At 40.7% G+C, this 57,671-nt stretch carries 54 protein-coding genes and 2 pseudogenes (1 of these 56 running past the window's edge); 50 read left to right on the forward strand and 6 right to left on the reverse strand.

Translation table 11 applies throughout. The features are described 5' to 3' along the window. Positions 1-285: 285 nt before the first annotated feature. Positions 286-768 carry an S-ribosylhomocysteine lyase gene (locus ACVRZ8_RS04115; protein ID WP_447448050.1) on the reverse strand — a complete coding sequence of 161 codons (483 nt, stop codon included), beginning with the start codon at positions 766-768 and terminating at the stop codon, positions 286-288. A gap of 143 nt (positions 769-911) precedes the next feature. On the opposite strand from ACVRZ8_RS04115, the gene ACVRZ8_RS04120 reads away from it, so the two are divergent. The 15 genes and pseudogenes from ACVRZ8_RS04120 to ACVRZ8_RS04190 all read left to right on the forward strand — a co-directional run. Continuing rightward, entirely contained in the window at positions 912-2,519 is a 1,608-nt protein-coding gene (locus ACVRZ8_RS04120; protein ID WP_447448051.1) for a ribonuclease Y, read from the forward strand. Between the two features lie 185 nt (positions 2,520-2,704). Then, the gene (locus tag ACVRZ8_RS04125; protein WP_447448052.1) at positions 2,705-3,448 is read left to right on the forward strand and encodes a DeoR/GlpR family DNA-binding transcription regulator; all 744 of its coding nucleotides are present in this window, start codon (positions 2,705-2,707) and stop codon (positions 3,446-3,448) included. Further along, positions 3,445-4,356, forward strand: a complete 912-nt coding sequence (gene pfkB / locus ACVRZ8_RS04130) for a 1-phosphofructokinase (RefSeq protein ID WP_447448053.1) — start codon at positions 3,445-3,447, stop codon at positions 4,354-4,356. Before ACVRZ8_RS04125 ends, pfkB begins: the two co-directional genes overlap by 4 nt. After that, positions 4,353-6,323, forward strand: a complete 1,971-nt coding sequence (locus tag ACVRZ8_RS04135; RefSeq protein ID WP_447448054.1) for a PTS fructose transporter subunit IIABC — start codon at positions 4,353-4,355, stop codon at positions 6,321-6,323. Before pfkB ends, ACVRZ8_RS04135 begins: the two co-directional genes overlap by 4 nt. 231 nt (positions 6,324-6,554) lie before the next feature. Continuing rightward, positions 6,555-8,792, forward strand: coding sequence for a 5-methyltetrahydropteroyltriglutamate--homocysteine S-methyltransferase (gene metE, locus ACVRZ8_RS04140; RefSeq protein WP_447448055.1), 2,238 nt, complete (start codon positions 6,555-6,557; stop codon positions 8,790-8,792). 95 nt (positions 8,793-8,887) lie between these two features. Further along, positions 8,888-10,738, forward strand: coding sequence for a bifunctional homocysteine S-methyltransferase/methylenetetrahydrofolate reductase (locus ACVRZ8_RS04145; protein ID WP_447448056.1), 1,851 nt, complete (start codon positions 8,888-8,890; stop codon positions 10,736-10,738). Between the two features lie 147 nt (positions 10,739-10,885). Beyond that, positions 10,886-11,797: an amidohydrolase family protein gene (locus ACVRZ8_RS04150; RefSeq protein ID WP_447448057.1), complete on the forward strand. Its 912-nt coding sequence runs from the start codon at positions 10,886-10,888 to the stop codon at positions 11,795-11,797. 7 nt (positions 11,798-11,804) lie between these two features. Further along, positions 11,805-12,467 carry a putative quinol monooxygenase gene (locus ACVRZ8_RS04155; protein WP_447448058.1) on the forward strand — a complete coding sequence of 221 codons (663 nt, stop codon included), beginning with the start codon at positions 11,805-11,807 and terminating at the stop codon, positions 12,465-12,467. 94 nt (positions 12,468-12,561) lie between these two features. Then, positions 12,562-13,083, forward strand: coding sequence for a hypothetical protein (locus tag ACVRZ8_RS04160; protein WP_447448059.1), 522 nt, complete (start codon positions 12,562-12,564; stop codon positions 13,081-13,083). A gap of 47 nt (positions 13,084-13,130) precedes the next feature. Continuing rightward, positions 13,131-13,505 (forward strand): DUF1149 family protein, encoded by a 375-nt coding sequence (locus tag ACVRZ8_RS04165; RefSeq protein WP_447448060.1) that lies wholly within the window; start codon positions 13,131-13,133, stop codon positions 13,503-13,505. A gap of 2 nt (positions 13,506-13,507) precedes the next feature. Further along, positions 13,508-14,353, forward strand: coding sequence for a DegV family protein (locus ACVRZ8_RS04170; protein ID WP_447448061.1), 846 nt, complete (start codon positions 13,508-13,510; stop codon positions 14,351-14,353). A gap of 28 nt (positions 14,354-14,381) precedes the next feature. Then, positions 14,382-15,149, forward strand: a complete 768-nt coding sequence (gene dapB / locus ACVRZ8_RS04175; RefSeq protein WP_447448062.1) for a 4-hydroxy-tetrahydrodipicolinate reductase — start codon at positions 14,382-14,384, stop codon at positions 15,147-15,149. Beyond that, complete coding sequence (locus ACVRZ8_RS04180; protein ID WP_447448063.1) at positions 15,146-16,354, forward strand: CCA tRNA nucleotidyltransferase; 1,209 nt, start codon at positions 15,146-15,148, stop codon at positions 16,352-16,354. The genes dapB and ACVRZ8_RS04180 overlap by 4 nt, the downstream gene beginning before the upstream one ends. Then, positions 16,347-18,215 carry an ABC-F family ATP-binding cassette domain-containing protein gene (locus tag ACVRZ8_RS04185; RefSeq protein WP_447448064.1) on the forward strand — a complete coding sequence of 623 codons (1,869 nt, stop codon included), beginning with the start codon at positions 16,347-16,349 and terminating at the stop codon, positions 18,213-18,215. Before ACVRZ8_RS04180 ends, ACVRZ8_RS04185 begins: the two co-directional genes overlap by 8 nt. 180 nt (positions 18,216-18,395) lie before the next feature. Continuing rightward, positions 18,396-18,622: pseudogene (locus ACVRZ8_RS04190) on the forward strand (helix-turn-helix domain-containing protein); the annotation flags it as partial. Between the two features lie 299 nt (positions 18,623-18,921). Here the strand turns inward: ACVRZ8_RS04190 and ACVRZ8_RS04195 are convergent. Next, entirely contained in the window at positions 18,922-19,416 is a 495-nt protein-coding gene (locus tag ACVRZ8_RS04195) for a DUF308 domain-containing protein (RefSeq protein WP_447448065.1), read from the reverse strand. Between the two features lie 409 nt (positions 19,417-19,825). Between ACVRZ8_RS04195 and gdhA the strand changes: the two genes are divergently transcribed. The 25 genes and pseudogenes from gdhA to metG all read left to right on the forward strand — a co-directional run bounded on the left by gdhA (position 19,826) and on the right by metG (position 43,243). Further along, positions 19,826-21,175 carry an NADP-specific glutamate dehydrogenase gene (gene gdhA, locus ACVRZ8_RS04200; RefSeq protein ID WP_447448066.1) on the forward strand — a complete coding sequence of 450 codons (1,350 nt, stop codon included), beginning with the start codon at positions 19,826-19,828 and terminating at the stop codon, positions 21,173-21,175. 234 nt (positions 21,176-21,409) lie between these two features. Further along, positions 21,410-21,943 (forward strand): annotated as a pseudogene (locus ACVRZ8_RS04205) (histidine phosphatase family protein); the annotation flags it as partial. 115 nt (positions 21,944-22,058) lie between these two features. Then, positions 22,059-22,385 (forward strand): GNAT family N-acetyltransferase, encoded by a 327-nt coding sequence (locus tag ACVRZ8_RS04210; RefSeq protein WP_447448067.1) that lies wholly within the window; start codon positions 22,059-22,061, stop codon positions 22,383-22,385. A 116-nt stretch (positions 22,386-22,501) separates the two neighbouring features. Next, a complete protein-coding gene (locus ACVRZ8_RS04215; protein WP_447448068.1) occupies positions 22,502-22,912 on the forward strand; it encodes a peptide deformylase in 411 nt (136 codons plus the stop codon). Positions 22,913-23,042: 130 nt separating this feature from the next. Beyond that, positions 23,043-23,489 carry a MarR family winged helix-turn-helix transcriptional regulator gene (locus ACVRZ8_RS04220; RefSeq protein ID WP_447448069.1) on the forward strand — a complete coding sequence of 149 codons (447 nt, stop codon included), beginning with the start codon at positions 23,043-23,045 and terminating at the stop codon, positions 23,487-23,489. Positions 23,490-23,547: 58 nt separating this feature from the next. Continuing rightward, entirely contained in the window at positions 23,548-25,350 is a 1,803-nt protein-coding gene (locus ACVRZ8_RS04225) for an ABC transporter ATP-binding protein (RefSeq protein ID WP_447448070.1), read from the forward strand. Continuing rightward, the gene (locus tag ACVRZ8_RS04230) at positions 25,340-27,094 is read left to right on the forward strand and encodes an ABC transporter ATP-binding protein (RefSeq protein WP_447448071.1); all 1,755 of its coding nucleotides are present in this window, start codon (positions 25,340-25,342) and stop codon (positions 27,092-27,094) included. Before ACVRZ8_RS04225 ends, ACVRZ8_RS04230 begins: the two co-directional genes overlap by 11 nt. A 326-nt stretch (positions 27,095-27,420) precedes the next feature. After that, positions 27,421-27,879, forward strand: a complete 459-nt coding sequence (locus ACVRZ8_RS04235; protein WP_447448072.1) for a MarR family winged helix-turn-helix transcriptional regulator — start codon at positions 27,421-27,423, stop codon at positions 27,877-27,879. Then, positions 27,869-28,498, forward strand: coding sequence for an ABC transporter permease (locus tag ACVRZ8_RS04240; protein WP_447448073.1), 630 nt, complete (start codon positions 27,869-27,871; stop codon positions 28,496-28,498). The genes ACVRZ8_RS04235 and ACVRZ8_RS04240 overlap by 11 nt, the downstream gene beginning before the upstream one ends. After that, the gene (locus ACVRZ8_RS04245; protein ID WP_447448074.1) at positions 28,495-29,412 is read left to right on the forward strand and encodes a glycine betaine ABC transporter substrate-binding protein; all 918 of its coding nucleotides are present in this window, start codon (positions 28,495-28,497) and stop codon (positions 29,410-29,412) included. Before ACVRZ8_RS04240 ends, ACVRZ8_RS04245 begins: the two co-directional genes overlap by 4 nt. 17 nt (positions 29,413-29,429) lie before the next feature. After that, positions 29,430-30,197 (forward strand): ABC transporter ATP-binding protein, encoded by a 768-nt coding sequence (locus ACVRZ8_RS04250; RefSeq protein WP_447448075.1) that lies wholly within the window; start codon positions 29,430-29,432, stop codon positions 30,195-30,197. Beyond that, on the forward strand, positions 30,190-30,846 hold the full coding sequence (locus tag ACVRZ8_RS04255; protein WP_447448076.1) for an ABC transporter permease: 657 nt from the start codon (positions 30,190-30,192) through the stop codon (positions 30,844-30,846). Before ACVRZ8_RS04250 ends, ACVRZ8_RS04255 begins: the two co-directional genes overlap by 8 nt. A gap of 44 nt (positions 30,847-30,890) precedes the next feature. Continuing rightward, a complete protein-coding gene (locus tag ACVRZ8_RS04260; protein WP_447448077.1) occupies positions 30,891-31,025 on the forward strand; it encodes a hypothetical protein in 135 nt (44 codons plus the stop codon). A gap of 199 nt (positions 31,026-31,224) precedes the next feature. Then, entirely contained in the window at positions 31,225-31,848 is a 624-nt protein-coding gene (locus tag ACVRZ8_RS04265) for a GTP pyrophosphokinase (RefSeq protein ID WP_447448078.1), read from the forward strand. A 63-nt stretch (positions 31,849-31,911) separates the two neighbouring features. Next, positions 31,912-32,610 carry a response regulator transcription factor gene (locus tag ACVRZ8_RS04270; RefSeq protein ID WP_447448079.1) on the forward strand — a complete coding sequence of 233 codons (699 nt, stop codon included), beginning with the start codon at positions 31,912-31,914 and terminating at the stop codon, positions 32,608-32,610. A gap of 22 nt (positions 32,611-32,632) precedes the next feature. Next, positions 32,633-33,862 (forward strand): sensor histidine kinase, encoded by a 1,230-nt coding sequence (locus tag ACVRZ8_RS04275; RefSeq protein WP_447448143.1) that lies wholly within the window; start codon positions 32,633-32,635, stop codon positions 33,860-33,862. 170 nt (positions 33,863-34,032) lie between these two features. Next, entirely contained in the window at positions 34,033-34,767 is a 735-nt protein-coding gene (gene pyrH / locus ACVRZ8_RS04280) for a UMP kinase (RefSeq protein ID WP_447448080.1), read from the forward strand. A gap of 20 nt (positions 34,768-34,787) precedes the next feature. Beyond that, a complete protein-coding gene (gene frr / locus ACVRZ8_RS04285; RefSeq protein WP_447448081.1) occupies positions 34,788-35,345 on the forward strand; it encodes a ribosome recycling factor in 558 nt (185 codons plus the stop codon). A 153-nt stretch (positions 35,346-35,498) separates the two neighbouring features. Beyond that, entirely contained in the window at positions 35,499-36,362 is an 864-nt protein-coding gene (cvfB, locus tag ACVRZ8_RS04290; RefSeq protein WP_447448144.1) for an RNA-binding virulence regulatory protein CvfB, read from the forward strand. Positions 36,363-36,900: 538 nt separating this feature from the next. After that, positions 36,901-37,458 carry a PepSY domain-containing protein gene (locus ACVRZ8_RS04295; RefSeq protein ID WP_447448082.1) on the forward strand — a complete coding sequence of 186 codons (558 nt, stop codon included), beginning with the start codon at positions 36,901-36,903 and terminating at the stop codon, positions 37,456-37,458. A 298-nt stretch (positions 37,459-37,756) separates the two neighbouring features. Then, positions 37,757-37,972, forward strand: a complete 216-nt coding sequence (locus ACVRZ8_RS04300) for a YozE family protein (RefSeq protein ID WP_447448083.1) — start codon at positions 37,757-37,759, stop codon at positions 37,970-37,972. Between the two features lie 19 nt (positions 37,973-37,991). After that, positions 37,992-38,600: a Type 1 glutamine amidotransferase-like domain-containing protein gene (locus ACVRZ8_RS04305; protein WP_447448084.1), complete on the forward strand. Its 609-nt coding sequence runs from the start codon at positions 37,992-37,994 to the stop codon at positions 38,598-38,600. Between the two features lie 66 nt (positions 38,601-38,666). Continuing rightward, positions 38,667-39,713 (forward strand): PhoH family protein, encoded by a 1,047-nt coding sequence (locus tag ACVRZ8_RS04310; RefSeq protein WP_447448145.1) that lies wholly within the window; start codon positions 38,667-38,669, stop codon positions 39,711-39,713. Positions 39,714-40,033: 320 nt separating this feature from the next. Further along, positions 40,034-40,963: a hypothetical protein gene (locus ACVRZ8_RS04315; protein ID WP_447448085.1), complete on the forward strand. Its 930-nt coding sequence runs from the start codon at positions 40,034-40,036 to the stop codon at positions 40,961-40,963. A gap of 216 nt (positions 40,964-41,179) precedes the next feature. Next, entirely contained in the window at positions 41,180-43,243 is a 2,064-nt protein-coding gene (gene metG / locus ACVRZ8_RS04320) for a methionine--tRNA ligase (RefSeq protein WP_447448086.1), read from the forward strand. 367 nt (positions 43,244-43,610) lie between these two features. Here the strand turns inward: metG and ACVRZ8_RS04325 are convergent, their stop codons facing one another. Together ACVRZ8_RS04325 and ACVRZ8_RS04330 are read right to left on the reverse strand one after the other, a co-directional pair. Beyond that, entirely contained in the window at positions 43,611-44,456 is an 846-nt protein-coding gene (locus ACVRZ8_RS04325; RefSeq protein WP_447448087.1) for an aldo/keto reductase, read from the reverse strand. Between the two features lie 10 nt (positions 44,457-44,466). Next, complete coding sequence (locus ACVRZ8_RS04330; RefSeq protein ID WP_447448088.1) at positions 44,467-45,366, reverse strand: LysR family transcriptional regulator; 900 nt, start codon at positions 45,364-45,366, stop codon at positions 44,467-44,469. A 223-nt stretch (positions 45,367-45,589) separates the two neighbouring features. Here ACVRZ8_RS04330 and ACVRZ8_RS04335 point away from each other — a divergent pair, with 223 nt between their 5' ends. The 6 genes from ACVRZ8_RS04335 to ACVRZ8_RS04360 are packed head-to-tail and all read left to right on the forward strand — an operon-like array spanning position 45,590 to position 51,497. Next, positions 45,590-47,167 (forward strand): ABC transporter substrate-binding protein, encoded by a 1,578-nt coding sequence (locus ACVRZ8_RS04335; protein ID WP_447448089.1) that lies wholly within the window; start codon positions 45,590-45,592, stop codon positions 47,165-47,167. Positions 47,168-47,223: 56 nt separating this feature from the next. Beyond that, positions 47,224-48,183: an ABC transporter permease gene (locus tag ACVRZ8_RS04340; RefSeq protein ID WP_447448090.1), complete on the forward strand. Its 960-nt coding sequence runs from the start codon at positions 47,224-47,226 to the stop codon at positions 48,181-48,183. Continuing rightward, positions 48,184-49,017, forward strand: coding sequence for an ABC transporter permease (locus ACVRZ8_RS04345; protein ID WP_447448091.1), 834 nt, complete (start codon positions 48,184-48,186; stop codon positions 49,015-49,017). Positions 49,018-49,019: 2 nt separating this feature from the next. Beyond that, positions 49,020-49,889, forward strand: coding sequence for an ABC transporter ATP-binding protein (locus tag ACVRZ8_RS04350; protein ID WP_447448092.1), 870 nt, complete (start codon positions 49,020-49,022; stop codon positions 49,887-49,889). Position 49,890: 1 nt separating this feature from the next. Then, complete coding sequence (locus ACVRZ8_RS04355) at positions 49,891-50,790, forward strand: ATP-binding cassette domain-containing protein (protein ID WP_447448093.1); 900 nt, start codon at positions 49,891-49,893, stop codon at positions 50,788-50,790. 5 nt (positions 50,791-50,795) lie between these two features. Further along, positions 50,796-51,497 (forward strand): gamma-glutamyl-gamma-aminobutyrate hydrolase family protein, encoded by a 702-nt coding sequence (locus ACVRZ8_RS04360; RefSeq protein ID WP_447448094.1) that lies wholly within the window; start codon positions 50,796-50,798, stop codon positions 51,495-51,497. Positions 51,498-51,630: 133 nt separating this feature from the next. On the opposite strand, the gene ACVRZ8_RS04365 is transcribed toward ACVRZ8_RS04360, so the two are convergent. Next, positions 51,631-52,272 carry a hypothetical protein gene (locus tag ACVRZ8_RS04365; RefSeq protein WP_447448095.1) on the reverse strand — a complete coding sequence of 214 codons (642 nt, stop codon included), beginning with the start codon at positions 52,270-52,272 and terminating at the stop codon, positions 51,631-51,633. Positions 52,273-53,050: 778 nt separating this feature from the next. Then, the gene (gene pepV, locus ACVRZ8_RS04370; protein ID WP_447448096.1) at positions 53,051-54,448 is read right to left on the reverse strand and encodes a dipeptidase PepV; all 1,398 of its coding nucleotides are present in this window, start codon (positions 54,446-54,448) and stop codon (positions 53,051-53,053) included. A 161-nt stretch (positions 54,449-54,609) separates the two neighbouring features. On the opposite strand from pepV, the gene ACVRZ8_RS04375 reads away from it, so the two are divergent. The 4 genes from ACVRZ8_RS04375 to ACVRZ8_RS04390 form a co-directional block, all read left to right on the forward strand. After that, positions 54,610-55,467 (forward strand): transporter substrate-binding domain-containing protein, encoded by an 858-nt coding sequence (locus ACVRZ8_RS04375; RefSeq protein ID WP_447448097.1) that lies wholly within the window; start codon positions 54,610-54,612, stop codon positions 55,465-55,467. Between the two features lie 9 nt (positions 55,468-55,476). Then, entirely contained in the window at positions 55,477-55,962 is a 486-nt protein-coding gene (locus ACVRZ8_RS04380) for a GNAT family N-acetyltransferase (protein ID WP_447448098.1), read from the forward strand. A 160-nt stretch (positions 55,963-56,122) separates the two neighbouring features. Beyond that, positions 56,123-57,097 (forward strand): glutathione S-transferase family protein, encoded by a 975-nt coding sequence (locus ACVRZ8_RS04385; protein ID WP_447448099.1) that lies wholly within the window; start codon positions 56,123-56,125, stop codon positions 57,095-57,097. Continuing rightward, positions 57,090-57,671 carry the 5' portion of a glutathione S-transferase C-terminal domain-containing protein gene (locus tag ACVRZ8_RS04390; protein WP_447448100.1) on the forward strand. Its footprint extends 468 nt past the window's final position, so 582 of the gene's 1,050 nt are visible here — the first part of the coding sequence; its start codon is at positions 57,090-57,092; its stop codon lies beyond the right edge, outside the window. The genes ACVRZ8_RS04385 and ACVRZ8_RS04390 overlap by 8 nt, the downstream gene beginning before the upstream one ends.

The raw sequence follows: 57,671 nt of genomic DNA on the forward strand, positions 1-57,671 counted from the left end.
GTCAGGCGCTTGATAATCCAACTTTGCCCGTATTTCGATGTGGGTTTGGTGTTGTAAAACAAACAAGATTTTGATATTTTTGTCTTTCAATCCGATTAAATCTGTGGTATTCTTAAGGTGTTCCATATGAATCTTTCTAATGATGGTTTTGTCGCTTTTCATTATAAGTCATATGGGACTTTTTTCATACCCTCAAAAAGCCCTATAATATCTGAATGAGATTTACCCACTACAGATATTATAGAGCCTAAAAACTTTCGGATTGATAGCCGAAAGTTTTTTGTTTTAAACAATATGGCGTTCAAAGGCATCATCAGAAATGCCTTCTGCCAGAATAAGTTTAGCCCATTCTTTGGCAGAATGAAGACTGTGATCTTTATAATTGCCGCAAGATTCAATAGTTGTCCCAGGTACATTTTCCCAAGTAATACCATCGGCAATCTCTTCAAGGCAGGATTTGATAACCTTAGCGATATCCGTCGCATTTTGTTTGCCCCACATGATCATGTGAAAACCTGTACGGCAGCCAAATGGAGAACAGTCAATTAAACCATCTATTCGTTCACGAATGAGTTTAGCTAAAAGATGTTCAATAGTGTGCAGACCGCCTGTATCAATGGAGTTCATATTGGGTTGAACGAGTCGAATATCAAAGTTGGTAATAATATCACCAACAGGCCCAGTCTCTTCTGAAATTAAACGAACATAAGGCGCTTTAACAATGGTATGGTCAAGCTCGAAGCTTTCTACAATCACTTCCTTAGGCATAGGAATCTCCTTTACAAATAATTACTCTTATCATACCATAAAATCGTTTTTAAGCTCTAGTTTTAAATTGTGAAAATGCTACAAATGTGTTACACTAGAAGATGGTTTTTATAATAAAAACCTTAGAAAATTGAGGTAAAGACATGTATAATATTGTTATTTTGGTGGTCTTTGCACTCATTGGTTTGATAGGTGGCTATCTAGCTATTTCTCTCAGGTTAAGCAAGGCTAAGGAGCAAGCGGAGACAACTCTTCTCAATGCCGAGCAGGATGCTGTTAATGTGCGCAGCAAAGCCGAAAGTGATGCTGAGCAGATTCGACGGACAGCAGAGCGTGACAGTAAAGCACACAAAAAAGAACTTTTACTGGAGGCCAAGGAGGAAGCTAGAAAGTATCGAGAAGATATTGAACAGGAATTCAAATCCGAGCGTCAAGAGCTCAAACAGATGGAAAATCGCTTGACAGAGCGTGCTTCAACTCTTGATCGCAAGGATGAAAATTTATCAAGTAAAGAACAGACCCTCGAAAAGAAAGAGCAAAGTCTTTCTGACAAATCTAGACATATTGATGAGCGTGAAGAAAAGGTTTTACAATTAGAAGCTGATAAACAAGCGGAGCTTGAGCGCGTCGGTCAGATGACCATTGCTGAAGCGCGTGATGTTATTCTGACAGAGACAGAGAATAATCTGACGCACGAGATTGCTACGCGTATTAAAGATGCAGAAGCGCAGGTTCAGGATTCTATTGATAAAAAAGCTAAGAATCTGCTGGTTCAAGCGATGCAGCGTATTGCTGGTGACTATGTGACCGAACAGACTGTGACGACAGTGCATTTGCCCGATGATAGCATGAAAGGGCGTATTATCGGTCGTGAAGGCCGTAATATCCGTTCTCTTGAAAGTTTGACGGGGATTGATATCATTATTGATGATACACCAGAAGTGGTTGTTTTATCAGGATTTGATCCTATTCGGCGTGAAATTGCTCGCATGACCTTGGAAGCTCTGATTAAGGATGGTCGTATCCATCCGGCACGTATTGAGGAGCTGGTTGAGAAAAATCGTCAAGAGCTGGATAGTCGGATTCGTGAATATGGTGAGGCTGCTGCCTACGAAATTGGCGCGGTGAATTTGCATCCAGATCTGATTAAGATTATGGGACGTTTGCAGTTCCGAACGTCTTATGGACAAAATGTGCTGCGCCACTCTGTTGAAGTTGGTAAATTGGCTGGTGTTTTGGCTGGTGAGTTAGGTGAAAATGTTGACCTTGCCCGCCGTGCAGGTTTCTTACATGATATTGGTAAAGCCGTTGACAAGGAAGTTGAAGGCAGTCATGTGGAAATCGGTACTGAGTTTGCTCGTAAATATAAGGAGCATCCAGTCGTTGTCAATGCGATTGCCAGTCACCATGGAGATGTTGAGCCAGAAAGTATCATTGCTGTGATTGTAGCAGCAGCAGATGCTTTGAGTTCAGCTCGTCCTGGAGCCCGCAATGAATCTGTTGAGAATTATATCAAACGTCTTCGTGATCTAGAAGAAATCGCATCAAGTTTCGATGGTGTTCAAAGTAGCTTTGCACTCCAAGCGGGACGTGAGATTCGCATCATGGTTCAGCCTAATAAAATATCAGATGATCAAGTTACAATTCTTTCGCACAAGGTTCGTGAACAAATTGAAAAAAATTTGGATTATCCAGGAAATATCAAGGTTACGGTTATCCGCGAACTTCGTGCGATTGATTATGCCAAGTAGGTGAACGCATGAGATTTAATTGAAGAGGATATCAATCCTCTTTTTTTATTGATAAAAATTGAGCAAATAAGCAGAAGAATGCCATATTATGCTTAGTTTTGAAAGTTTTTGCTCATTTACTATTGACAGTTGAAATCATTCTAGTATATAATAGTCTTTGTAAACGATTACAGAAAGGTGTGGGTATGCTAAAATCCGAACGCAAACAGCTTATTTTGACCCAATTGAATCAAAATGGCTTTGTGACTTTGGAAACTTTATCGGGTATTCTGGAAATTTCGGAATCAACGATTCGCAGGGATTTAGACGAGTTGGCTGCAGAAAAACGTCTGCGCCGTGTACATGGCGGAGCTGAAAAGATTAATGGACTCAAAGAAGAGCCTTCCAACAGCCAAAAAGCTATTACGAATGTGCAGGAAAAAGCAGCGCTTGCTTCTTATGCAGCAGGATTGATTAAAGATGGCGATGTCATTTTTTTGGAGGCTGGTACTACCAATGAACTGATGATTCCTGATTTGGTTGATAGAAATATTACTGTGGTTACGAACTCTGTTCATCATGCGGTTAAACTGGTTGACAATAATATTGCCACCAGTATTATTGGCGGAATGATAAAACATGCCACCGATGCTTCTATTGGAAGCATTGCTGTTGACCAGATAAAACAGCTGAATTTTGATAAGGCTTTTATAGGTGCAAATGGTGTTGATGCCATAAATTTTACAACACCTGATATGGAAGAAGCAGCTGTTAAAAGGGCTGTTTTGGGAAACTCTAAGAAATCTTTCATCCTTGTGGATTCTTCAAAAATTGGTCAAGTTTCCTATATCAAAGTAGCTAAAGTAGAAAAAGTAACAATCGTTACTAATCATTCAGAGCGTGAGCTCTTAATCAAATTAAAAGAAAAAACGAAGGTGGTAGAAGTATGATTTATACTGTGACCTTAAATCCCTCAATTGACTTCATTGTTCGCCTGAATAAGGTGGAACTAGGTGATGTTAATCGCATGGAGAGCGATGATAAGTTTGCTGGGGGAAAAGGAATTAATGTCAGCCGTATTCTGCAGCGCTTGGGAATTGACAATACTGCGACAGGTTTTATCGGTGGCTTTACTGGTGATTTTGTTGAGTCTGGTTTAAAAGCAGAAGGTATTAGAACTCAGTTTGTGACAGTTGGGCAGGATACACGTATTAACGTCAAAATTAAAGCTGATCAGGAAACGGAACTTAATGGTACGGGTCCTGTTATCACAGACCAGCAGCTTATAGAGCTGGAGCGGTTTCTTGCTGGTTTATCAACCAACGATGTCGTTGTTTTTGCGGGTTCTGCTCCCGCAAATCTTGGCAATGCAGTTTATAATAAGCTAATCCCATTGGTTCGCGAAGCTGGCGCTGAGGTGGTTTGCGATTTTGAAGGTCAAACTCTTCTGGATTCACTGGCTTATCAGCCTCTTTTAGTCAAACCAAACAATCATGAGTTGGAAGCTATCTTTAAGGTTAAACTTGAAGGATTAACTGATATCGAAAAATATGCACGTCAAATTCTTGCTAAAGGTGCCCAAAACGTCATTATTTCTATGGCTGGTGACGGTGCTTTGCTTGTTACCCAAGAAGCTGCTTACTTTGCTAAACCAATTAAAGGGCAAGTGAAAAACTCTGTGGGAGCGGGGGACTCTATGGTAGCTGGATTTACAGGTGAGTTTGTCAAATCTAAAGATCCGGTTGAAGCTTTCAAATGGGGTGTGGCTTGTGGAACGGCCACCACATTTTCAGATGATTTGGCCACCATTGATTTTATAAAAGAAACTTACGAAAAGGTAGAGGTAGAAAAATTATGAAAATTCAGGACTTATTAAATAAAGACGTCATGTTGCTTGATCTTCAGGCAACTACAAAGGAAGCGGCTATTGATGAGATGATTACAAGCCTGGTTAATCATGGTGTAGTAACAGATTTTGATACTTTTAAAGAGGGTATTATGAATCGTGAAGCACAAACGTCAACTGGACTTGGTGAAAGTATTGCCATGCCACATAGCAAAAATGCAGCAGTTAAAGAAGCCACTGTTCTTTTTGCAAAATCTTCTAAAGGTGTAGATTACGAAGCTCTTGATGGTGAGCCTGTTGATTTGTTCTTTATGATTGCTGCACCAGACGGTGCAAATGATACGCACTTGGCTGCTTTAGCTGAGTTGTCCAAATACTTGTTAAAAGATGGCTTCGCTGATCAACTGCGCAAGGTCACTTCAGCAGATGATGTCATTGCAACTTTTGATGCAGCCGAAGAAGATAATAAAGCATCAGAAGCTGCAAAAACAGCTCCTATCTCAGATGATAAGCCACTTATTGTTGCTGTTACGGCTTGTACAACAGGAATTGCTCATACTTATATGGCAGAAGAAGCTCTTATTAAACAAGGTGAGGAAATGGGTGTTCAGGTGCGTGTTGAAACCAACGGAGCTTCTGGAGTTGGTACTGCTTTGACAGCAGACGAGATTGCTAAAGCCAAAGGTGTTATCATCGCAGCAGATAAAGCGGTTGATATGCCTCGCTTTGATGGGAAACCGTTAGTGTCGCGCCCAGTTGCTGATGGTATCAAAAAAGCAGAAGAGTTGATTAATCTTATTCTTGATGGTGAAGCGAAAAACTATCATGCAGCAAAAGGAGCAAGTGCTTCTTCAGATTCAGGTGAGAAATTAAGCCTTGGTGGTGCTTTCTACAAGCACCTGATGAGCGGTGTTTCGCAAATGCTGCCTTTCGTTATTGGCGGCGGTATCATGATTGCGGTATCTTTCTTAATTGACCAATTCATGGGAGTCCCTAAAGATTCACTGAGCCACTTGGGGAATTATCACGAAATCGCAGCTATCTTCAATCAAGTCGGTAATGCAGCCTTTGGCTTTATGATTCCGGTATTTGCGGCCTTTATTGCCTATTCAATTGCTGAGAAACCAGGGCTTGTAGCTGGATTTGTAGCAGGAAGCATGGCGACAACAGGTCTTGCTTTCGGTAAGGTCGCCTTCTTCTCGCTGGGCGAAAAAGCTCCACAAGCTAGTTTAGTCGGAATCCCTTCAGGTTTTCTTGGAGCGCTCGTAGGTGGTTTCCTTGCCGGCGGTGTCATCTTGCTTCTTAAAAAAGCCTTGACTTTCCTGCCGCGTTCTCTTGAGGGCATTAAATCCATTCTTCTTTATCCGGTATTTGGCGTTCTTGTAACAGGCTTCCTCATGCTTTTCGTTAATATTCCTATGTCAGCTATTAACACAGCCCTTTCTGATTTCCTCAGCGGCTTGTCTGGCGGTTCAGCTGTCTTGCTTGGGCTTATCGTTGGCGGTATGATGGCTATTGATATGGGCGGACCTTTCAATAAGGCAGCCTATGTTTTCGGAACAAGTACTTTGACAGCAGCTTCTCTTGCTAACGGCGGTTCTGTCGTGATGGCTTCTGTCATGGCAGCAGGTATGGTACCTCCTCTTGCAGTATTTGTCGCAACCCTTCTCTTTAAGAATAAGTTTACTGAGGAAGAACGTGATGCCGGTCTGACCAACATTGTTATGGGACTGTCCTTCATCACAGAAGGCGCTATTCCATTTGGTGCAGCTGACCCAGCGCGTGCTATTCCAAGCTTTATTGCTGGCTCTGCTTTGACAGGTGCTCTTGTCGGTATGGCCGGTATCAAGCTTATGGCACCGCATGGCGGTATCTTCGTTATCGCCCTGACCAGCAATGCTCTTCTCTACCTTCTTTTTGTAGCCATTGGAGCAGTTGTTTCAGGTCTTCTCTTCGGTGCTTTGAAAAAGGCAAAATAGTCTAATTTGAACCCCTTTGAGGGTTCTTTTTTTATTATCATAGCAGAGCTGAATAGGTTTGATATAGTTTCAAACTATATAAAAAGCTAATTATATAGTTAAAAACTATATCTTAGAATAAAAAGTTAAAATGGCTAAATCTATTGAAAACAAAGGAGTTATCAGATAAAATTTTAATCATAAAAAATAAAGAGTTATAGTTTTAAACACATAACGGTATAGGAGGCAACTATGGTCAAGATTTCAAATTTGGGTTATCCTCGTTTGGGGGAGCAGCGCGAATGGAAAAAGTTAATTGAATCTTACTGGGCTGGTAGTATTTCACAAGAGGATTTGGAAACACAGGCTAAGGAATTGCGTTTAGAAATTCTGAAAAAACAGCTAGATGCGGGGCTGGACTATATTCCAGTAGGTGATTTTTCTCTTTATGATCACATTTTGGATTTATCGGTTCAATTTGGTATCATACCAAAACGCTTTGCGCAGGAAGAAATTAATTTGGACTTATATTTTGCCATTGCCCGTGGAAATAAAGACAATGTGGCTTCTTCTATGAAGAAATGGTTTAATACGAACTACCACTATATCGTACCTGAATGGACAAAATCAAAACCTAAATTGACCAACCAACGCTTACTTGACTTGTACTTAGAGGCACGAGAAATTGTTGGTGACAAAGCTAAGCCGGTTATCACAGGTCCCATCACCTATGTAGCCCTATCATCTGGTGTTGGTGATTTTACTGCAACAGTCAAGAGTCTCTTGCCGCTTTACAAGCAGATTTTCACTGAATTAGCAGCAGCAGGAGCAACTTATATTCAAGTAGATGAACCAATCTTTGTAACGGATGAGGGAGCTGAATTGCTGGAAGCAGCCAAATGCGTTTATAGCTATTTTGCCAAAGAAGTCCCTGAAATTAAGTTAATTTTCCAAACTTACTTTGAAGCTTTAAGTGATGCTGAAGTTTTGGCAGAGCTTCCGGTAGCAGCTTTTGGTCTCGATTTTGTGCACGGTCTAGAAGAAAATTTAGCAGCAGTTCAAGCAGGGTATTTTTCAGAAAAAGAAATCTTTGCAGGTGTGGTTGATGGCCGAAATGTCTGGAGTGCTGATTTTGTAAAAGCATCAGCTTTATTGAAAATTATCCGAAAAAATACAGCAGAACTTGTAGTGCAGCCATCTTGCTCACTCTTACATGTGCCTGTAACAACGAAAAATGAAGATGAACTTGCTCCTATTCTAAAAAACGGACTTGCTTTTGCTGATGAAAAGTTGGTTGAAATTAAGCTTTTAGCAGGGCATCTAGCGGGTGAAGAGTCTGCTGATTATGACAAGCATGTAGCCGATTTCAACGCGCTTCAGGCAGCCGATTTTAGAAACGTACATTTGGAAGATCTGTCTGATGTGCCGACTGAGCGTGCTCATAATTACAAGCTGCGCCGTCAGCTGCAGCAAGAAAAACTGCAGCTGCCTGTCTTACCAACAACGACGATCGGCTCTTTCCCGCAGTCACCTGAGGTTCGGCGGACACGTCTGGCTTGGAAACGCGGAGATATTTCTGATACACAATACGAGGATTTCATAAAATCTGAAATTGCTCGTTGGATTAGAATTCAGGAAGAGTTGGATCTTGATGTATTGGTTCATGGAGAATTTGAACGCGTTGACATGGTCGAATTTTTTGGGCAAAAATTAGCTGGTTTTACCACAACAAAATTCGGCTGGGTACAGTCTTATGGTTCTCGTGCTGTTAAGCCTCCGATTATTTACGGAGATGTTATGCACATTCAGCCATTGACGGTTAAAGAAACAATCTATGCCCAAAGTTTGACTGACCGTCCTGTTAAGGGAATGCTGACAGGTCCGATTACCATTACAAACTGGTCATTTGAGCGTACTGACATTTCACGTTCGGAGCTGTTCAATCAAATCGGCCTAGCCATTAAAGATGAAATCAAGCTGCTGGAAGATGCGGGCATTGCAATTATCCAAGTGGACGAAGCAGCGTTGCGTGAAGGTTTGCCTTTGCGTAAAAGCAAGCAGAAGGCCTATTTAGACGATGCTGTTCAAGCCTTTCGCATTGCGACCTCATCTGTCAAAGATGACACGCAAATTCATACTCACATGTGCTATTCAAAATTTGACGAAATCATTGACTCCATCCGTGATTTGGATGCTGATGTGATTTCAATTGAAACCAGCCGTAGCCACGGAGACATTATTGAATCTTTTGAAACAGCTGTTTACCCACTTGGAATTGGCCTTGGTGTTTATGATATTCATTCACCGCGCGTGCCAACTAAGGAAGAAGTGGTGACCAACATCGAACGTCCGCTGCAACAATTATCGCTGGAGCAATTCTGGGTCAATCCTGACTGCGGTCTCAAGACACGCCGTGAACCTGAAACACTGGCAGCACTTGAAGTATTGGTTGCTGCGACCAAGGATGTTCGCGCTAAATTCGGAAAATAAAATCAAGTAAGATAGAGAAAAAGCTGTGGATGAGTTCTTTCAGAGAACAGTCATTAGGATTTGCAGTTTTTGAGAACAAAAAGAAAGGAGGATTTATGTCGCAATTATTGGAACGCTTGAAAACAGAGATTCTTGTGGCTGACGGAGCCATGGGAACGCTGCTCTATGCTAATGGCCTTGGTAATTGTTATGAAGCTTATAACCTAAGCCATCCTGATGAAGTTACACGTATTCATAAAGCTTATATTGAAGCTGGTGCTGATATTATTCAGACTAATACTTATGCTGCCAAACGCCATCGCCTTAAGAGCTATGGGCATGAAGAACAGGTCAAAGACATTAATCAAGCTGGGGTACGCTTGGCCAGACAGGCAGCAGGCAAGGATGTTTTTGTTCTGGCAACAATTGGGGCTTCGCGTGGACTCAAGCAGTGTGACTTAAGCTTAGATGAAATTGTTGAACAGACTCTTGAACAGGTGGGTTATTTAACAGAAACTCAGGAAGTAGATGGTCTATTATTTGAAACCTATTATGATGCAGAAGAACTTGTTGCAGTGCTAAAGGCAGTGCGGCCTTTGACAGACCTGCCTATTATCACTAACCTTGCTTTGCATGAGGCAGAGATTACAGAAAGCGGTCAGCCGCTGGTTGAAGTTTTTAGCCAGTTGGTCATGTTGGGAGCAGATATTGTCGGCCTCAACTGCCATCTGGGACCTTATCATATGATTAAGTCCCTCAAACACGTTCCGCTTTTTGCCCAGTCTTATTTGGCCGTTTATCCTAATGCCAGTCTATTGACTTTTACAGATGATGGCGATTCGGGCCACTTTGGATTTAGTCAGAACGCTGATTATTTTGGGAAATCAGCAGAGCTTCTTGCAGCAGAAGGTGCTAGGATTATTGGCGGCTGCTGCGGAACCACACCGGATCATATCCGAGCAGTTAAACGGGCTGTGAAAGGTCTCAAGCCCGTTAAACGCAAATTAGTTACGCCATTATTGCCAGAAGCAGAGCTGATTGCGGCGAGCAGGCAAGGAGAAACTTTAGTTGATAAGGTCAAAAGAGAGGTTACAGTTATTGCAGAACTTGATCCTCCCAAAAGCTTGGATATTGAAAAATTCAAGACAGGCATAAAAGCGCTGGATGAAGCAGGGCTTGCCGCTATTACTTTAGCAGATAATTCTTTAGCACGCACTCGTATTTGTAATGTCAGTCTGGCTGCACTCTTAAAAAATGACATTTCAACCCCCTTTCTTTTACATTTATCCTGCCGTGACCACAATTTGATTGGACTTCAATCACGTTTGTTAGGTATGGACGTGTTAGGATTTGATAATGTTTTAGCGATTACAGGAGACCCTTCAAAAATGGGCGACTTTCCAGGAGCAACCAGTGTTTATGACGCGACTAGTTTTAAACTACTAACCTTGATTAAGCAACTCAATAAAGGAAAAGGGTACAGCGGGGCCAGTTTAAAAAAGGCGACAAATTTTACTGTTGCTGCGGCCTTTAATCCTAACGTCAGAAATTTAGAACGTTGCGGCCGATTGATTGACAAGAAAATAACTTCTGGTGCTGATTATTTTATCACCCAGCCAATTTTTAACAGTGATACGATTGAAGCATTAGCAGAGCTGACTAAACCTTATGAACATCCCTTTTTCATTGGGATTATGCCTATAACCAGTTACAACAATGCCATTTTTCTGCACAATGAAGTACCGGGTATTCAGTTATCTGATGGCTTTCTTTCCAAATTGGAAGCAGTTAAAGATGATAAAGAAGCCTGTCAGCAGTTAGGCTTAGAAGAAAGTAAACGCCTAATTGATAAAGCGCTGCAGTATTTCAATGGTATTTACCTTATCACGCCGTTTTTGCGTTATGATTTGACAGTAGAGTTGGCAGATTATATTCGCGAAAAAACAGTCTTAGCTAAAGGAGCCTGAGGCAAAAATCCCTAAGATTGTTATATAAATAGCCGTAATAGTTTGATGCAGGGATGAGTTAAAAAGGTCTGAGAGGCCTTTTTTATTTGAATCAGCAGCGCTGCAAAATGATATAATGGAGTCAATCTATCAGAAAAGAGTAAGCTTATGGAAAAAATTGATGTTTTTGCTCATGTCCTGCTGCCAGATTTTTATCAGAGAATGTTAATGCTGGATAAGGAATTGCCGCAAAAAATGCCCTTCATCCAAAATCCTGTTTTGACAGACATGACTAAGCGCCGAGCTGCCATGCCAAGGGGAGTTAAGCAGGTAATCTCCTATGTCAATACGAATCCTGAGGATTATATGACCGGAAAGATGGCTGCACTTTTAGTTAAGAAGGCTAATGAGGAACTGCTTTGGACTGTGAAGGAAAACTCTGATATATTTGCTGGTGGCGTTGCCATGCTGGCTATGAATAATATTGAAGAATCACTCAAGATTATTGAAGAGTTTGTTTTACCCAATCCAGAAATTTTGGGGGTGCAGCTTTTCACGCGCCATTTAGGCAAATCCTTGGCTGATGAGGAATTTAAATTAATAATTGAAAAACTTGCCCAACATCATGTGCCCATTTGGCTTCATCCGGTGTTTGACGATCGAAAGCCGGATAATAATATTATTTTCAGCTGGGAGTATGAATTGACTCAGACCATGCTTGAGCTCGTTCAGGCTGGTTATTTTCAAGAATTTCCGGATTTGAAAATGATTGTTCACCATGCTGGAGCTATGGTGCCTTACTTTGCGGGGAGGATTGAACATATTTTACCAGCAGAACAGGCTGCAGATTTCAGGAAGTTTTATGTTGATACGGCTATTCTTGGCAATAGCAAAGCCTTGGAACTTTGTGTGGATTATTATGGTGTGGATCATGTTCTTTTTGGAACAGATGCTCCGCTGGGTCTTGCTCCTGCAGGTGCAACAAAGGTTATTATTGAGGCTATAGAAGCCTTGAACATTTCTAGCGAAGATAAAGATAAGATTTTCAGAACTAATTATCATCGTTTGTTAAGGGATTAGGAGGGTTATGATGACTGAGCCTATTTTTCGTATCTTTGCATTAAGCCTCAAAGAAGAGGCGCTGGTAGATTTTGCTGAGGTTGGTCGGTATAATTTAACGACCTCTATCAAAAATGAATCGGACACTTTTGCCATGTATTCTACGCATTTGCCTCACCAGTCTCAGCAATCTTATGTTGTTGAAGTTTATGCTAATCAGGCTGCCTATGAACGGCATGCTGCATCTGAGCAGTTTGCGGCATTTGTCAAGGTGGCCAGTCAGGGATTGTTAAGCCGTACTGTCCATGATTTGGAAGCACAGTTATTGCTGGAAAAAGACGAGGCTCTTTTTGCTCCTACTGGAGGAAATTTTGCCGTGCGTCTAGCCAAAATTGAGGTAAAAGAACAGGATAATAAAGCCTTTGCCGCTCTTGTTTTAGATGAGATGAAACAAAGCATGGCTAAAGAAAAAGGCGTGTTGGTTATGTATGCTGGCAGAGAAAGGGAAAATCCAAATATCTGGTACTTTTTTGAAATTTATGCAGATGAAACAGCCTATCAAACTCATCGTGAGACTCCTCACTTTAAAAATTACCTATCCCAGACGGCTCATATGGCAGCCCATAAAGAATTATTGAGCCTTACTGCTGATACTTTGGTCAATCAAGGCGGACTTCATTATAAAATGTGAGATTCATTTGTTATTAGATGAGAGGAAGTTTAAAAATAATTAGACTTGGTTTCTAGCCAAGTCTTTTTACTTGTCTTTTGGTATAATAGATTTTATGAAAACTATTGATAATGTTTACGCTCAGCATGCAGAAAAGCCTTTTATTCTTCCAAAATATGAAGAGGAACTTCTAACAAAGCCGATAGCCAAGCGGCAAATGGAAAGAACAGCAGAAGGCTTGCTTCCTGGGCATATTATTATGTTGTGGCGTATTCAATTTGGCACTTATTTGACGAGCAGCAGCCACCACAAATATTTTTATACGACTTACGGTATTGATGCGGAAAAAGAATTGCGCTTTTTAATTGAACAGGGTTATGTTAAGGTAGATTCTGCTGTTGAATCGCTTAAGCATCTAGCTGCGCCTAAGCTCAAAGCTTTTCTCAAGGCTAAGGGCGTATCGGGTCTGTCTAAAATGAAACGTTCAGATTTGGATGAGGCTATGCTGGCTGTATACACTGAAGAAGAACTGTCTCAGCTTTTTCAGCTGAGAAGCTATGCCATTACTCAAAAAGGACGGACTATTTTAGAAAAATATCCAGAAATTATCGCTAAGCATCCTCAGAAGAAGTTTTAATCGGCTGTTATTTTTGTTATAATAATTTATCAAGGAGAATTGACATTATGGAATTAATTCGTGAAAAAGTATTTGTTAACCGTTACCATTATGATGTTCGCAATCATGAATGGGAAAAGGAAAATGGTGAGCCTAAAACCAATGTTGAGGTGACTTTCCAGCTTCATAAAAAGGATGAAGAAAAAAATCAAACATCCGTTGTGGCAGTTCTGCAATTTATGATTGTGCGTGATAATTTTGTTATTTCGGGTATTATTTCACAGATGGATCACATTAAGAATCGTATTGTTGGTGAGCCCAAAGAATTTTCTCAAGCGGAAGTTGAGAGTTTAGCAGCACCGCTTTTGGATACTTTGCAGCGCTTAACTTACGAAGTGACCGAGATTGCCCTAGATCGTCCCGGTATTAATTTGGAGTTTTAAAGATGAAACTTGCCTTAATTACGGATTCTTCAGTTTATCTTCCTCCTGAGATGAAGGATAATGAGAATCTGTTTGTGCTTGATATTCCTGTTGTTATTGACGGGGAAACCTATGTTGAAGGAAAAAATCTTGACATTCAAGACTTCTATCAGAAAATGGCTGCCAGCAAGAACCTGCCAAGCACCAGCCAGCCTAGTCTGTCTCAGCTGGACAGTCTTTTGACGGAGTTAGAAAACGCTGGTTACAGTCATGTGCTTGGGCTTTTTCTTTCCAGCGGAATTTCTGGCTTCTGGCAGAACATTCAGTATTTAATTGACGAGCATCCCAATCTTACGATTGCCTTTCCAGATAGTAAAATTACTTCTGCACCCATGGGCTATATGGCGGAAACAGCTCTTAGCCTAGCTGACTCTGGTCAGTCTTTCGAGACGATTGTGGAAAAAATAGCAGAGCAGATTGAAGGAACCAGAGCCTATATCATGGTTGATGACCTTAATCACTTAGTTAAGGGCGGACGTCTATCCAATGGTTCTGCTATGTTAGGCAATCTTCTTAGTATCAAACCCATTCTCTATTTTACAGAAGGGCGTATTGAAGTATTTGAAAAAGTCAGAACCGAAAAAAAGGCACTTAAACGTTTGATTGAGATTGTAACAAAGGAAATGACCAATCATGCTTATAAGATTTGGATCATTGAAGCTAATGCTGCCAGCAAGGCTGAGGACTTTCGCCAGCAGCTTCGCAGTTCAGGTTTTAAAGAATCCGTTGACATCGTACCCTTCTGCGGTGTTATTTCCACACATTTGGGTGAAGGGGCTATAGCTGTTGGTTTTACACCAGCCGTTTAAGGTATTCTTACGAAGAAAAGAGGTAAACATGAGTATTAAAGTAATCATTGCAGGATTTAAAGGGAAAATGGGAGCAACTGCGGTTGAGATGGTCAAAGGAGACAGCGATTTGGAATTGGCAGCGCTGCTTGATCCTTTTGCAGCAGAAAAAGAAGTAGACGGTGTACCGGTTTTTACTGATAAGGCGCAGCTGGTTGGCTTTAAGGCTGATGTTTGGGTTGATTTTACCACGCCAAAAGTAGCCTATGATAATACCAAGTTTGCCTTAGAAAATGGCTTTGCTCCAGTTGTGGGAACTACAGGCTTTACTGAGGAGGAGATTGCTGAACTGATTGCTCTGTCTGAAACTAAAAAAATAGGCGGTTTAATAGCTCCTAATTTTGCTATCGGTGCCATTCTTTTAATGGAATTTGCAGCTAAAGCAAGCAAATATTTCCCAGATTTGGAAATCATTGAGCTGCATCATGATAAGAAAAAAGATGCACCATCTGGTACAGCTGTAAAGACAGCGGAGCTCATTCGTCAGGCGCGTGACTACAAAAAGCAGGGTGCTGAAGATGAGGAGGAAACATTGACAGGGGCTCGCGGGGCAGAATTTGACGGTTTTAGAATTCACTCTGTTCGCTTGCCAGGTCTTGTGGCTCATCAGGAAGTTATTTTTGGAGCGCAGGGAGAAGGTTTAACACTTCGTCACGACTCTTATGACCGCATCTCTTTTATGAGTGGCGTTAATTTGGGGATTAAAGAAGTGGTTAAGCGTCAAAAACTTGTTTACGGTTTGGAACACTTATTATGAGATTAGAACATTTGCCTTCTGAGTTTCAGAAGGCTTTGCCAATATTGGAGAAGATTAAAACAGCAGGTTTTGAGGCCTATTTTGTTGGTGGGTCTGTTCGTGATGTGCTGCTCAATCGTCCCATTCACGATGTCGATATTGCTGCCTCTTGCTATCCTCAAGAGACCAAGGCAATTTTCAAGCACACCATTGATATTGGTATTGAGCATGGAACCGTTTTAGTTCTTGAAAATGGCGGTGAATACGAAATCACGACTTTTAGGACAGAGGATGTCTATGTTGATTACCGGAGACCTTCTAGTGTTTCTTTTGTACGTTCGCTGAAAGAAGACCTCAAACGGCGAGATTTTACCGTTAATGCTTTGGCACTTGATGACAGCGGACGAATCATAGATCTCTTTGACGGTTTGTCTGATTTGAAACAGAGCATTCTTCGAGCTGTCGGTCAAGCAGAGGCGCGTTTCCATGAAGATGCTCTTCGTATTATGCGTGCTTTGCGTTTTGCGGCCAGTCTAAATTTTGATATTGAACCTAAGACTTTTGCGGCTATGAAAGCCTATGCTCCTCTTTTAGAAAAGATTTCCATTGAACGTTCTTTTGTTGAGTTTGACAAACTTTTGATGTCTCCGCACTGGCGCAAAGGAATTCAAGCGTTTATGGCGATTAGGGCCTATGATTATTTACCCGATTTTCAGGATACTTTTGATAAATGGCAGTGCCTCTTAGCTGACTATACTGAAAATTTCAGTTTTTCCAGTTCAGAACAAGCTTGGGCAGCTGTGCTATTATCTCAACATCATAAAAATCCTAAAACTTTCTTTAAAAAATGGAAGACCTCCACTAATTTTCAAAGAGCTGTGGAAGCCATTATGATTATTTTTGAGCAGCGTCTGGCAGACGATGTCACCAAACAAATGATCTATACTTACGGCAAGGATTGGATTTTGTTAGCAGAAGAACTGCGTCAGGCACAGGGGCTATCTGTTGATTTTGAGCGGATTGAGCGTCTAGATACAGAGCTGACGATTCATGATAAGCATGAAATTGCTATTAATGGCGGCATGCTCATTAAGGACTTGGGCTTTAAGCCAGGTCCTGAGATGGGAAAAGTTCTCAAAGCAGTTGAAGAGGCCATTGTACTGGGAACATTGGCTAACGAACGAGAAGCCATTTTTGAGTTTATAAAGGAGATAGGGCATGTCTGATTTTATTGTTGAAAAACTAACCAAATCTGTTGGTGATAAGACTGTTTTTCAAGATATTTCCTTTATCATTCACGACCTTGATCGCATCGGGATTATCGGTGTCAATGGAACTGGAAAGACCACGCTTCTTGATGTCCTCTCAGGCAGGCTTGGTTTTGATGGCGATGTGTCGCCTTTTTCTGCTAAAAATGATTACAAGATGGCTTATCTGACGCAGGAACCAGATTTTGAGGAGGACAAAACCGTCTTAGATACCGTTTTATCTTCGGATTTACGCGAGATGGTGCTCATCAAAGACTACGAAAGTCTTATGGCAGACTACAAGGAAGAAAACCAAGCACGTCTTGAAAAGGTCATGGCAGAAATGGATTCTTTGGATGCTTGGACCATTGAGAGCGAAGTCAAGACTGTCCTGTCTAAGCTTGGTCTGTCGGATTTGTCGCAAAAGGTTGGTAAACTGTCAGGTGGCTTGCGCCGCCGTGTTCAGCTAGCGCAGGTGTTGTTGGGTGACGCAGATTTGCTGCTTTTGGACGAGCCGACCAACCACTTGGATATTGAGACCATCGCATGGCTGACCAATTTCCTCAAAACATCTAAGAAAACTGTCATCTTTATCACCCATGACCGCTATTTTTTGGACAATATTGCAACACGCATTTTTGAATTGCACAATGCCAGCCTAACCGAATATCAAGGCAATTACCAAGACTATGTTCGCCTGAGGGCTGAACAGGACGAGCGCGATGCGGCTTCGCTTCATAAGAAAAAACAGCTCTACAAGCAAGAATTGGCTTGGATGCGTAGGCAGCCGCAGGCCAGAGCAACCAAACAGCAAGCGCGGATCAATCGTTTTAATAATTTAAAAGCTGATTTATCAGAAACAAGCAGCTCGTCTGATCTTGAAATTAATTTCCAAACCAGCCGTATCGGCAAGAAAGTTATCCAGTTTGAACATGTCGACTTTGCCTTTCCAGACAGACCGATTTTGTCAGATTTCAATTTGTTAGTCCAAAACAAGGATCGGATTGGTATCGTCGGTGATAACGGTGTTGGCAAGTCAACCCTGCTTAATCTGATCAATGGAGACTTGCAGGTGACAGCCGGCAATCTGATCATTGGCGAGACGGTTCGCATTGGCTATTTCTCTCAAGAAATCAAGGGTATGGACGAGAGCAAGCGCGTCATCAATTACCTGCAAGAGGTGGCAGACGAGGTTAAAACGACTGTTGGCACGACTAGCGTGACCGAACTCTTGGAGCAATTTCTCTTTCCGCGCTCAACACATGGGACGTTTATTTCTAAGTTATCGGGTGGTGAGAAAAAGCGCCTCTATCTGCTCAAAATCCTCATCGAAAAACCAAACGTTTTGCTGCTGGACGAGCCGACCAACGACCTTGATATTGCAACCTTGACCGTGCTGGAAAATTTCTTGCAAGGTTTTTCTGGTCCCGTTATCACGGTCAGTCACGACCGTTATTTCCTTGATAAGGTGGCCAATAAAATTCTCGCTTTTGAAAATGGCTCAGTTCGCGAGTTCTTTGGCAACTACACCGATTATCTGGACGAGGTAGCTTTCGAGAAAAGCAGCTCTGCCATTGCCCAAAAGAAAGAAAAGCCAAAGGCTGATAAGGAAAAGGCCGAGCGCAAACGCATGTCCTACTTTGAAAAGCAGGAGTGGGCGACGATCGAGGACGAGATTGCTGCGCTTGAGGCTAAGATTGAAGAGATTGAGGCTGCCATGCAGGAAAATGCCAGCAATTACGGTGAGTTGGCCAGTCTGCAGCGTGATTTAGATAGCGCCAATGATGAACTTCTTGAGAAGTACGAAAGGTATGAGTATCTGAGTGAGCTGGAAAGCTAGTCTTTCTAGTAATCCGCATTGAGATTAGTCTCTCAATGCTATTTTTGCAACGGCAGGAGTTTCCTGCTGTTTTTTATTTTTAAATGATAAATTGTAAAATAAAGTGCAACAAAAAACTCATAGCGTCCTCAATCGTGTAAATTATAAGTAAGCATACTAATGCTAACACAAGAGGAATCTATGAGCTACCACCATATTACCATAACTGAACGCATTAAGGTAAAGGCTTATCTAGAATTAGGTCTGAAACCAAGCCATATCGCAAAGAAATTGGGAGTTATACGTCCACTATTTCCAGAGAAGTGAAGCGGTGTCAAGGGACTTATTCAGCAGAGTTGGCTCAGAAACACTATGACCAACTCGCCAAGCGCAAAGGAAGAAAAACGATTTGTACACCAGATGTCAAATAGGAAATTAATTTTTTAGCACGTTTAATGTCTAGTTGTCAATCTGAAATGATGCTCCTCGCACAGCTCAGATAAATAACCCCTTTTGATCAAATTCGGACGATTAAATCAGCATCTGCTGCAGGCTCAGATAAGCTTGGGGAGTTAGATAGGGCTTCTTGGCTAACTATGCAGGGAAACTTAAGCAGAAGTTACCTAAGCTCAATGGAGTTTCTCTCAACCGCTGCGCTTAGAATGCAAACTACTATAGAAAAAGAGCCTAGAACTATTTTTGTTCCAGGCTCTTTGCTCTGCGATTTTTAAAGACGGAAATAGATAGAAAGTGTCGAAATACCAGCCATAATAATCATTGCAGCCACAATTCGGCCGATAATAGCAGCCGATAAAAAAGGCTGACTAAACAGTATAATGGCAAAGATAAAAGTAACTAAGGCAATTGTAATCGCAGGCTGTGCTGAAAAACCAAATTGGCGCTGACGATAGGCCTGAACAGCTTGAACAATAGCTGTTACCATCAGCCAGTAAGCCATAATTGTGATAGCAATACTAGAAAGCGCCCATGCAGAACTGGATAGTAAAATTAGGCCAAACAATATGGAAATAATGCTTTGGATGAGGTGAACCAGCTGGCGGTCAGAGCGGTTAAAATGATTCATTAATCCTGAAATCCCCAATACCAGCATGACCAAGGCAAAAATCCAAGCAACCGATGCCATAACGACTGCAGGGTTTAAAAAGAGATAAAGACCGACTAAGATAATAATAATCCCAGCAGTTAATGGAAAGTATTTCATAATTCCTCCTTGGAAAGTTTAATAAGATTAATCATACTGAAAGAGAGGAAAATTGTCAAAGAGAAAAAACTTTATCAAGCCTTATTTAGTAAAGAAAATAAAAGTTTTTCCCCGCATAGCTGTATTTAAACGGTCTTGAAAAGTTCAAAATCTGTATTTTTGTAATTGTAAGAGAAGAAAAGCTTGATTTTACATAAAATTCCTGTTGAAAATAAATAAAAACGTAAAATGCTGAAAAACTCAAGATAAGTGCAATGAACAAAGTTGAAAAAGCTAATTTTCCATCTTTTGTGTAAGAAAACCTGACATAAAAAACAAAAAATTACAAAAAGTACTTGACAACAATAGTCTGAAAATTTATACTATTCATGTAATTAAATTACGAAACTAAATTTCGGAGGAAATAGATATGACAACAGGTAAAGAGTATGTTGCTAATGTCTTTGAAAAAGTTAAGGCACAAAATGCTCATGAACCAGAATTTTTACAAGCTGTAGAAGAAGTATTTGCATCACTTGTTCCAGTTTTCGATAAATATCCAAAATACATTGAAGAAAACCTTCTTGAACGTTTGGTTGAACCAGAACGCATCGTTTCATTCCGTGTGCCATGGGTTGATGATAAAGGCCAAGTTCAAGTTAACCGCGGTTTCCGTGTTCAATTCTCATCAGCCATCGGACCATACAAAGGCGGTCTTCGTTTCCACCCATCAGTAAACCAATCTATCATCAAATTCCTTGGTTTTGAACAAATCTTTAAAAACTCACTGACTGGTCAGCCTATCGGTGGCGGTAAAGGTGGTTCAAACTTTGATCCTAAAGGTAAATCAGACAACGAAATCATGCGTTTCTGCCAAAGCTTCATGACTGAGCTTAGCAAACACATCGGTGCTGATACTGATGTTCCTGCTGGTGATATTGGTGTTGGCGGACGTGAAATTGGCTACCTCTACGGTCAATATAAACGCCTTCGCAACGAATACACTGGTGTCCTCACAGGTAAAGGCTTGAACTGGGGCGGTTCACTTGCTCGTACAGAAGCTACTGGTTACGGTGCGGTTTATTTCGCAGAGCAAATGCTGAAAGCACGCGGTGAAGATTTTGCTGGTAAAGTCGCGGTTGTTTCTGGTGCAGGTAACGTTGCTATCTATGCGGTTGAAAAATTGCATGCGCTTGGGGCTAAAGCTGTCACAGTTTCAGATTCATCAGGCTATGTTTACGATCCAGACGGTATTGATGTTGCCCTCTTGAAAGAAATCAAAGAAGTCAAACGCGAACGTATTGTCAAATATGCGGACGCTCGTCCAAATGCTAAGTTTGTTGCAGTTGGCCAAGGGTCTGTTTGGGATGTTAAAGCAGACCTTGCTTTCCCATGTGCGACTCAAAACGAAATCAACGAAGACCAAGCTAAAACACTTGTTGCTAATGGTGTTATCGCAGTCTCAGAAGGGGCTAACATGCCTTCAACTCTTGAAGCGATTGATGTTTTCCTTAAGGCTGGTGTCTCATTTGGTCCTGCTAAAGCTGCCAATGCTGGTGGTGTAGCGGTATCAGCTCTTGAAATGGCTCAAAACAGCGGACGTACTTCTTGGACATTTGAAGAAGTTGACAGCAAACTCTACGATATCATGAAAGGTATCTACGAAAATTCAGCAGCAGCAGCTAAAGAATTCGGTCAAGAAGGCAATCTTGTTGTTGGTGCTAACATCGCTGGTTTCCTTAAGGTTGCAGATGCTATGTCAGCACAAGGTATCGTTTAAGCTTAAGCAAACTTTTAAAACAGCCCTATAGGGCTGTTTTTTTGTTATAATAAGAGAACATCCCTTTAGAAGGCTCTTATGATTGTTTATAAACCTTTTGGTTCAGGATCTGATTGTATCTAAAGCTTATCAGAAATAGGGAATAGGTGAAAAATGAAGCATATCATAACGATTCAACATCCCCAGTCAGTTCACCACACTAATGGCATGGTTGGTTCTTAGACGGATTGGGATTTATCAGAGTTGGGAAAATATCAGGCGGGACTGATTGCTGAGAAACTCTCTAAGGAATTAAATGATCGATCCGTCAAATTATTTTCTTCAGACTTAAAACGTGCAGCTCAGACTGCTCAGATTTTAGGAGACAAGTTGTCAGTTCAGCCCATTTTAAGAACAGAATTGAGAGAAAGAAATTTGGGAAGTTGTTGCGGTCAATCAGTCGCTTGGTTAAAAGAGAATCTTGAATGTGAAGAAAAAACAGTTGATGACAAGTTGTTTTTTGATGCAGAAAGCCGACGAGAGGTTTGGCAGCGACTGTTCCCCTTTTATGAAGCGGTCATGTCGAGTGAAGACGAGTGGATAATCATTGTGTCACACGGGGATTTGCTCAGCATTTGGAATACAATGTTTATGAAGTTGCCTGTTGAAAGTCTGAATAACTGTCAACTTTTTGGTTGTTCTGGTGGTGTTTCTTATATGTTTGAAAAGGATGACGGCAGTCGTGTGGTGAAAAGGCTTAGTGATCTATCCTATTTGGAGATGAAATGATGCCATTTTTTACAGGCAATTTCCAACGGAGTGAAAGAGGGGAGATAAACGGTAATGATAAGAAAAGCAAGGGGCAAAGATGCTCAAGCGATGCTAGATTTTTGCAAGCAAGCTGGTGGAGAAACAGACAATCTCTCTTATGGGATGTGAGGGTGTCTTCTTGTCAGTAGATGGTTTTGCCCAACAATTAGCAACGTTTCAGGAGTCAACGCCAAAGTCTTTCTTTTTGCTTGCTGAGAAAGCAGGAGAGATTGTTGGCACTTGCAACTGTAACACATTTAGAAAACCACGCTTAAATCATCGTGCTGAGATTGGTATTTCAGTCAAGAAAGGTTACTGGGGAAAGGGCATTGGACGTCAACTCTTGATGGAGATGATTGCTAAGGCGCGCCAAATAAACATAAAACTTCTGTCGCTTGAAGTACGCCGTGATAATAGTTGAGCAATTCATTTGTATGAAAGTCTAGGGTTTCAGTATATTGGGACATTCAAAGATTTTATGGAAATTGATGGTCAAGCTATTGATTTTATCATCATGATATTAGAAATGGAGCAAAAATGATTAAACCGATTTGCAAGGATATTGTAGTTTTATCTCAGCCGTCTGCTGAGGCAACTAAAGAGGATATCTATTTGGCTGAAGATTTGCGAGATACGCTGGAGTATTATAAAAAAGAATGCGTGGGCATGGCTGCCAATATGATTGGGGTCAATAAGCGGGTTATTATTGTTAATATTGGTTTTGTTAATCTGGTTATGTTCAATCCCGTTATGACAGCTAAGTCTATTCCTTTTGAAGCTGAAGAATCCTGTCTGTCTCTTTTGGGACATCGAAAAGCAAAGCGGTATCAGCAGATTGAGATTGAGTATTTTGATGAAAAATGGCTGAAAAAGAAGCTTCCTTTTTCAGGCCTGCCAGCTCAGATTATTCAGCATGAGCTGGATCATTTGGAAGGGATTGTCATTTAAAAACGAGCTATTCTTAGCTTCGTTTTTTTATATCAAAAAAATAGTTCTCTTAGAAACTTTTTTCTTGACAATAGTTCTTAGGAGAACTATAATAGTTCTCATGATAACAATTAAGTGGGGAGGTGAGTTTATGGAGAACCCTATAGCGGAGATTAAAAATCTTCTAAATCAGTTGGAACAAGCAGCAGACAATCTTGCCAAGAAAAATGGTATTGAACATCTGGCCGGTCCCCAAGGCAGGGTTCTGATTTATCTGAAGCATCACCAAGACGATGAAGTTTTTGTTAAAGATATTGAAAATCATTTGTGTATTTCAAAATCTGTTGCCAGTAATCTGGTCAAGCGAATGGAACGAAATGGTTTCATCAAGACTGTTCCTTCTCAGGCTGACAAGCGTTACAAGCGGATTATTTTAACAAATCTGGGATGGATGAAACTTAAACCTATGGAAGCTTTTCATCAGCAGATGCAGGAAATTTTGTTAAAAGATATCGATTTTGCAGATATTAAGACTATCCGTAAAGTAACAGATCAATTGAGGACGAATCTAAAAACTTATCGAAAAAACAAGGGCTAATCGTTTCGTTAAAAATACTGCTTATCCATTTTGTTATTAAAAAATTAAGGAGAAAAAGATGTTTAAAATCTTTAAACGTTTAAACGCAAAAGAATGGGGAATGATTGTCCTCAGTACAGTGTTTATCTGTTTGGCTGTTTGGATGGATTTACAAACCCCATCTTACATGTCGGATATCACAACTCTTTTGCAGACTAAGGGAACTGAGGTTTCTGATATTATAGAACCAGGTTCAAAAATGCTGCTGTTTTCATTTGGAAGTTTCCTGATGGCTGTTTTTGTCGGTTTTTTGGCTTCACGAACAGCAGCAAGTTTCACAACACGTTTGCGGTCTGATATTTTCAATCAAGTCATGGATTATTCTGACGCTGAAATCAAACAATTTTCTATTCCAAGTCTTTTGACGCGTACAACCAATGACTTGACGCAGCTTCAAATGATGATTACCATGGGAATGCAGGTTGTAACCCGTGGTCCTATCATGGCTGTTTGGGCCTTGACCAAGATTTGGGGTGAAAGCGATGAATGGACTTGGTCAGTTGGTGTAGCTGTCCTTGTCGTTATGCTGCTCTTATCTGTTATTCTCTTTGTGGCCTTTCCACGCATGAGTAAGATTCAAGGCCTGACTGATGGCCTGAATGCGACGACACGTGAAATTCTCTCTGGGATTCGTGTTGTCCGTGCTTATAATGCTGAGGATTATCAAGATGCTAAATTTACCAAAGAAAATGACAATTTGACCCGTCTCAACTTGTTTGTTTACCGTATCATGGCTCTGATGAATCCTGTTATGACTGTGGTGTCATCAGGTTTGACCTTAGTAATCTACTGGATTGGTGCTTACTTGATTGATGACATCAAGATTTCGACGACTTCTATTGCTCAAGCAACTGCAGATGTGAAAGATCGCGTAGCAATATTTAGTGATATGGTTGTCTTCTCATCTTATGCCATGCAGGTTATCATAGGTTTCATGATGATGGTTGCTATCTTTATCATTTTACCGCGAGCTCTCGTCTCAGCCGGTCGTATCAATGAAGTGCTGGCACTTGATTCTACGGTTAAATTCAAAGACAAATCTAAAGAAACCAACAGTCAAAAAGGCGAAGTGGAATTCCAAAATGTTTCCTTCCGCTACGCCAAAGAATCCGAAGCTGTTGTCGAACATGTCAGCTTCAAAGCGACAGCAGGACAAACAGTTGCCTTTATTGGCTCAACTGGTTCTGGTAAATCAACGCTGGTTAATTTGATTCCGCGTTTCTACGATGTTACTGAAGGTTCTATCTTGGTTGACGGTGTTGATGTACGAGATTACAGCCATGAAGATTTGAATGCCAAAGTAGGTTACATTCCGCAAAAAGCAGTGCTCTTTAGTGGTACTATTCGCTCTAACATGGAATTTGGAGATAGCAACCAGACACCTCTGGATGATGCTAAAATTTGGGAGGCTTTAGAATTAGCGCAGGCTAAAGACTTTGTGGAAGCTAAAGAAGAAGGGCTTGACACCGAGGTTGCTCAGGGCGGTACCAATTTCTCTGGCGGACAAAAACAACGCTTGGCAATTGCACGTGCGCTTGCTCGTAAACCTGAAATTCTTATCTTTGATGATTCTTTCTCAGCCTTGGATTACAAGACAGATCGCAAATTGCGTTTAGACCTGTCTCATAAGACTAAGGAGATGACGAAACTTATTGTAGCACAGCGGATTTCGACCATTATGGATGCTGATTTGATTTTGGTTCTTGATGAAGGTAAAGTCGTTGGACAAGGAACGCACAAAGAATTGCTGGCTGACAATAACGTTTATCAGGAAATCGCTTATTCACAATTATCCAAGGAGGAGTTAGAAAATGGAAAATAATAAGAAGAAACCATCATTATTAAGCCAGATGGCTCCTTACACAAAGGGGTATCGGCTAGCCTTCCTTGTGGCAGTAATCTTTACTGTTATCTCAAGTGTAATCACTGTTATCGGACCAGACAAATTAAAAGAAATCACAAATACCATTACAGACGGGCTGACAGGAACTTTAGATCTTGATAAGATTAGCAGTATAGCTATGATTTTAGCCGTGATGTATGCGGCTGGCGCTCTGGTTTCTTATTTGGCAAACTTTACTGTTTCTACTTTGATTCAGAAATTTTCACAAAGAATGCGCAATGCTATCGCTGATAAAATCAATAAAGTCCCTCTGCGTTATTTTGACAGCCATTCGCAAGGTGACACCTTATCGCGTGTCACCAATGATGTTGACTTGATGTCACAGTCCTTTAACCAAAGCTTGGGAACAATGGTTTCTGCGGTAGTCTTGCTAATTGGTTCTATTTTCATGATGATTAAGACCAATGGTGCTTTGGCCGCAACAGCAGTTGGTTCCGTTTTATTCGGCTTTATTGTGGCCCTCTTTATCATGGCTAAATCGCAGCCGCTTTTCAAACGTCAGCAGGATAATATGGCCAATATGAACGGCTTTGTTGAAGAATACTACACTGGCCACAATCTGGTTACTAGCTATAGTGCTGTTGAGCAAACTAAGGCTAGCTTCACGGAGCTGAACAAACAGCTTTACAGTTCTATGTGGAAATCACAGTTCTTTTCAGGAATTATGATGCCAATGATGCAGTTTATCGGAAACTTTGGGTATGTGATGGTCTGTATCGTTGGTGCAGCTATGGCTATTAATGGCGATATTACCATGGGAACAATTGTTGCTTTCATTACTTATGTTCGCATCTTCTCACAGCCGCTTTCGCAAATCGCACAAGCTATCACTCAGCTTCAATCAGCCAGTGCAGCTATGGGACGTGTCTTTGAATTCCTTTACGAAGATGAAATGGAAGCAGAAGATGGCAAATCTAAGCAATTGGATACGATTAAAGGTGATGTGAGCTTTGAAAATGTCTTCTTTGGCTACAATCCTGATAAGACTATCATTCACGATTTCTCAGCTACTGCTAAGGCTGGGCAGAAGATTGCCATTGTTGGTCCGACAGGAGCCGGTAAAACAACGATTGTCAATTTGCTCATGCGCTTCTATGAGATTGACAAAGGTGCTATTTCTATTGATGGTATTAATGTGCATGACATGACACGTGAAGAAGTACATGATGCCTTTGCCATGGTATTGCAAGACACTTGGCTCTTTGAGGGAACCATTAAAGAAAATTTGGTTTACAATCAAGACCATATCACAGATGAGCAGGTCATTGCAGCTGCAAAAGCGGTAGGTGTCCATCACTTTATCATGACTCTGCCAAAAGGTTACGATACTGTCCTGGATGATGCGGTCACCTTGTCTGTTGGTCAAAAACAACTCCTGACCATTGCGCGTGCGCTTCTTAAAGATGCTCCACTTCTTATTCTTGATGAGGCGACTTCATCTGTGGATACGCGTACAGAAGAACTGATTCAAAAGGCTATGGATCAGCTGATGGAAGGGCGAACATCATTTGTCATTGCCCACCGTCTGTCAACCATTCGCAATGCTGACCTTATTCTTGTTATGAAAGAGGGTAATATCATTGAACAAGGAAACCATGAGCAATTAATGACTGAAGCAGGTTTCTATGCAGATTTGTATAATTCACAGTTTGCCAGTGCTTAATAGGTTCATCAAATGGGCGAAAAAATTAAAAGGAGAGCCAGTCTTTCCAGATCTAAGGTTATAAAGATGATTCATCTTATTTCTCCAAATCTATTTGAAAAATGAGGGCGGAACTTTTGTTCCAGCCCTTTTTGATTTAGAATAGTTTTCATTTTAAGAAGCCTTACAATTATTAACAGATTTATATCAAAAACTAACCTTACTGCAATATTTACTTGGTAGAGTAATCCTTAATAATGATGAGGCCGTTGCTTGATTAATCAGTTCAAAATGTTACACTGTATTTAGTAAAAAAATTTTACTAAATATCATGAGGTGGGTTTTAAGTGTCCGTCAAAAATAATGCAAAATACTATGCTAGGTTAAGAGATGAACAGGCATCGCTTTTTGAACTTTATGCTAGACGAAATGGTCTGACTGGTAAGAGTCTCTTGGTTTTTCTTTGGCTTTATTATAACCCTCAGGGTTTGAGTCAAGAATATATTGCCAAAAAAACATTTTCAACTAAGCAGGTTATTCGAGCTATTGTCAGAAATTTGGAAGAAGCCAATTATGTTAACTTGAAGCCAGATGCTCAAGACAGACGCAGGAAAATAGTAAGTTTAACTTCGGCTGGTCTATCTTACAGCAGCAGTCTGCTTCTCCCTCTGGAGCGTTATGAAGAAGAGGCTATGGCTGCTCTAACGAGTCAGCAGCAGGAAAGCTTATTAGCAGCTACCGAAATTTTCTCCAATAAACTTAGACAAGCAATCGAAAATCATCAAGGAGAAGAAGATGCTATCTGAAATTAAAACTTACTTTGCCACCAATAGTTCTGATTATTGGAATTATGTCTGGCAGCATCTAACATTGAGTTTAGAAGCTTTGTTAATATCAATGATTTTGGGAATCAGTCTAGGTTACTGCCTTTATCGCCGCCCCAGAATGAAACAATCTGTTCTCGGACTAAGCCAAGGACTCAGAGTCATTCCCAGTCTAGGTGTCCTTTTTATCCTAATTCCCTTTATTGGGGTAGGTCGTTTGCCAGCTTTGATTGCGCTTGTTTTTCTTGGCTTGCCACCCATTTTAGTTAATACTGTTGTGGGTTTTGAGCAGGTTTCTGAGGAGCTGCTTGAAACGGGAATAGGGCTGGGCATGACACAGGCTCAGTTAATGAGAAAGGTCAGCTTTCCTCTGGCCTTACCTCATCTTTTGAATGGCATCAAATTGTCCCTAGTTGAGATTATAGCCAGTGCTACTTTGGCTACTTATATCGGTGCGGGTGGACTTGGTAATTTGATTTATACCGGTTTACATTTGTTCCGATATGATCTATTAATCATAGGCGGAGGGTCAGTAGCGGTTTTGTCCTTTTTAAGTATGTTGCTTTTAGATTTAGGAATCAAATGGAGTCAGATAAAATGAAAAATAAAAAAATATTATTATTAGGTGCAGTTTTATTCGTTTTGTTGGCAGCAGTTGGCGGCTTTTTCTACTTTGGCCAGAAAAATGCCGACAGCGGATCGCAAAATAAAGGAACCATTCGTGTCGGCTCAAAGGATTTTACAGAGAATCTGGTTGTTGCAGAGATCTACTCCCTTGCTCTAGAACATAATGGCTATAAGGTTGAGCGTGCAGAAAATATTGGAAGTTCTTTGATTCATAATGCTATCACAAGTGATGATATTGATCTCTACCCTGAGTATACTGGAACAGGTTTATTGTCTGTCTTAGGTGAGAAAATGCAAACGGATCAAAAGAAGGTCTATGAAACAGTCAAATCTAAATACGAAGAAAAATACCAGCTGACTTGGTTAGATTATGCTCAGGCCAATGACAGTCAGGGATTAGTTATACGTACAGACAAGGCCAAGGAGTTGGGCATTTCAACGATTTCAGATTTGCAGGCTCACGCTTTTGAACTTCGTTTTGCCTCACAAGGAGAATTTGATCAGCGTGAAGACGGCCTTCCAGGACTTGAAAAAACGTACGGTAAATTTAATTGGCAGTCATCAGAAGTCTATGACAACAGCCTTAAATATACTGTCTTAAAAAATAACGAAGCTGATGTTACCCCTGCCTATACAACAGAAGGGCAGTTAGTTGATACAGACGAATACACTTTGCTGGAAGATGACAAGCAGTTTTGGCCTCCTTATAATTTAGCTCCTGTTGTCCGCGATGATGTTCTTAAAAAATACCCTGAAATTAAGGAAATTCTCAATAAAGTGACTGCCACATTGACTACCGAAAAAGTAACAAAACTAAATGCTAAAGTTGATGTTGATAAAGAAGACTATAAGAAGGTTGCCAAAGAATATTACGACAGTATCAAATGATTAGAAATGAGAAGTCAATGACAAGTATGATAAGCTTTAACCATGTCAGCAAATACTATAATGAAAAAGCAGTGGTAGATGATATCTCACTAAGTATCGAAAAAGGTGAATTTATCACGATTCTTGGGACATCTGGTTCTGGAAAGACTACAACACTCAAAATGATTAACCGTTTGATTGAACCAACCTCAGGGACGATTTCTTTTGATGGTAAAAAACTGGCGGAGCTGGATGCTGTTTCTCTTCGCCGCCAGATAGGTTATGTGGTTCAGCAAATCGGTCTCTTTCCTCATATGACAGTAGCTGATAATATCGCAACAGTTCCCAAACTTCTTAAGTGGGATAAAACTCGTATTGAAAAACGCACAGCAGAGCTTTTGAAATTAGTTCAATTACCTGCTGATGAATACGCTGGACGCTATCCAAGTGAATTGTCCGGCGGTCAGCAGCAGCGTGTGGGAGTGGCACGAGCTCTTGCAGCGGATCCTGATGTTATGCTTTTTGATGAGCCTTTTGGTGCAATTGATGCTATTACACGTGCAGATTTGCAAGAGCAAATTTTGGCAATCCACCAAGAATTGGATGATAAAACGTTTGTTTTTATCACGCATGATATTACAGAAGCTTTTAAATTGGGAACTCGTGTTTTGATTATGGATGAAGGCCAAATTTGCCAATTTGACAGCCCTGAAAATATTATTGAGGCACCGGCTACCGATTTTGTTAAAAAATTAATTGAGACAGCGCGTGCTCAGGAATCTTTGTGGAGTATTGCTCATGATTGACTATTTTCAAACGTCTTCAGCCCAGCTTATATCAGCTACGATAGAACATATAATTCTGACAGGAACGGCGCTTCTTGTTGCTTTAATAATAGCCAGTGTTTTTACGATTTTACTATTATTTGTGTCTGAACTGCGTCAGGCATCGGTTTACTTGCTTTCTCTTTTATATGCCGTTCCTTCATTTGCTTTATTTGCTCTGCTGATTCCTTGGACAGGCTTGGGAAAAACAACGGCTATCGTGGCCTTAGTGATTTATGCTCAGTATACATTGGTAAGAACGTTTTTAGAAGGTTTTCTGCAGGTAGATCCAAGCATTATCGAAGCGGCGATTGGTATGGGTATGACCAAGTGGCAAACAATGCTGAAAATTCAGCTGCCCCTTGCTGCGCCTTCAATTCTTGCAGGTATTCGCTTAGCAGCAACTTCTATTATTGCTATTGCAACTATTGCCTCAACTGTTAATGCAGGTGGTCTAGGAATAATCTTATTTGATGGCTTGCGCACCATGAGTCTTCCCGAATTAGCATGGGGAATTCTTCTTACAGTTTCTCTCAGTCTCATTGTCAATCTCATTCTTTATCTTGTCGAAGAGATTATCAAGGACAGCCAAGAGTCTGGGACAAAGTCTCTAAGAATGTCGTATAAATAGTCGTAACAATTTGACGCAGTGTTAATTGGAGGTTATCTAATCCCATGAACCTTAGGTCATATCAATCCCTAATCAACTATGCAGAGGTGGATTTAAAAGGTCTGGGAGACCTTTTAAATCGGGAAATGAAACTTGCAAAGCAAGTGTCAAAAACAATTCAGCGGACTGTTTCAGGTTAATAACTAAAAACTAGGGCTTGCTGAGAAATCAACTTCTCGGCAAGCCCTAGTTTTTATACGTAATTTTCACGATTACACTTTTCTGCGGGTGATTGCACAGCAATCATCGTGGTTTGTCCTGCTCCTTTTTAACGTTTCTTCTGTCTCTCTAGCTGATTTTCATGCTATAATAGAAATGATTTATTTCAGGAGAAGCGCTATGACAAGTTCAATTTATGGCGATTATGCCCAGTATTTACCGATGATTTTGCAGGAGCTCACAGAGCATATTATTGCTGCCAATAAAGCAGCTAAGGAGGCAACAGGTTTTAAACTGTATGAACATCTTATTTCACGGATCAAGTCTGGGGAATCTATGGCAGAGAAGTGCCGCCGCAAGGATCTTCCTGAGACAGCCCAGTCGGCCTTGAGAGACATTCGAGACAGCATTGGCATCCGTGTTGTCTGTGGTTTTGTGGACGATATTTACAAGACAGTAGATGTTCTTAAAAATATTCCCGAAGTTACAGTTGTTACTGAAAAAGACTATATTTTCAACGCCAAACCCAATGGCTATCGATCCTATCACCTGATTTTGGAGATGACGACCGATTATCCCGATGTTTTGGGCAATACCAGAGGAGCTTATTTTGTTGAAGTACAGCTCCGCACGATTGCCATGGATTCTTGGGCGAGTTTGGAGCATCAGATGAAGTACAAACACGACATTAAAAATCCCGAGATGATTACGCGTGAGCTTAAGCGCTGTGCCGATGAATTGGCTTCTTGTGACTTGACCATGCAGACCATTCGCAATCTTATCCAAGAGTCAAGCAAGCAATAGAAAGGAAAAGAATAAGCTAGCTATTGAAGGAACAAAGAAAGCTATTCTTAAACGATTAATCGAATGAAAATTTTACTGGCTGAGGATGAAGTACAGCTGTCCAATGTTTTTTGTGCAGCAATCCGCCACCAAGGTTATGAAGTGGATCCTGTTTACAATGGGCAAGAAGCAGTTGATGCTGTCGACAAAAGTCCCTACGATGTTATTATTTTAGATGTTATGATGCCAATCAAAACAGGCATTGAAGCTCTGCGTGAGATTCGCTCTTCGGGCAATCAAACCCATGCCATTATTTTAACGGCCATGTCCGAAATTGATGATCGTGTTGTTGGCTTAGATGCTGGAGCTGATGAGTATCTGACCAAGCCGATTTCACTGAAAGAATTGCTGGCGCGTCTACGTTCAATAGAGCGTCGGGTCGAAGTAACGTTCACGCAAAATATTCTGGAGCAAGGATCGGTATCCTTGAATGTCGCCGAACAGGAGCTGTCTGCTCAAAATAGTATTCGTCTGGCAGGAAAAGAAACCAAATTGATGAGTTATTTTATGCTTAATAAGGATAAAGAACTCTCAACACAGACAATTTATCAGCATGTTTGGGCAGATGAAGAAGACGGGGACGACCGTCTGGTTTATATTTATGTTTCTTATCTGCGTCAAAAGCTTCAGGCTATTCAAGCCGATTTAACGATTGAGGGAGAAGAAAATGGTAGCTTTACCCTGGTTCAAGTCCAAAAAGAAGACGAAAAAAACTCAAAATGATGCAGAGGCTATCGAAAACCGCATGTTTCGCAGCCTACGCATTCGTTTCATTGTCATAGCAGGATTGGCTATTACAGTCGTATTGACTTCTGTTATTGGAGTTCTTAACTCTGCCCGTTATTGGCAAACGAGACAGGAAATTCAGCAGGTTCTTAATGTCCTCTCAGACAATAATGGAACTTTTCCCAGTTTATCTGAAGCCGCTAAATCTTTCGGCGGAGAGATTTCTCTGGATACTCTGAGTCAGTATCGCTATCTGTCAGCTAGGGTTGATCAATCTGGCAAGATTGTCAATCTTGATATGAGCAACATTTCTGAATTTGACCAAGATGAGGCAGAAGATTATGTTAAAAGCCTGTCACGTTCCAAACAAACAACGGGTACTTTCATTGATAATAGACGAAATTATGCCTATCAAGTGACTGGGACAAAATCTGGTAAGCTGGTTGTCCTATTAGATGCGACTAGTTTTTACGAGAATTTCCAAGAATTAGTCTCTGTTTCCATCTACATGGGAATAATGGGAATGATCTTTTTTTTATCTATAGTTTCTATTTTTTCACAGCGTGTTATTGATCCTTTTGTCCGAAATTATCAGCAGCAGCGTCGTTTTATCGTTAATGCCGGACATGAACTAAAAACGCCTTTGGCTATTATTTCTGCCAATAATGATTTGGTTGAACTGACCACAGGTGAAACTGAGTGGACCAAATCAACAGCTGACCAGGTCAGCCGTCTGACAGGACTTATCAATGGTTTAGTGGCTTTAGCCCGCTTGGAAGAACGGCCTGATCTGGTTTTGGAAGATTTGGATTTTTCTGCCATTGCTGAAGATGCAGCCGAAGATTTTAAAGGGCCTGTTGTCCGAGATGGCAAAAAGTTTGTTATGGAAATTACACCTGACATTCATGTCAAAGCAGAGCAGAAATCACTTTTTGAATTGGTGACTATTCTTTGTGATAACGCCAATAAATATTGTGATCCCAACGGAACAGTCACCATTCGTCTTAGCAGCACTGGCCGTCGCAGCAAAAAAGCTAAGCTTGATATTTCTAATACATATGCTGACGGTAAAAATACTGATTACAGCAAATTTTTTGAACGTTTTTATAGGGAGGATGAATCTCATAATTCAGTCCGTAAGGGCTACGGAATAGGTTTGTCAATGGCTAAAAGCATGGTTCAGCTCTTTAGGGGCAAGCTGTCGGTTCATTATAAAGGTGACACGATTACCTTTACTGTAATTTTATAAAAATTCAGACTCAATTGAAGCTTAGTTTATTATTTTTGACAATAGCTGTGCTTTTTAAAAAATTTAACTAGGTGAAAGCTTCAAAATATGGTAGAATGATAAAGATGAATGGGATGTTTTGCTATCTCACAACCCTAAAAAAAGACGATAAATCTCGATAAGGAGAAATCATGGTAGAACCAAAATATAAACGTGTCCTCATTAAACTATCAGGAGAGGCTCTAGCTGGAGAAAAAGGAGTAGGAATTGATCTTCCTACTGTTCAGAATATGGCCAAGGAAATTGCAGAAGTTGCCCTGTCAGGTGTTCAAATTGCTCTGGTTATTGGCGGCGGAAATCTTTGGCGCGGTGAGCCAGCAGCAGAAGCTGGTATGGATCGTGTCCAAGCAGACTATACAGGCATGCTCGGTACTGTAATGAATGCTCTGGTTATGGCTGACAGTCTCAAGCAATTAGGCGTAGACACCCGCGTTCAGACGGCTATTGCTATGCAGTCGGTGGCTGAACCTTATATTCGCGGCCGCGCTTTACGCCATCTTGAAAAAGGCCGTGTTGTTATCTTTGGTGCTGGTATTGGATCTCCCTATTTTTCTACCGATACAACAGCGGCCCTTCGAGCTGCTGAAGTAGAAGCGGACGCTATTCTCATGGCTAAAAATGGGGTAGACGGTGTTTACAATGACGATCCAAGAAAAAATGCTGACGCTGTCAAATTTGACGAGCTGACCCATGTGGAAGTCATCAAACGCGGCCTGAAGATCATGGATGCAACAGCATCAACTTTATCAATGGACAATGATATTGACCTCGTTGTCTTTAATATGAACGAGCCTGGCAATATCAAACGTGTTATTCTAGGTGAACAAATCGGAACGACTGTTTCTAACAAGGCCGATCACAAATAAAGCAAAGAAAGAGAGAACTCATGGCAAATCCAATTATTGAAAAAGCACAAGAACGTTTTGAACATTCACACCAAGCACTGGCACGCGAATTTGCTGCTATTCGGGCAGGTCGTGCAAATGCTTCCCTTCTTGACCGTATTGAAGTGGAATATTATGGTGCTCCAACACCTCTTAACCAATTAGCTTCTATCACGGTGCCAGAAGCACGTGTGCTTTTGATTTCACCATTTGATAAGTCAGCACTTAAAGATATTGAGCATGCTATTAATGCTTCTGATCTTGGTATCAATCCAGCCAATGATGGTTCTGTTATTCGCTTGGTGATTCCAGCGCTTACCGAAGAAACACGTAAAGAATTGGCAAAAGACGTTAAAAAAGTTGGTGAAAATGCCAAAGTTGCTATTCGTAACATTCGCCGTGATGCTATGGATGAAGCTAAAAAACAAGAAAAAGCCAAAGAAATTACTGAAGATGACTTAAAAACACTTGAAAAGGACATTCAAAAAGTAACAGATGATGCCGTTAAACATATTGACAGCATGACTGCTAACAAGGAAAAAGAATTGCTTGAAGTCTGATTTCAAAAGGGCTGTCATTTTAGTCAGTCTTTTGGTGTAAAATGAAACTGTGATATATGACTGTCAGCCGAGGTTAACTATCAGGCTGCTCCTGACATTAAAGACAAGGGGGTTGGGATTTTCCCAGCCTCCTTTGATAAAGAAAGAATGAAAATGAATAAACTTCTCGCAACAACTATCACCGGTCTAGTAACCGATGAAAATGCTCAATTTTATTTCATCCAAAAAGATGGACTGACTTTTGCTCTTGCCAAGGAAGAGGGGACTCATGAGCTTGGCAGTATGGTCGCCGGTTTTGCCTATACAGATATGAAGCAAAAGCTGCGCCTTACGACTAAAACAGTAGAGGCAACAGCGACTAGCTACGGTTGGGGAGAGATCACCGAAGTTCGCCGTGATTTGGGCGTTTTTGTAGATACAGGTTTACCAGACAAGCAAATAGTTGTGTCACTTGATGTCTTACCAGAGTTAAAAGAGTTATGGCCTAAAAAAGGAGATAAACTCTATGTTAGGTTGGATGTGGATAAAAAAGACCGTATTTGGGCGATACCGGCAGATCAAGAGGTCTTTCAAAAATTAGCTGGTCCGGCCTATGACAATATGCAGAACCAAACTTGGCCGGTTATTGTCTACCGTCTCAAACTCTCAGGTACCTTTGTCTATCTACCTGAAAACAATATGCTGGGCTTCATTCATCCGAGTGAACGCTATACTGAGCCGCGTCTGGGTGAAGTTGTCAGTGCGCGTGTTATTGGCTATCGGGCAGTTGACCGCACGCTCAACCTCTCACTCAAACCCCGTTCTTTTGAGATGCTTGAAAATGATGCTCAGATGATTCTGACCTATCTGGAGACCAATGGCGGTTTTATGACGCTCAATGACAAATCCAGTCCGGAAGACATCAAGGCAGTTTTTGGCATTTCCAAGGGTCAGTTCAAAAAAGCTCTAGGCGGTCTTATGAAAACTAAGAAAATCAAGCAAGATGCCAGTGGAACAGAGTTAATAAACAAGAACTAGAAAATAAAACACCTTTCCCATCTTATAATTTTCAGCGGGAAGGGTGTTTTGTTGATACGACGCTAATATAAAGGGGGAGAATTTCAACTATTTGGCAGATAATTTCTTGGAAGATTTGCTGAGATTTTCTGAAAGAAATATAAACTGCAGCTACGGTTTGCAGGTGCTTTTTATGATATTATCTTATTTTTGACAAATGCTGAAGGGAGTCATATTCTCTTAAACAAACTGCCACTAATTGTAAATAATTTGTAAGTGTCTTTCTAAAATGACTATTCGCTTCCTGCTTTCATGGGATTTATAAAAGATACTGTTTTGTCATTTTTTATAAAAAGCTTGATTTAACAAGGTTTTTGAGACTTTGACTTTTATTATTAAACCTTGTAGAATAACGGGCAAGACGAATAGAAATCTATTTGTCAGCTTGGCTATGCACTTATTCGTAATTCCGGAATATGAAGGGTGATAGCTTTTTAAGAGAACAGGGCAGGTATGCTCTGCTATTCTTCAAAGTCATTTAGAAAAGGAGATGTATCCCATGACTAAAATTAAGACAAGAAAACTTTCAGCAACGGTAGCAGGTGCGGCATTGGCACTATCAGCTTCTGCGATAATCGGTGTTTCCTCTGCCTCAGCTGCAACTCAAACGGTTACGGCTGATCAAGCGAAGGCTATTGCTTTGCAGGACGCAGGAGTTTCAGAAAGCAATACGACTGCTTTGAAAGTGCATTCAGATTCTGATAACAACTCTCCTGTTTATGAAATTGAATTTAAGGTAAATGGATCTGAGTACGATTATACAGTCAGCGCTGTTGATGGTGCTATCACTGAAAAAGATAACGACATTGATGATTCTAATTCTGGCAATGGCAATCAGGCTAATGGTGCTGCAAAAACTATTTCTTCTAACGATGCCAAAGCAATTGCTTTGAAAGATGCTGGTCTATCAGAAGCTAATGTGACCGCTTTGAAGGTACATCCAGATTCTGATAATGATACTCCTGTTTACGAAATTGAATTTAAAAATGGCAAGACAGAGTATGACTATACTGTAAATGCTGTCACTGGTGCTATTACTGAAAAAGATATTGACTAATAACCATCGTTTTGTCCCCCCTCCTAGGTCGAGCTGAGTTATCAGCTCGGCTTTTTTAGTATTCAGTAAAATAGGGTTTGTCAGTATCACAATCTGTCAATCAAACTGCCATTCATAATTGTCAGGAAGATGATGATATGAACTTCAACGATAAAAAGGAATAGTTCTTAACAAGATCATTTTACAGTCAAAACTGGAAATCAGTCTGGCTTTTTTTCATGCTGTAATTCTAATAAATTTTGTTATAATGAATTAAACCATCAAAGAAAGCAAGTTTATAGCAGGAGAAGAGACAACAATGAGAAAATCCTTTTACACTTGGCTGATGACCCATCGCAATCCCAAGTCGCAGGAACCAGTAGCCATTTTGGCTGATTTGGTTTTTGAAGACAGTACCTTTCCTAAACACAGCGATGATTTCAATCAGGTCAGTTCCTATTTGGAAGATCAGGCTGGTTTCTCCTTTAATCTTGGTGAGTTTGATCGGATTTGGGAAGATTATTTGGGGCATTGATTGATAAGGAAGAGAAGAGATGGCGACTTTGTTTCTATGTTCTTACCTAGCTGGCGTCAAACCACAGTTAGCTGATTTTGTGCAAAAGCGCGATTTGAAGCGTGTTTGCTTTGTCACAACGGCAGGAAATGTCAAAGACTACACAGACTATATTGATGAAGGCCGTGAGCTATTTAGAACTTTGGGGGTGGCGATAGACGAGTGCGATATTGCGACATTGACAGCAGAAGACTTCACCAGAAAACTTGAGCAGGCGCAGGCTGTTTATTTTGCGGGTGGCAATACCTTTTATCTCTTGCAGGAGCTTCAACAAAAAAACTTGCTGCAGCCTTTGCGCAAGAGGGTTGAAGATGGTCTGCTTTATATGGGAGAATCTGCGGGAGCTATTATTGCAGCCTCTGATATTGGTTACAGTCACCTCATGGACGAGCGCAGCAAGGCACCGCATTTGACAGATGACTTGGGTCTGAATCTGGTTGATTTTTATCCTGTCCCTCACGTTGGCGAGTTTCCTTTTGAAGAATCAGCGCAGGCCATTCTTGAGCGCTATCAAGCTCATTTGAAGCTTTTGCCTTTAAGCAATTCGCAGGCTGTGCTGGTAGATGGAAAACAATACCAAGTTCTTTAATGAAAGCAGCTGCTAACTGGCTTTTTTGGTATAATAAAAGATAAGAAAATGAAAGAAGGACTTTATTTGCAAGACTATTCTGTTGAGATTGATTTGACCCATCCTGATGACTTGCTGGCTCTTTTTGGCAGCAATGAGCGCCATTTGAAATTGATTGAGGAAAATGCCGGTGTGGTGATTCATGCCAGAACAGAGCGAGTTCAGATTTTAGGAGACAGCGAGGAAGCTCTGGAAATCGCACGGCAGACTGTTCAAGCTTTGTTGGTCTTGGTGCAGCGTGGTATGATTGTCAATACTTCTGATGTGGTCACGGCTCTTTCTATGGCACAAAATGGAACTATTGATAAGTTCGTCGCTCTTTATGAAGAGGAAATTATCAAAGATTCTTATGGCAAGCCCATTCGTGTCAAAACACTGGGACAAAAGGTTTATGTTGATAGCGTCAAGTCCCATGATGTAATTTTTGGGATTGGTCCTGCAGGAACAGGGAAAACCTTTCTGGCTGTGACTTTGGCTGTGACGGCTCTCAAGCGTGGACAGGTTAAACGGATTATTCTAACTCGGCCTGCAGTGGAAGCTGGTGAAAGTTTGGGATTTCTCCCGGGAGACCTCAAAGATAAGGTTGACCCTTACCTGCGCCCTGTTTACGATGCGCTTTATCAGATTCTAGGCAAGGAACAGACAAGCCGGCTTATGGAGCGTGAAATTATAGAAATTGCCCCCTTAGCTTATATGCGCGGTCGCACCTTAGATGATGCTTTTGTCATTTTAGATGAAGCGCAAAATACGACCATCATGCAGATGAAGATGTTTTTGACCCGTCTTGGTTTTAATTCTAAAATGATTGTCAATGGTGATACCAGTCAGATTGACCTGCCTCGTAAAGTCAAATCGGGATTGATTGATGCTATGGAAAAGCTGCAGCATATTCAAACGATTGATTTTATTCATTTTTCAACCAGTGATGTTGTCAGACATCCTGTTGTCGCAGAAATTATTCGAGCTTACGAAAATACAGGCACTGTTCAGCAGCCAGAAAATAAGAAAGACCTTTCTGAAGATGCTGTTTCTGCCTTGACATCCTATCCTATTATTGGTGACGAACGAGAATAGGACAAAAAACGGTAATTCGCCGTATTCGATTTCTCAGCAAGTCCTAGTTTTTAGTTGCTGACCTGAAACAGTCCGCTGGACTGTTTTTTGACACTTGCTTCGCAAGTGTCATTTCCCGATTTAAAAGGTCTCCCAGACCTTTTTGCCCCACTCCCCACCCCCGCGGCTTGTAAGTGAAATGATAAAAATGTAAGGAAGTGGATGGTTTTGTCCCAGCCTCGTTTTATTCCATCATTTTTGAAATCGTTTATGGAAACTACTAGGTTTATTCAATTAATCATGATACAATAGAGAGGGTTTAGAGAAAGGGGAGAACGATTATGAACCAAAATGAGTGGCTTGATTATTTTGAAACAGTCAATGGCAGAAAGCCCAGTCCGAAAGAATTTGCACAAGCTAAGGCTGCAGGTGAATTTACGATTGAAAATACTAAAACTGCTGAGACAGTTTCCAAAGAAGAACAAGGAGCAGTTCTGAACAGTGTGCAAAACACAGCGGCGCCTCAAACACCTACGTCAATAAATACGCAATTAGCTCCCAATGGGGGAGTAGTTGCGCAGCCAGCAGCTAAGAAAAAAATGAGCAAAAACGTTAAAATTGTTATTGCAAGTATCGTTGCTTTCATCTTTTTGATTGGTGCCTGTTTGGGCGGTTATTTTTGGCTGCGTTATGAATCATCTAAGATCGATGAAGGAACATGGCTTATTCAGAGTGATCAATATTATGACAAAAAGAAAGATAAAATGGTTGATTCTTTGAAAGAAACTAAGGCATATGGCTTTAAATCTCTTGATTACCTAACTGTTAAGGGCAAGGAAATTAAAACTTACAGTTATACAGATTTGAGGACTACAGAGAGTGTTTCCGTTATGGATTATGAGACAGGTAATGAATTCACTTACGATGCATGGAATCAAACATGGTCACACATTCTTTCTGCTAAAGAATACGAAAAACAAGTTAATAAAGTTTTAGATAAAACCTACAAGGGTAATAAGTATATTGATAAGGACGATATTCAGGGATATAAAGATGATTATATTGACAACTATAAAGATGCTTTAAAGAGTACCTACCGTTATACCGTTAAAGGGAATAACCTAACGGTTAGTGTTTATGATAACAAGAACAAACTTGTTGCAAGACGTATCTATAAAAAAATTACTGGTGATGAGGAAGATAAACTTCTTTATGACTATGATAAAGCTGTTAAAGACGATAAAGAACTTTATGACAGTTTAAAAGATTAACGTCTTCTCAAAGACTGCTGTAATAAGCAGTTTTTTTCATGCTCAAAACATGGTATAATGAAGTGTTAATATTACAGCGCTAGCTCATTTGCCAGTGTTTGAAAGGAAAGGAATTGAACCGAAACGAAAAAGTGAGAGCTGAGCAGATTTATCTGTAATACAGTTTTTGCAGGCTGCTGCTTTCAGTTGCTTTTTCGCTGTTCTTGGTATTTCTAAGTGACTGAGAAAAAATCATTCTATATTACAACACCCATTTATTACCCATCAGGCAAGCTCCATATTGGCTCTGCTTATACTACCATTGCCTGTGATGTCTTGGCGCGCTACAAGCGCATGATGAATTATGATGTCTTTTATCTGACAGGACTTGACGAGCATGGGCAAAAAATTCAAGCCAAAGCTGAAGAAGCTGGCATCAGTCCTCAAGCTTATGTTGATAATATGGCTGTTGGTGTTAAGGAACTTTGGAGTCTGTTGAAGATTTCCTACGACAAATTTATTCGTACGACAGATGATTATCATGAAGAAGTGGTTGCCAAGGTTTTTGAACAATTGTTGGCGCAGGGCGATATTTATCTGGGTGAATATTCAGGCTGGTATTCTGTTTCGGACGAGGAATATTTCACAGAGAGCCAGTTGGCAGAGGTTTATCGTGATAAGGAAGGAAATGTTATCGGTGGCTTGGCACCGTCTGGTCATGAAGTTGAGCTTGTTTCTGAGGAATCTTATTTCTTTAAGCTCAGCAATTATGCTGAACGTTTAGTAGCTTTTTACAAGGCAAATCCGGATTTCATTCAGCCAAATGGCCGCATGAATGAAATGCTTAAAAATTTCATTGAACCAGGTCTGGAAGATTTGGCCGTGTCTCGAACGACTTTCTCTTGGGGTGTTCCTGTACCATCAAATCCTAAACACGTGGTTTATGTCTGGATTGATGCTCTCCTTAATTATGCAACGGCTCTTGGCTATCAGCAAGAAGATCATGCTAATTTTGATAAATTCTGGTTAGAACAAACAGTTGCTAAATCTTGGACAGATGATAATGGCAAGACTTGGAGTTTTACGGTTAATCCTGAAATCAATCATATGGTAGGTAAAGACATCTTACGTTTTCATTCTATCTACTGGCCGATTATTTTAATGGCGCTTGATCTGCCCTTGCCAAACCGTTTGATTGCACATGGTTGGTTTGTTATGCAAGATGGCAAGATGTCCAAATCAAAAGGAAATGTTGTTTACCCTGAGATGCTGGTTGAACGCTTTGGGCTTGATCCACTTCGCTATTACCTCATGCGCAGTCTGCCAGTTGGCTCGGATGGAACGTTCACGCCGGAGGATTATGTTGGACGGATCAATTATGAATTGGCCAATGACCTTGGTAATCTACTTAACCGCACTGTTGCTATGATTAACAAGTATTTTGATGGTCAGGTTCCAGACTATGTGGAAAATGTGACAGACTTTGATGCAGACTTGGCAGCAGTTGTTACTGAAAATCTGTCGGAATATCACAAACAAATGAATGCGGTAGACTATCCACGGGCACTTGAGGCTGTCTGGAATATTATTTCTCGCACCAACAAATACATTGACGAAACAGCTCCGTGGATTCTGGCTAAAGAAGATGGAGACAAGAAGCAACTGGCAGCAGTCATGGCGCATTTAGCAGCGAGCTTACGTGTGATAGCGCATCTGATTCAGCCATTCATGATGGCAACATCAGATGCGATCATGGAACAGCTAGGCCTAGGTGATAACTTTGATCTCGAAAACTTAGAACTCTCAGGCCTGCCAAGTAATCTTCGTGTTGTGGCTAAGGGGACCCCTATTTTCCCACGGCTTGATATGGATGTTGAAATTGACTATATCAAAGAGCAGATGAATGCAGGGAAGCCTGCTGCTGAAAAAGAGTGGAACCCAGATGAGGTTGAGCTCACATCAAGTAAGGACGAGATTAAGTTTGAAGCCTTTGATGCTGTGGAAATTCGTGTTGCTGAAGTTAAAGAAGTTGAAAAAGTTGAAGGTTCTGACAAATTGCTGCGCTTCCGCTTGGACGCAGGCGATGGTGCTGACCGTCAGATTCTCTCAGGAATTGCTAAATTCTATCCGAATGAACAAGAATTAGTTGGGAAAAAATTGCAAATTGTCGCTAACCTTAAACCACGCAAAATGATGAAAAAATATGTTAGCCAAGGCATGATTCTCTCAGCAGAACACGATGGCAAACTAACAGTATTGACAGTTGATTCAAATGTACCAAATGGATCGATTATTGGATAAAAATAAATCTCTGTGCCAAGAATTAGCGCAGAGATTTTTTGTTGCTATTGGTAATTAAAGAGCCTTGCAATAACAGCTGTCCAAAATAATATAAAAACAAGAAAAGCAAGAGCATTAATTACTAAACTAATACTATTAAAAACATTGTTTTCTGTGTAGCGGTAAGGGTCATTATAAGTATATCTATTAGCTGCGGCCAAGTCTGCAGATATTCATAATGATATTAGCAAGAACAGAGGTGCAGCAAGCAAAGTTCCAATAGATGATAACAAATCTTATCATTTGTGTTTTCTTTTGTTATAAATTTCTCCCTATTTATCATAGGGAGTCGTTATTTTCCATGGTTTTGCAGAAAAGTTTATAGATGTTAAACTTTGTAGTCCAGTAAGTGCTTAACACGTTCTTGATCTTCACGCGGTCCGTAAACATTTGGCTGACGGTCTAGGCTCTTAATGAGCTCCATGTCTTCTGTTTTTAAGCTAAAATCAAAAATATTGAAGTTTTCTTGCATACGTTTTAAGTGTGACGATTTTGGAATGGTTAGAATTCCTTCCTGAATTTGCCAGCGCAGGATAATCTGTGCAACGGTTTTATTGTATTTTTCAGCTATGCTATTGAGCGCAGCGTCTGAAAAAATCCCATCTTCTCCTCGATTAAAAGGACTCCAAGCTTGTGTGGCAACAGTATAAAGCTGATTGGTTTTTCGGATAAGCGGCGCCTGCCTGTAAGGGTGAAGTTCAATCTGATTAAGAGCGGGGACGATATTAGCCTGTTCAGCAAAATCAGTAATACGACCGGTTGAAAAATTAGAAACACCGATAGCTTTGATTTGTCCAGCCAAATAGAGTTCTTCCATAGCGCGCCAAGCACCATAGAGATCTCCATAAGGCTGATGAATAAGATAGATATCAATATAGTCTGTTCCTAATTTTTGAAGGCTTTCTTCAAAAGCCCTTTTGGTATTTTCGTAGCCCAACTGGTTAATCCAAGCCTTAGTGGTAATGGTAATGTCCTTACGACTGATGCCTGAGGCACGCACAGCAGCTCCGACAGCCTCTTCATTCTTATAAAGTGCTGCGGTATCAATCAGACGATAGCCCGTTTCCAGAGCATCTTCTACGGCACGCTGGCATTCTGTCAAATCAAACATCTGCCAAACGCCAAAACCTAAGACAGGAATTTGAAGACCATTGTTTAATTTTTTGTATTCCATGAGTTTCTCCTTAATCTTGATGAGGTAAGAGGCTGCGCTTGATTTCACCGATAAAAGCATCTACAATAGGTGCTTTTTTATGTTTATTATTGGTTACAAAGCCCAGCGTGTGCATAGGACTGTCTTTTAAGGGAATAAGGACAATTTGTTCTTTGATAAAGCTGTTGATAATGCCTAAGCCGGAAGCATAACTGTCAGAAGCACACAGCAGGTTCATGATGGTACCACGGTCATTGCTGTAAAGGACATTTTGACCTTCACGGACTTCTAGGGGATCTTCGTCAAAGTTAATGCCTGACTGCTCTTGTCTAAACCGAATCTGGGCATAGTCTTCTAAATCCTCGCTGGACAGCTCTTTTTTATTGGCTAAAGGATGCTGGCGCCCTAGAAAGATACGAGTGGGAAAATCACCGAGTGCAGTGAAAGTCAGTTCCTGATCTTTTAAGCTGCGTTCTAAAATATGGGAATTTTCCTCATCTAGATAAATAATTCCCAAATCGCTTTCAAATTGTTCTACACTTTCTAAAATACGCTTGGTAGTGGTTTCAATAATTTGAAATTCTTGATAGTCGTCTTGAAAATTTTGTGCTATTCGTGCCATGGGTAGTGACAAAAAATCGTAATGGTGGCTGGCAATAGTAAATGATTTTTTAAACTGTTTGCGGTAGCGGCCTTCCAGAAGATCAATTTCCCCTAGGATGCGTTTGGCGTATTTCAAAAAATCGTGACCATCATCGGTTAATCTGGCTCCAGTATTGGAACGGTCAAAAAGGAGAACACCGAGTTCTTGTTCCAAGTCGCGAATGGAGGCCGACAAATTTGGCTGGGTTAAAAAAAGCTTCTTAGCGGCCTGACTAAAAGATCCTGTTTCGGCGATAGTTTCAACATAGCGGCACTGCTGAAAATTCATAAAATCCTCCTTATATGGACTGATGTGACTTCTTATTTAATCATCATTATAACAAAATGAGAAAGCACTTTCAGCAAAATTTTGATAGAAAAAATAGAAGAGGTCATAAAATTTTCTTATGGCTAGCCATAAGAAATATAGATTATTCATCATTTTAAGAAGATGTTAAGATTGTATCAACAACTAGCAGAACGGCTTATCGAAATTTAGAAAGAGGTTATTTATGAAGAGAAGGAAAAACAAGAAGACGCTTTATAGTATTATTGTTGTAATTGCTGTTATTGTGATTGGGGCGGTAGCTTGGTTTACAGTTTCCAATCAATCTAATAAGGCATCATCTGGTGATGACTCTAGTTTGACTTATGCTTTTGGCGGCGATCCTGTATCATTGAACCCCATTAACTCTAATGATTTATGGGGCTTAAGAGCGATTAATATGATTTACTCACCGCTTGCCAGAACCAGCAACAGTGGTGAAGTGAAGTACGAGTTGGCTACTGATATTAAACAGTCTGAGGACGGAAAAAGTATTACAGTTAAGCTGCGCGATGATATAAAATGGTCTGATGGTGAGAAATTTACGGCAGATGATGTTGTCTTTACCTATACTCAAAAAGCTAAAAAAGAAAATGGGAAATACGAAAGCCTCTGGATTGGCGATCAGCCATTGACAGCAGAAAAAGTAGATGACTATACGGTTAAATTCAATTTGCCAAGCGCCAGTGCAGCAGCTGTCAATAATATTACCAATGAAACCTACATTATTCCTGAGCATATCTACAAGGATGTATCCGATTTTTCAGTAAACAATCTTGAAGTTTACCCAACTGTCGGTACAGGTCCTTATGTTTTGGAAAACTATACATCAGGCAGTACATTAACACTAAAGGCTAATAAATACTACTATGGCGGCGATGTTCCCGTTAAAGATATTGATGTAAAAATTATTCCAAATTCTGATACGCTTAAAGTTGCCCTTCAAAATGGAGAGGTTGATGCGGCTTCTGTCTCATCAACAGATGTGGAAGATCTAAAAAACAGTGATGTTAAGACTCAGACCTATTCTGGCGGCGGTATTAATTATTTTGGTATTAATTCCGAAGTTATTACAGACAGCCGTGTACGTCAAGCGATATTCTATGCTTTAAATCGTGACGAAATCAATACAGGTTCGTTTGATTCCAAGGATTACTACGATACGGCTACTTCATTCCTGCCAAGTGATAATAAGTTTTACGATAAAAATACCCCAGCCTATAAGCAAAATATTGATAAGGCAAAGGAATTACTGAAAGAAGCTGGGGCAAGTCATTTGACTTTTACCTTAGCCTATGATTCTTCAAATGATATTTTTGTAAAAGAAGCAGCGATTATCCAAGAAGAATTAAAAGAAGTCGGTATTACAGTTAAGCTTGAAGGCGGCGATGGAGATACGATTTTAGCTGAATTAAAAACAGAAGGGACAACGAAATACCCGCTGTTTTTACGCTCCTACAGCATGGGAAATGATCCTGACACCTACAAACGTCTCTTCCAAACAGGAGGTGCTTCAAATTACTTTAAACTTGCAAATACTGACATTGATAATCTCTTTAGTACAGGTGCTTCTGAGCTGGATAAAAAGGCACGTCAGAATATCTACAATGATTTGCAAACGGAGCTGGCTAATCAGGCGGTCATTTATCCCATATCATCTGATAAAGGTGTCGTAGCTGTCAATAATCGTATTTCAGGAGTTGATTCTAAGAATCTCTATCCGATTTATAGTTTTGGAGATTGGTCGGCCTTGGCGATTAAGTAACTTCTAGTGCTGAGAATAGAGATGTTCTCAGCTTTTTTAAATAAAAGGAGAATAATATGTGGAGATATATTGGAAAACGTCTAGTACAGGCTCTGCCTTTACTCTTGATCATTTCCTTTATCGTATTTGCCTTGATTCAATTAGCACCTTTTGATGTAGTTGATACTTTAACAACACCGAATATGACTCAGGATCAGATTGATTTACTGCGTGAAAAAAATGGTCTGAATGATCCGTTTTTAATTCAGTATTTTCATTGGCTGGTTAATGTTTTACATGGTAATTTTGGCAATTCTTTAGTTACACAAACGAGCATTTCTTCTGAACTGGCGGCTAAGATTCCAAATACATTGATGATTGTCCTTCCAGCTTATGTCACTTCCTTATTTTTAGCCAGTGTTTTGGGATTGTTAGCAGCTGCCAATAAAGGGAAATTTTGGGATAAACTGGTTAATGCCCTTGCTTCTATTGGGATGGGGACGCCGACTTTTTGGTTTGGAATGTTATTGATTTATCTTTTTGGCTATCAGCTGAATTGGCTGCCGATTGTTGGGATGCATTCCAGCGGTCAGCAGGGCAATGCTGTTGATTTGCTGAGGCATCTGGTGCTGCCTTATTTGACATTAATCATTGCCTATTTTCCAGAATTGCTTCGCTATATTCGATCGGCTGCTATTGAGCAAGTAAATGAAGACTATGTCACAGTTCAGCAAGCTTTTCATGCGAGTAAATCAGAGATTTTCGGCCGGCATGTTCTGCGCAATATCTGGATTCCTATTGTGACACGTATTGGTCAGGCTCTGCCGATGTTTGTAACGGGAGCGATCATTACTGAAAATATCTATGGTTGGCCGGGGATTGGTACTTATTTGACATCGGCAACAAATGACTTGGATTACCCTGTCATCATGGCTGTTCTTTTAATATCATCTACCTTGGTTATTTTGGGAAATCTCTTGTCTGATGTTTTATATTCTATTGTCGATCCACGTATTAGAAAGGCTGGTAATGCTTAGATGACTCAGGGAATTACAAAAACTTGGCGGGCATTATTGTCCTCGCCTCTTTATACGGCATCCTTTATTTTTCTCGTTCTGCTCATTATTTTGTCGCTTGCAGCTCCGCTATTTCCTTTCAGTCCAACGAAAACGGATGTTACCAATGTCTGGCAGGGGCCTAGTCTGAGTCACTGGTTTGGAACAGACGATTTAGGACGCGATTATTTTATCCGTGTGCTCTACGGTGGACGTGTCTCTTTAATTGTTGGTTTTTCGGCCATGCTGGCATCAACTTTCATTGCGACTCTAGTAGGTGTTGTTTCTGGCTATTTTGGCGGCTGGATAGACAATCTTATCATGCGGCTTGTTGAGATTTTGTCCTCTATTCCGTGGCTGGTGCTGGTCATTGTGTTAAGTGTGTTTCTAAAGCCTGGTTTGACAACAATTATCATTGTCATTGGCTGCTTTTCATGGATGGGAATTTCTCGTCTGATTCGTGCTGAAACACTTTCTGTCAAGAACCGTGACTATGTTATTTACAGTGAATTCATCGGGGAAAATAAGGCTAAAATCATGATGCGTCATATTATTCCCAATATTTTGCCTATTTTGATTGTTGCAGCGACCAATAGTATTTCTTCGGCTATCATGACCGAGTCAGCCCTTTCCTTTTTGGGAATGGGAATCCAGCAGCCTATGTCATCTTGGGGAAGTTTATTGCAAAATGCGCAGAGCAGTCTTCAAAGGGCACCTTACATGGCTGTTTTACCAGGACTTTTTGTTCTTTTGACCATTTATTCAATCAACAACCTTAGTGAATTGATTAAATCGGCTATCCAAAGGGAGGTTTAGAGATGACAGATGTTATTGTTGACGTTAAAAACCTGCGTTTAGTTCGACAGGAGGCTAAGCGTTCTCAAAAAGAAACTGCCCTAGTCAAAGGAGTAGATTTTCAGATACCTAAAGGAGCGATTGTTGGTATCATCGGTGAGTCGGGTTCAGGGAAAAGCCTCTCTATGAAATCCTTAATGGGAATTTTACCGGATAATATTTATTCCAGCTTTGATCGGTTTGCCTTTAATGGTAAGGCTGTGGACAATGCAGAGCAGCTTCCTATCGCCATGATTTTTCAAGATCCGATGACTTCCTTGAATCCTTTGAGAAAGATTTCTTATCATTTGGCAGAAATTATTTTTAGACAGGATGAGGAAATCTCAGATGAGGACGCTGAAAAGCTAGCCATTACCATCTTAGAGAAAGTAGGTATCCGAGAAGCTAAACGGCGTTTAGACCAGTATCCCTTTGAACTTTCGGGCGGCATGCGTCAGCGGATTATGATTGCAATGGCCTTGCTGGCGAAACCGGAATTATTGATTGCAGATGAGCCTACAACGGCTTTGGATGTTACCATTCAGGCTCAAATTCTAAGTCTGTTAAAAAAATTACAAGGCAATAGTGATTTTTCTATCATTTTGGTCAGTCATGATTTTGGAGTTATTGCAGGGCTGTGTGACTATGTCAAAGTTATGTATCAGGGACGTATAGTGGAAGAAGGAACGGTTGAAGAGATCTTTTATCAACCTCAACATGCTTATACGAAGAAATTGCTGAGTGCAGCAGATTTGGAAGTTGAAGAATTATTAGATTTTACAGGCTTTACAGAGAATAAAAAATGGATCTTTACTCAAGTGAGCCAAACGCACCGCTATTTAACGGAGGAATAGAATGACAGAAACGGTTATTGAGTTGGAACATGTGACAAAAGTCTTTAAAACGGGAAAAGGCCGAAAAAATAAACTGTCAGTTACTGCTGTTGATGATCTCAGTCTCTCAATCAGACAAGGAGAAACTTTAGGATTAGTGGGAGAATCAGGTTCGGGAAAGACCACGATGGGACGAATTATTCTTGGTTTAGAAACCGTTGATGAAGGAAGCGTTTCTTTCAAGGGTAAAACCATTCACGGTTTGTCAGCCAAGGAAAAAAGAGAAATCGCCAATCAGCTGCAAATTATCTTTCAAGATCCTTACTCTGCCCTTGATCCAAGAATGACTGCAGTTGAATTGGTTCAGGAACCCTTACTCAATCTATCAAAAGAAGAAGCATTTCAAAAGGCATCCGAAATGTTGAAATTAGTTGGAATTGAAGGGGAGGCCATTTATAAATTGCCACGTGAATTCTCGGGTGGTCAGCGTCAGAGAATTGGGATAGCGCGTGCAGTAGTGAACAATCCGGAATTTATTGTTTGTGATGAGCCCACTTCAGCTTTGGATGTTTCTATTCAGTCGCAAATTTTGAAATTACTGAAGAAACTGCAGGAAGATTTGAATTTATCTTATTTGTTCATTTCCCACGATTTGTCAGTAGTGCGGCACATTTCAGATCGCGTTGCTGTTCTTTATCATGGGAAATTGGTGGAAATTGCTCCCGCAGAACATCTATTTGATCACCCTCAGCATGCTTATACTCAATATTTATTGGCCGCTAAACCGGAATTAGATCCCAAATTAGCCAAAGAAAAACTCTTAAACCTTGATGATACCATTCATGAATTTGAGCTGTCAGAAGACTTTGAGTGGCAGCAAGTTGGTGAGAATCATTTTGTTCGAGTAGACGCGGAGGCTTGATAGATATGTCAAAAGTAATTGTTGGAATTTCTGCAAATGAGAAGCCTATTGCAGCTGATGTTCCTATCGTGCATTTGTCTGTTTCACGTAATTTTGCAGATGGTGTCAAAAGAGCAGGTGCTCTGCCTTTTTACATTCCCTTAAGCAGCCAAGAGGAGGCCAAAGAATACGTCAATGCGATTGACGCTTTGATTTTGACTGGCGGTCAAGATGTTCATCCTAGCCTTTATCATCAAGAAGCAGCCGCCCAAAAAGATGACTATTTTCTTGAACGTGATTTATTTGAGGTGGCCTTGCTTGCTCAGGCTTTAAAGCAAAGAAAGCCCATTTTAGCAGTCTGTCGCGGGATGCAGCTTCTAAATTGTTACCTCGGTGGGGATCTCAATCAAGAGATTTCTGGCCATTCACAGGGCTTACCTTTGGGGACCTCGCATGAAATTGAGCTTGTTGACGAATCAAGGCTGGCTAAGTTATTTCACAGCGGCAGCCGAGTGAATTCTGTACATCATCAGTCGCTGAATCGTTTGGGGAATGGATTAGTGGTGACAGCCAGGGATCCTAGAGATCAGACGATTGAAGCAGTAGAATTACCGGGCTACCCTCTTTTAGCTGTACAGTGGCATCCTGAATTTTTGATTGATGAATCAAGGTCAGACCAAGCTTTATTTGACAGCCTCGTTGGCTTTGTCAGAGACAGCCGAAACTAAAAAGAACAAACAGATTCATAACTGTTTGTTCTTTTTAGTAGTTTACGTTCTCGTCATATCAAGGTAAGAAAAAATTGCTTTGTATGGCTTTTTAAGTTTTTTCAATCCTTTTGTATTTTATTAAAAATTCTCCCTAACTGACATTTTGCTGCCCAAAATACTGCCACCGTTTTAGCAACCAGATTGTTGATAAGAGGATTGCTATTAATAAAGGAACTGGCTTTATGCTTTGTCCGAAATAAGTACAGAGTATTTGCATCAGTCCGATAGTTACCCCGCTGTATTTCCAAAAAGAGTGAGAGAGTAATAAGGACCAAGAAACCAAGAATAGCCCTAGTAAGATGTCACATAAATGCCAAACTGCATAAATTTTGGCCAAGGCCGCCTGAAGGTTGTCACCCGTGACGACAGGTAAACCGTTGACAGGGTAGACAAGCCTGCCAGTTTCTAATACGATTAACAGCCAGGCCATTAACAGCAGTGTAAAACTTGCCTTTAGCAGTCCTGTTAGTATGCTGTCCTTTTGAAAATAGGTGTTGCCTACCTTATAAAAAGTACATCCAAATAGAATAGCCGAGAATATGAGTAATTCGTCCATGGCCATCAGTAAACCACCCTGTTGATTTATGGTTTGGAGCAAGGAGTTTGTCGACCCTAGTTGGAGGCTGAAATATAAAAAGCCAATCCGAACTGCCATATAGAACAAAATACCGGCAAGAAATATTCCTGAGACTAGGAAGTATTCTCTCTTTTGCTTAGAGGTCTGATTTTTCATATGTTCTCCTTTAGGTTTTGTTTAATAGTATAACAATTTTTCACTGACAGATAAAACAAGAGAATGGGACAAAGAAAATATTCAGTGGCTATTTTTTTCCTGAGCTTAAAAACAAAAAAGCGAATCAAGATTTCATAGAATTCGATTTCTCAGCAAGCTCTAGTTTTTAGTTGCTGACCTGAAACAGTTCACTGGACTGTTTTTGTCCCACCTCCGCACAGTTTATTAGGGATTGATATGAACTAACGTTCATAGGATTAGATAGCCTCCAACAGTTCCCCAAACTGTTGGAGCTATTACTTGCGTAATTGAACACGAGCTACGAGCTGTGTCAAAAAGATAGTTTTTCCTAGAGTCTTGTGACTCTTCGTCAAAATTCCTATTTTGCCTTTGCTCGTAAACGCTCTTTGTATCTTGTCAATTGAACACGAGCTACGAGCTGTGTCAAAAAGATAGTTTCTCCTAGAGTCTTGTGACTCTTCGTCAAAACTCCTATTTTGCCCTTGCTCGTAAACGCTCTTTGTATCTTGTCTAGCAAGGGATAAGGACTTCCAATCAGCAGAGTTTATTGCTCAAACAATTGAGAATTGTTTGAGGTGGGAAATAGGACTTGCGAAGCAAGTGTCAAAAAGCACCTAATGAACTGTGCAGGGGTAAGACTAAGTTGGCCTAGCCAACAAGTCTTTCTCCCAACCACTGCGTCAAACATTTGATGTTGCACAGATTGAAAGAGTTTGAGACTTTTGTCCCAAACTCAACCCACTTCATATTTCTCGGCTTACGTTTGTCCTTCTGCTGTTGCCAGCTGGTAAAGAGCATCTAAGTAAATTTCCAATGCCTTAAAAAGATCTTCTAGTTCGATGAACTCATTAGGCTGATGAAGTGTTGCAGGTTTGCCAAGAAAAGCCGGACCAAAGGTCACCCCATGTTTAAAGATACGGCCATAAGTAATCCCGCCAATGGCAAGCGGCTGTGTTTTATCACCCGTGTGCTTCTGATAAGTGCTTAACAGAAGCTGTATTTCCGGACTGTTCAAATCTGTCTGACTGGGCGTCTGATGGGATATGATTTTCATAGCATATCCTTTTTCTTTTGCAAGATGGCTGAGCTTGGCAGATGAGTCATCAAAAGAAGTGCTGGCAGGATAACGCAAATTAATTCCGATTTTGGCGCTGCCCTTATGAAAATGAATGAGGGCTGTATTTACCGTAACATCTCCCAGTTCTTGATCCTGAAAATCAATTCCTAACTTTTTCCCTTCACTATCATCAGAAAAATAATCTGTTAGAAAAGAAAGGAAACGGTTAGCTGGCGGGTCAAGCTTTAATTGTTTCAAAAAAGCTGCTAGATGTAAGCCGGCATTAATGCCTTTTTCTGGACCAGCCCCGTGTGCTGATTTGCCATGAAGGGTTAAAAACTGATGCTTGTCTTTTTGAGAAAATTTGCCCTGCAACTGATAACGTTTTAGGTAACGGCTAAACTCTTTTTCAAGAGAGTTTGGATAGCAAAGCTCTGCTATTGCCAAATCAGGAACAAGGTTATAAGCTTTACCGCTCTCAAAATGAAGGAGCTGATGAGAAGGCCTATCTTTCTTGGTGAAATCAAAGGAAACCACCCCTTTTTCAGCATAAATCATAGGAAAAATGCCATCAGGGACAATTCCAAAATCAGGCATTTCTTCTGCCTTAAAGTAGTGCTTCACACCTTCCCACTGATTTTCTTCATCTGTTCCCAAAATCAGTCTCAGACGCCGATTCCAGGTTACCCCCATCTCATTTAGAATTTTAAGAGCATAGTAGGCCATAAGCGTTGGGCCTTTATCATCCAGTGCCCCGCGGGCATAGAGCTTTCCGTCTTTGAGAACAGGTTCAAAGGGCTGTGTCTGCCATTGCTCTGCTTCAGCCGCAACAACGTCCAGATGGCAGAGGATGCCTAATAACTTTTTCCCTTGGCCAATTTCTAAATGCCCTGCATAATGATTAACATCTTTAGAAAGAAACCCGTCTCTTTTACCAAGATTGAGCATGTAATCAAGAGCTGCTTGAATGTCAGGCCCAAAAGGTGCTTGTTCAGAAGCATCGGCTGTATTTTTAACAGAAGGTATCCGTAAGAGGCCTTCTAAATCCCTTAGTAAATCTTCTTTATAAGGTTCAATATGCTGTGTCCAATTAATCATAAGCGGCCTTCTTTCTAATTGTTTATATACTACACTATCTCTTAGCCCATTTCTAGGAGATAAGCCATAAAAAAAATTTATGGCTGGCTATAAGAAAGATAGATTATGCAAGCCTTAGGAATGGGGTTACAATGGTTCTAATAAGCTTCAGAGGTGGTTTTATGAAAAAATTATTAAGTAAAAAATTGGTCTATGGGCTGGCTGCAGTGCTGGCTGCGGCGGCTATTAGTTTATTTTTTTACAGAAGCCAGTCGGGTGAAAAAGCTGAGGCTTCAGATGTCAGAACGATTACGGTTGCAACAGGCGGCAATCCTGCTCCCTTTTCATTTACAGATGACAGCGGTAAACTGACAGGCCAAAATATTGACTTGCTTAAGGCTGTTTTCGATAAATTACCGCAATATAAGCTGGATCTGGTACAGACAGAATTTTCATCCATTTTTACAGGTTTATCATCTGGCCGTTACCAAATGGGTGCCAATAATATTGCCAAAAATAAAGAGCGTGAAGCTAATTATCTTTTCTCAGATCCCATTTTTGCAAATTCTTATGTCGTCATTTTCAATAAAAATTCGGCGCTCAATCATGGCATTACTTCTTGGAATGATTTGGCTGGCCTATCAACAGTCGGTTCAAGCGGAATCAATACGACAACCGCTATTGAAAGTTATAACAAAGCGCATCCAGATGCAACCATTACCTTTACTTACAGTCAGGAAGACCTGACATCACAGCTTCAAGGTGTTGAGTCTGGCAAATACGATTTCCTCTTAATGGATAAGCCGATGTTTGATTACTATCAAAAAGAGTTTGACTATGATTTGACATCTCAAGATGTTTCGGGAGATTTAGCCAGTGAGCTGCTGACAGAACCTTATAGTTATTTTGTTTTTGCACAGGGTGAGGAGAAGCTCCAAAAAGATGTCAATAAAGCTCTGCGTGAGGTTATTGAAGATGGTACATCAAAAGAAATTAATGAAAAGTATTTTGAAACAGATTATTCACCATCTTATGATTAGGAGGAAAGCATGACCTTTAAGTATCAGATTGAAACAGATTCTGACAAAGTTGACTTTGAGCAGGTGGCAGAAGTTCTGCATTCGGCGGGGCTTGCCAGCAGTACAAATGCAGAGCAGACGAAGAAGGCTTTCCAAAACAGTGATCTGACGATTTATATTAAAGATGGCGACAGAGTTATTGGCGTGGGTCGTGCTCTGACAGATTTTGTGTCTCAGGGAGCTATCTATAATGTTGCTGTAGCTGCTGATTATCAAGGGCAGCATGTGGGGCACACCATTATCCTCACACTTTTGGAAAAATTGCAGGGCACTAACGTGATTCTTTACACGCATCCACAGACCTTGACTCTTTATGAAAAATACGGTTTTCGCCGCAATAAAACCGCATTTGCTCATTTTGATCATGGAAATCCAGAAAGCTTGCAGTGGATGGAAGACGAAGGCTTTTTCCTGCCAGAAGGCTACCGCTTTGAAAGTGAAATTGGGAGGTACTGATATGATTTTAAAGTCCTTATTGAATACAGTTTCAAAAAATGATGATGTCACAAAAGTAAGTTGGGACCAGATTCAACTGGCTCAGCTTCATTTGGGCGGTATAAGTACTGAGGAACCTAGGTTTTATTTTCAAGAATGGAAGCGCTAGGAGGTAGCTATTATGCCAACAGATTATGTCAAAAAAGAAATTGGCAAGGACGGCAGGTTTGAGCGTCAGAAAACCCGTTTTACGACTCCTTTTGGCGAAGGCGGCCTGCCTGTTGAAAAAGGGCGTTACCGCTTGCTGGTATCTTATGCCTGCCCTTGGGCACACCGTCAATTGATTGCCCTAAAATTGCTGGGTTTGGAGGAATATATTTCCATCGGTGTCGTTGATCCGGTTCGGCCTAAAGATACCGATTGGACAGATTGGACTTTCAATTTGGATAAGGATGGTAAAGATCCCGTACTTGGGATTCATTACCTCAGTGAGATTTATAAACAAACAGATTCTGATTATGAAGGGCGTTTTACAGTTCCGGCCTTGGTGGATTTAAAAAGCCAGACTGTTGTTAATAACGATTTTCTCAACCTGCTTCGTCACTGGGAACTGGCTTGGAAGCCATTTCATAAAGCAGATGCGTCAGATCTTTACCCATTAGAATTGGCGGATGAGATTGATCGCTTAAATGAGCTCATCTATCAAGACATTAATAATGGCGTTTATAAGGCTGGTTTTGCGACCAGCCAAGAAGCCTATGAAGAGGCTTATGATAAGCTCTTTAGACGGCTGGATGAGTTAGAGCAGCGTTTATCTGTTTCACGCTATCTGTTTGGAGACAGCATTACGGACTCTGACATTCGTCTCTATGTAACGCTGGCACGTTTTGACACGGCTTATTACAATGGCTTTAATTGCAATCGAAATCGTCTCGTTGATTTCCCCAATCTGTGGGCTTACGCTCGAGATTTATATCAGCAAGAGGCTTTTCATGAGACGACCAAGTTTGATCATATCAAGAAACACTATCATTTGAGTGCAACCGTTAATCCCTATCAGATTTTACCTAAAGGTCCAGATCAGTCTGTTTGGGAGCTGCCCCATAACCGCACCAGCAAATTGTCATCTAAAACGAAAGGAGAACAGCATGACTAAACACTACCCAAATCCCAACATCAAACCTGTAACCCTTAAACCGCGTCCTATTGAAACTAAGACTGAAATTGATGAAAGAGGGGCTTTTCAGCGCCAGAAAAACCGTTTCACTACCCCTTTTGGTGATGCCCCTGATGATTTAAAGGCAGAAGCAGGCCGTTACCATCTTTTTTGGGCGAAGGGCTGCCATTGGTCAAACCGTGCTTCAATCGTTCGTGAACTTCTGGGACTTGAAGAGGCTATTTCGGTTACTATTGTTGGTCATGAAACATCGGATCCGGAGAAACGTAAATTTGGCTGGGATTTTGGTGCCTATGAAGGAGAAGTTGACCCCGTTACGAAAGCCGAGTTCTTAGCTGAATTTTATTATCGGACAGATCCTGATTATACAGGGCGTTCGACAGTGCCAGCCTTGGTAGATCTTGAGACTTATACGGTTGCTAACAACGATTACCACCGTTTGACCAACTATTTTGAAACAGCCTTTAAGCCTTTTCAAAAAGAGGATGCTCCTGAGCTTTATCCCGAAGAATTGCGTCAGGATATTGACAATCTTAATGATAATGTCCTCTTT

Source organism: Streptococcus dentiloxodontae (assembly GCF_053206925.1).

Coding starts and splice junctions, on each gene's coding strand:
- ACVRZ8_RS04115 (WP_447448050.1), bottom strand. CDS start 768: ATGCCTAAGGAAGTGATTGTAGAAAGCTTCGAGCTTGACCATACCATT.
- ACVRZ8_RS04120 (WP_447448051.1), top strand. CDS start 912: ATGTATAATATTGTTATTTTGGTGGTCTTTGCACTCATTGGTTTGATA.
- ACVRZ8_RS04125 (WP_447448052.1), top strand. CDS start 2,705: ATGCTAAAATCCGAACGCAAACAGCTTATTTTGACCCAATTGAATCAA.
- pfkB (WP_447448053.1), top strand. CDS start 3,445: ATGATTTATACTGTGACCTTAAATCCCTCAATTGACTTCATTGTTCGC.
- ACVRZ8_RS04135 (WP_447448054.1), top strand. CDS start 4,353: ATGAAAATTCAGGACTTATTAAATAAAGACGTCATGTTGCTTGATCTT.
- metE (WP_447448055.1), top strand. CDS start 6,555: ATGGTCAAGATTTCAAATTTGGGTTATCCTCGTTTGGGGGAGCAGCGC.
- ACVRZ8_RS04145 (WP_447448056.1), top strand. CDS start 8,888: ATGTCGCAATTATTGGAACGCTTGAAAACAGAGATTCTTGTGGCTGAC.
- ACVRZ8_RS04150 (WP_447448057.1), top strand. CDS start 10,886: ATGGAAAAAATTGATGTTTTTGCTCATGTCCTGCTGCCAGATTTTTAT.
- ACVRZ8_RS04155 (WP_447448058.1), top strand. CDS start 11,805: ATGATGACTGAGCCTATTTTTCGTATCTTTGCATTAAGCCTCAAAGAA.
- ACVRZ8_RS04160 (WP_447448059.1), top strand. CDS start 12,562: ATGAAAACTATTGATAATGTTTACGCTCAGCATGCAGAAAAGCCTTTT.
- ACVRZ8_RS04165 (WP_447448060.1), top strand. CDS start 13,131: ATGGAATTAATTCGTGAAAAAGTATTTGTTAACCGTTACCATTATGAT.
- ACVRZ8_RS04170 (WP_447448061.1), top strand. CDS start 13,508: ATGAAACTTGCCTTAATTACGGATTCTTCAGTTTATCTTCCTCCTGAG.
- dapB (WP_447448062.1), top strand. CDS start 14,382: ATGAGTATTAAAGTAATCATTGCAGGATTTAAAGGGAAAATGGGAGCA.
- ACVRZ8_RS04180 (WP_447448063.1), top strand. CDS start 15,146: ATGAGATTAGAACATTTGCCTTCTGAGTTTCAGAAGGCTTTGCCAATA.
- ACVRZ8_RS04185 (WP_447448064.1), top strand. CDS start 16,347: ATGTCTGATTTTATTGTTGAAAAACTAACCAAATCTGTTGGTGATAAG.
- ACVRZ8_RS04195 (WP_447448065.1), bottom strand. CDS start 19,416: ATGAAATACTTTCCATTAACTGCTGGGATTATTATTATCTTAGTCGGT.
- gdhA (WP_447448066.1), top strand. CDS start 19,826: ATGACAACAGGTAAAGAGTATGTTGCTAATGTCTTTGAAAAAGTTAAG.
- ACVRZ8_RS04215 (WP_447448068.1), top strand. CDS start 22,502: ATGATTAAACCGATTTGCAAGGATATTGTAGTTTTATCTCAGCCGTCT.
- ACVRZ8_RS04220 (WP_447448069.1), top strand. CDS start 23,043: ATGGAGAACCCTATAGCGGAGATTAAAAATCTTCTAAATCAGTTGGAA.
- ACVRZ8_RS04225 (WP_447448070.1), top strand. CDS start 23,548: ATGTTTAAAATCTTTAAACGTTTAAACGCAAAAGAATGGGGAATGATT.
- ACVRZ8_RS04230 (WP_447448071.1), top strand. CDS start 25,340: ATGGAAAATAATAAGAAGAAACCATCATTATTAAGCCAGATGGCTCCT.
- ACVRZ8_RS04240 (WP_447448073.1), top strand. CDS start 27,869: ATGCTATCTGAAATTAAAACTTACTTTGCCACCAATAGTTCTGATTAT.
- ACVRZ8_RS04245 (WP_447448074.1), top strand. CDS start 28,495: ATGAAAAATAAAAAAATATTATTATTAGGTGCAGTTTTATTCGTTTTG.
- ACVRZ8_RS04250 (WP_447448075.1), top strand. CDS start 29,430: ATGACAAGTATGATAAGCTTTAACCATGTCAGCAAATACTATAATGAA.
- ACVRZ8_RS04255 (WP_447448076.1), top strand. CDS start 30,190: ATGATTGACTATTTTCAAACGTCTTCAGCCCAGCTTATATCAGCTACG.
- ACVRZ8_RS04260 (WP_447448077.1), top strand. CDS start 30,891: ATGAACCTTAGGTCATATCAATCCCTAATCAACTATGCAGAGGTGGAT.
- ACVRZ8_RS04265 (WP_447448078.1), top strand. CDS start 31,225: ATGACAAGTTCAATTTATGGCGATTATGCCCAGTATTTACCGATGATT.
- ACVRZ8_RS04270 (WP_447448079.1), top strand. CDS start 31,912: ATGAAAATTTTACTGGCTGAGGATGAAGTACAGCTGTCCAATGTTTTT.
- ACVRZ8_RS04275 (WP_447448143.1), top strand. CDS start 32,633: ATGTTTCGCAGCCTACGCATTCGTTTCATTGTCATAGCAGGATTGGCT.
- pyrH (WP_447448080.1), top strand. CDS start 34,033: ATGGTAGAACCAAAATATAAACGTGTCCTCATTAAACTATCAGGAGAG.
- frr (WP_447448081.1), top strand. CDS start 34,788: ATGGCAAATCCAATTATTGAAAAAGCACAAGAACGTTTTGAACATTCA.
- cvfB (WP_447448144.1), top strand. CDS start 35,499: ATGAATAAACTTCTCGCAACAACTATCACCGGTCTAGTAACCGATGAA.
- ACVRZ8_RS04295 (WP_447448082.1), top strand. CDS start 36,901: ATGACTAAAATTAAGACAAGAAAACTTTCAGCAACGGTAGCAGGTGCG.
- ACVRZ8_RS04300 (WP_447448083.1), top strand. CDS start 37,757: ATGAGAAAATCCTTTTACACTTGGCTGATGACCCATCGCAATCCCAAG.
- ACVRZ8_RS04305 (WP_447448084.1), top strand. CDS start 37,992: ATGGCGACTTTGTTTCTATGTTCTTACCTAGCTGGCGTCAAACCACAG.
- ACVRZ8_RS04315 (WP_447448085.1), top strand. CDS start 40,034: ATGAACCAAAATGAGTGGCTTGATTATTTTGAAACAGTCAATGGCAGA.
- ACVRZ8_RS04325 (WP_447448087.1), bottom strand. CDS start 44,456: ATGGAATACAAAAAATTAAACAATGGTCTTCAAATTCCTGTCTTAGGT.
- ACVRZ8_RS04330 (WP_447448088.1), bottom strand. CDS start 45,366: ATGAATTTTCAGCAGTGCCGCTATGTTGAAACTATCGCCGAAACAGGA.
- ACVRZ8_RS04335 (WP_447448089.1), top strand. CDS start 45,590: ATGAAGAGAAGGAAAAACAAGAAGACGCTTTATAGTATTATTGTTGTA.
- ACVRZ8_RS04340 (WP_447448090.1), top strand. CDS start 47,224: ATGTGGAGATATATTGGAAAACGTCTAGTACAGGCTCTGCCTTTACTC.
- ACVRZ8_RS04345 (WP_447448091.1), top strand. CDS start 48,184: ATGACTCAGGGAATTACAAAAACTTGGCGGGCATTATTGTCCTCGCCT.
- ACVRZ8_RS04350 (WP_447448092.1), top strand. CDS start 49,020: ATGACAGATGTTATTGTTGACGTTAAAAACCTGCGTTTAGTTCGACAG.
- ACVRZ8_RS04355 (WP_447448093.1), top strand. CDS start 49,891: ATGACAGAAACGGTTATTGAGTTGGAACATGTGACAAAAGTCTTTAAA.
- ACVRZ8_RS04360 (WP_447448094.1), top strand. CDS start 50,796: ATGTCAAAAGTAATTGTTGGAATTTCTGCAAATGAGAAGCCTATTGCA.
- ACVRZ8_RS04365 (WP_447448095.1), bottom strand. CDS start 52,272: ATGAAAAATCAGACCTCTAAGCAAAAGAGAGAATACTTCCTAGTCTCA.
- pepV (WP_447448096.1), bottom strand. CDS start 54,448: ATGATTAATTGGACACAGCATATTGAACCTTATAAAGAAGATTTACTA.
- ACVRZ8_RS04375 (WP_447448097.1), top strand. CDS start 54,610: ATGAAAAAATTATTAAGTAAAAAATTGGTCTATGGGCTGGCTGCAGTG.
- ACVRZ8_RS04380 (WP_447448098.1), top strand. CDS start 55,477: ATGACCTTTAAGTATCAGATTGAAACAGATTCTGACAAAGTTGACTTT.
- ACVRZ8_RS04385 (WP_447448099.1), top strand. CDS start 56,123: ATGCCAACAGATTATGTCAAAAAAGAAATTGGCAAGGACGGCAGGTTT.